At 45.5% G+C, this 49,086-nt stretch carries 33 protein-coding genes, 1 tRNA gene and 3 pseudogenes; 20 read left to right on the top strand and 17 right to left on the bottom strand.

Going from position 1 to position 49,086, the window contains the following annotated elements; translation table 11 throughout:
• Positions 1-32: 32 nt before the first annotated feature.
• The 5 genes from C5471_RS15475 to aspA all read right to left on the bottom strand — a co-directional run bounded on the left by C5471_RS15475 (position 33) and on the right by aspA (position 5,684).
• Positions 33-108 (bottom strand) — tRNA-Phe (locus C5471_RS15475).
• A gap of 128 nt (positions 109-236) precedes the next feature.
• Complete coding sequence (gene dicD, locus C5471_RS15480) at positions 237-809, bottom strand: division control transcriptional repressor DicD (protein ID WP_133815650.1); 573 nt, start codon at positions 807-809, stop codon at positions 237-239.
• A 16-nt stretch (positions 810-825) separates the two neighbouring features.
• Entirely contained in the window at positions 826-2,553 is a 1,728-nt protein-coding gene (locus tag C5471_RS15485) for a protein-disulfide reductase DsbD (protein WP_133815649.1), read from the bottom strand.
• Positions 2,554-2,733: 180 nt separating this feature from the next.
• The gene (locus C5471_RS15490) at positions 2,734-4,035 is read right to left on the bottom strand and encodes an anaerobic C4-dicarboxylate transporter (RefSeq protein ID WP_133815648.1); all 1,302 of its coding nucleotides are present in this window, start codon (positions 4,033-4,035) and stop codon (positions 2,734-2,736) included.
• A 224-nt stretch (positions 4,036-4,259) separates the two neighbouring features.
• Entirely contained in the window at positions 4,260-5,684 is a 1,425-nt protein-coding gene (aspA, locus tag C5471_RS15495; RefSeq protein ID WP_133815647.1) for an aspartate ammonia-lyase, read from the bottom strand.
• Positions 5,685-6,061: 377 nt separating this feature from the next.
• Between aspA and C5471_RS15500 the strand changes: the two genes are divergently transcribed.
• From C5471_RS15500 to C5471_RS15515, 4 genes are all read left to right on the top strand, one after another.
• Positions 6,062-6,550 (top strand): FxsA family protein, encoded by a 489-nt coding sequence (locus C5471_RS15500; RefSeq protein ID WP_133815646.1) that lies wholly within the window; start codon positions 6,062-6,064, stop codon positions 6,548-6,550.
• A gap of 198 nt (positions 6,551-6,748) precedes the next feature.
• Entirely contained in the window at positions 6,749-7,042 is a 294-nt protein-coding gene (locus C5471_RS15505; protein WP_011148251.1) for a co-chaperone GroES, read from the top strand.
• Between the two features lie 49 nt (positions 7,043-7,091).
• Positions 7,092-8,738 carry a chaperonin GroEL gene (gene groL / locus C5471_RS15510; RefSeq protein ID WP_133815645.1) on the top strand — a complete coding sequence of 549 codons (1,647 nt, stop codon included), beginning with the start codon at positions 7,092-7,094 and terminating at the stop codon, positions 8,736-8,738.
• 557 nt (positions 8,739-9,295) lie between these two features.
• Complete coding sequence (locus C5471_RS15515) at positions 9,296-10,177, top strand: LysR family transcriptional regulator (protein WP_242688732.1); 882 nt, start codon at positions 9,296-9,298, stop codon at positions 10,175-10,177.
• Between the two features lie 116 nt (positions 10,178-10,293).
• Here the strand turns inward: C5471_RS15515 and C5471_RS15520 are convergent, their stop codons facing one another.
• Together C5471_RS15520 and C5471_RS15525 are read right to left on the bottom strand one after the other, a co-directional pair.
• Positions 10,294-11,484, bottom strand: a complete 1,191-nt coding sequence (locus C5471_RS15520) for an MFS transporter (RefSeq protein ID WP_133815643.1) — start codon at positions 11,482-11,484, stop codon at positions 10,294-10,296.
• 201 nt (positions 11,485-11,685) lie between these two features.
• On the bottom strand, positions 11,686-11,934 hold the full coding sequence (locus C5471_RS15525) for a hypothetical protein (RefSeq protein WP_133815642.1): 249 nt from the start codon (positions 11,932-11,934) through the stop codon (positions 11,686-11,688).
• A gap of 513 nt (positions 11,935-12,447) precedes the next feature.
• Between C5471_RS15525 and C5471_RS15530 the strand changes: the two genes are divergently transcribed.
• A complete protein-coding gene (locus C5471_RS15530) occupies positions 12,448-14,721 on the top strand; it encodes a zinc/cadmium/mercury/lead-transporting ATPase (protein WP_133815641.1) in 2,274 nt (757 codons plus the stop codon).
• A 181-nt stretch (positions 14,722-14,902) separates the two neighbouring features.
• Here C5471_RS15530 and tusA read toward each other — a convergent pair whose 3' ends face one another.
• Positions 14,903-15,151, bottom strand: a complete 249-nt coding sequence (gene tusA, locus C5471_RS15535; protein WP_133815640.1) for a sulfurtransferase TusA — start codon at positions 15,149-15,151, stop codon at positions 14,903-14,905.
• A 185-nt stretch (positions 15,152-15,336) separates the two neighbouring features.
• On the opposite strand from tusA, the gene C5471_RS15540 reads away from it, so the two are divergent.
• Together C5471_RS15540 and C5471_RS15545 are read left to right on the top strand one after the other, a co-directional pair.
• Positions 15,337-16,011 (top strand): 7-cyano-7-deazaguanine/7-aminomethyl-7-deazaguanine transporter, encoded by a 675-nt coding sequence (locus C5471_RS15540; protein WP_133815639.1) that lies wholly within the window; start codon positions 15,337-15,339, stop codon positions 16,009-16,011.
• Positions 16,012-16,259: 248 nt separating this feature from the next.
• Positions 16,260-17,360, top strand: a complete 1,101-nt coding sequence (locus tag C5471_RS15545) for a glycerol dehydrogenase (protein WP_133815638.1) — start codon at positions 16,260-16,262, stop codon at positions 17,358-17,360.
• 218 nt (positions 17,361-17,578) lie between these two features.
• On the opposite strand, the gene C5471_RS15550 is transcribed toward C5471_RS15545, so the two are convergent.
• Entirely contained in the window at positions 17,579-18,010 is a 432-nt protein-coding gene (locus C5471_RS15550; RefSeq protein ID WP_133815637.1) for a DUF29 domain-containing protein, read from the bottom strand.
• A 614-nt stretch (positions 18,011-18,624) separates the two neighbouring features.
• On the opposite strand from C5471_RS15550, the gene glpT reads away from it, so the two are divergent.
• The gene (gene glpT, locus C5471_RS15555) at positions 18,625-19,977 is read left to right on the top strand and encodes a glycerol-3-phosphate transporter (protein WP_133815636.1); all 1,353 of its coding nucleotides are present in this window, start codon (positions 18,625-18,627) and stop codon (positions 19,975-19,977) included.
• Between the two features lie 183 nt (positions 19,978-20,160).
• Entirely contained in the window at positions 20,161-21,237 is a 1,077-nt protein-coding gene (gene glpQ, locus C5471_RS15560) for a glycerophosphodiester phosphodiesterase (RefSeq protein ID WP_133815635.1), read from the top strand.
• A 41-nt stretch (positions 21,238-21,278) separates the two neighbouring features.
• Here glpQ and epmA read toward each other — a convergent pair whose 3' ends face one another.
• Entirely contained in the window at positions 21,279-22,256 is a 978-nt protein-coding gene (gene epmA / locus C5471_RS15565; protein ID WP_133815634.1) for an elongation factor P--(R)-beta-lysine ligase, read from the bottom strand.
• Positions 22,257-23,016: 760 nt separating this feature from the next.
• Here epmA and frdA point away from each other — a divergent pair.
• The 4 genes from frdA to frdD are packed head-to-tail and all read left to right on the top strand — an operon-like array spanning position 23,017 to position 26,317.
• Entirely contained in the window at positions 23,017-24,807 is a 1,791-nt protein-coding gene (gene frdA, locus C5471_RS15570) for a fumarate reductase (quinol) flavoprotein subunit (RefSeq protein WP_133815633.1), read from the top strand.
• Entirely contained in the window at positions 24,800-25,534 is a 735-nt protein-coding gene (locus C5471_RS15575; protein WP_133815632.1) for a succinate dehydrogenase/fumarate reductase iron-sulfur subunit, read from the top strand. Before frdA ends, C5471_RS15575 begins: the two co-directional genes overlap by 8 nt.
• 16 nt (positions 25,535-25,550) lie before the next feature.
• Positions 25,551-25,943, top strand: a complete 393-nt coding sequence (frdC, locus tag C5471_RS15580; RefSeq protein WP_133815631.1) for a fumarate reductase subunit FrdC — start codon at positions 25,551-25,553, stop codon at positions 25,941-25,943.
• Positions 25,944-25,963: 20 nt separating this feature from the next.
• Positions 25,964-26,317: a fumarate reductase subunit FrdD gene (frdD, locus tag C5471_RS15585; RefSeq protein WP_133815630.1), complete on the top strand. Its 354-nt coding sequence runs from the start codon at positions 25,964-25,966 to the stop codon at positions 26,315-26,317.
• Positions 26,318-26,651: 334 nt separating this feature from the next.
• Here frdD and mcf read toward each other — a convergent pair whose 3' ends face one another.
• The 3 genes from mcf to efp all read right to left on the bottom strand — a co-directional run bounded on the left by mcf (position 26,652) and on the right by efp (position 37,282).
• Positions 26,652-35,423, bottom strand: a complete 8,772-nt coding sequence (gene mcf, locus C5471_RS15590) for an insecticidal toxin MCF (RefSeq protein WP_242688734.1) — start codon at positions 35,421-35,423, stop codon at positions 26,652-26,654.
• Between the two features lie 747 nt (positions 35,424-36,170).
• Positions 36,171-36,485 carry a quaternary ammonium compound efflux SMR transporter SugE gene (gene sugE / locus C5471_RS15595; RefSeq protein WP_133815629.1) on the bottom strand — a complete coding sequence of 105 codons (315 nt, stop codon included), beginning with the start codon at positions 36,483-36,485 and terminating at the stop codon, positions 36,171-36,173.
• Positions 36,486-36,715: 230 nt separating this feature from the next.
• Entirely contained in the window at positions 36,716-37,282 is a 567-nt protein-coding gene (gene efp, locus C5471_RS15600; protein WP_021324340.1) for an elongation factor P, read from the bottom strand.
• A 39-nt stretch (positions 37,283-37,321) separates the two neighbouring features.
• Between efp and epmB the strand changes: the two genes are divergently transcribed.
• Complete coding sequence (epmB, locus tag C5471_RS15605) at positions 37,322-38,350, top strand: EF-P beta-lysylation protein EpmB (RefSeq protein ID WP_133815628.1); 1,029 nt, start codon at positions 37,322-37,324, stop codon at positions 38,348-38,350.
• Between the two features lie 59 nt (positions 38,351-38,409).
• Here epmB and C5471_RS15610 read toward each other — a convergent pair whose 3' ends face one another.
• Positions 38,410-38,754: a DUF4156 domain-containing protein gene (locus tag C5471_RS15610; protein WP_166296095.1), complete on the bottom strand. Its 345-nt coding sequence runs from the start codon at positions 38,752-38,754 to the stop codon at positions 38,410-38,412.
• Positions 38,755-40,935: 2,181 nt separating this feature from the next.
• Positions 40,936-41,916: pseudogene (gene tnpC, locus C5471_RS15615) on the bottom strand (IS66 family transposase); the annotation flags it as partial.
• 2 nt (positions 41,917-41,918) lie between these two features.
• Between tnpC and C5471_RS15620 the strand changes: the two are divergent.
• The 3 genes from C5471_RS15620 (at position 41,919) to C5471_RS15630 (ending at position 43,663) form a co-directional block, all read left to right on the top strand.
• Entirely contained in the window at positions 41,919-42,965 is a 1,047-nt protein-coding gene (locus tag C5471_RS15620) for a P-loop NTPase family protein (RefSeq protein ID WP_242688735.1), read from the top strand.
• A gap of 120 nt (positions 42,966-43,085) precedes the next feature.
• On the top strand, positions 43,086-43,388 hold the full coding sequence (locus C5471_RS15625) for a type II toxin-antitoxin system RelE/ParE family toxin (protein ID WP_133815626.1): 303 nt from the start codon (positions 43,086-43,088) through the stop codon (positions 43,386-43,388).
• The gene (locus C5471_RS15630) at positions 43,385-43,663 is read left to right on the top strand and encodes an addiction module antidote protein (RefSeq protein ID WP_133815625.1); all 279 of its coding nucleotides are present in this window, start codon (positions 43,385-43,387) and stop codon (positions 43,661-43,663) included. The genes C5471_RS15625 and C5471_RS15630 overlap by 4 nt, the downstream gene beginning before the upstream one ends.
• Positions 43,664-43,781: 118 nt before the next feature.
• On the opposite strand, the pseudogene C5471_RS15635 reads toward C5471_RS15630, so the two are convergent.
• Positions 43,782-45,209 (bottom strand): annotated as a pseudogene (locus C5471_RS15635) (IS1182 family transposase).
• A 347-nt stretch (positions 45,210-45,556) separates the two neighbouring features.
• On the bottom strand, positions 45,557-45,790 hold the full coding sequence (locus C5471_RS15640; RefSeq protein WP_133815624.1) for a type II toxin-antitoxin system TacA family antitoxin: 234 nt from the start codon (positions 45,788-45,790) through the stop codon (positions 45,557-45,559).
• 631 nt (positions 45,791-46,421) lie between these two features.
• Here C5471_RS15640 and csy1 point away from each other — a divergent pair.
• From csy1 to C5471_RS15655, 3 genes and pseudogenes are all read left to right on the top strand, one after another.
• A pseudogene (csy1, locus tag C5471_RS15645) lies at positions 46,422-47,778 on the top strand (type I-F CRISPR-associated protein Csy1).
• Entirely contained in the window at positions 47,775-48,734 is a 960-nt protein-coding gene (gene csy2 / locus C5471_RS15650; protein WP_133815623.1) for a type I-F CRISPR-associated protein Csy2, read from the top strand. The pseudogene csy1 and the gene csy2 overlap by 4 nt, the downstream one beginning before the upstream one ends.
• A 24-nt stretch (positions 48,735-48,758) precedes the next feature.
• Positions 48,759-49,086, top strand: a 328-nt coding sequence (locus tag C5471_RS15655) for a type I-F CRISPR-associated protein Cas7f/Csy3 (RefSeq protein WP_166296098.1), incomplete at its 3' end; no start/stop codon positions are given.

Below are 49,086 nucleotides of genomic sequence, written 5' to 3' on the forward strand. Positions count from 1 at the left end.
CTTTTTTATCTCTCAACCAACGCGCTTTGAATTGGTGCCCGGAGGCGGAATCGAACCACCGACACGAGGATTTTCAATCCTCTGCTCTACCGACTGAGCTATCCGGGCAACGGGGCGCATTAAACCGCATTCAGCCTAAGTCGTCAATGCCTTTCTGATAAAAAATGATAAAAGACGATTGATTGCTGACTTTTTGCCCCAAATTTGTGTGGTTATTCATCTTAGGCTGATTTTTATTAGCTTAACGCACCATTTTTGCGGCATTTGGCGATAGCCAAAACATCTTCTGCCAGTAGTTTTGCCGTCGCGATATCATCAATATCCCGTTTGATCAGTAGCTTACTCAGGCAACCTTCCAAAATCAGCTCCATCTGTTTGGTAATCAGTTCACAATCTTCGATATCCAGTTGATGTAATAGCTCGGTGGTGTAATGGGAAGAACTCTGTTTTTGTAATTCAGCTAATTGATGGATAGGGTGGTCAGATTCAGGAAATGCACTACAGGCCGCGATAAACAGGCAGCCTGGATAGCGTTTCTCTTTTACTTTTTCACCAAGTGCTGCATAACGAGCCAGTAGCTTTTGCTCTGGTGTCAGATTTTCATCCAATAACATCTGTCGTTGCCAGATTTCAATCTGTTGACCGTGATAACGCAGGCTGTCATAAAGCAGTGCTTCCCGATCAGGCCAGAACTGCTTTAGATATTCCATATCCATGTTAAGTGAACCAAGGAGCATCTCAGTTGTGGCGGATAAGCCATGTTGCTCCAGTAAGTTTAAGACATGACTAAGAACGTGTTCTCGTTGCACGGTGTTCTCCTTCAGATCATTTTTGCAGGTGTTGCAAGTGTTCGTTAAAGCGGGTTGCATTCATAAAACCATTTACCCGTGAATCGGGGATCTCTTTTCCTTGAGAATCAAAAAACAGAATAGTCGGTAATCCCCGAACATTCAGCTTTTCCAACAGCTGTTTTTGCTGTGGGCTGTTATTTGTGACATTTGCCTGTAACAGCAAGGTTTCATGTAGTTGTGATTGAACCTGTGGATCACTGAAAGTATATTTTTCAAATTCTTTACATGCGGCACACCAGTCAGCATAGAAATCAAGCATGACGGTTTTATGATTGTTTTGTGCCATTAGGTGTTCCAATTCTTGCCAGTTATTTATCTGGCGGAAATTGAGGCTGTGTTGTGATTGTGGTGTCACTGTCGTACCCCAAAACCCATCCTGCAATGGGCGGGTGGCGATCAGCATCAGAACTAACAATATCAGTTGCATGACTCTCATCCAACCATTTTGGCTTCTGAGTGTCAGAGCAAATCCCCATCCCAGGAAACTGACCGCCAGCAGGCTCCATAACCGTATTCCCCATATATCACCGATAACTCTTTCCAGCAGAAAAACAGGCAGTGCAAGAATAATGAAGCCAAAAGCTTCTTTGACATACTGCATCCAGGGACCGCTGCGTGGCAGGAGTTTATGACCAAACAGGGTAACGGCAATAAGCGGTAATCCCATTCCTAAAGCATAAAGATAAAGGGTTACGCCCCCTGCCACTGTATTACCACTTTGGGCAATGTAGAGCAGAATGGCGCTTAAAGGCGCGGTGGTGCAAGGAGAACAAATTAATCCCGCTAACGCCCCCATAGCGAATACACCAAAGAATGAGCCACTTTTTTGTTGGTTACTCCAGTTGACCAGGCGAGTCTGAACTGAGGAAGGTAGTTGCAGGGAATAGAGGCCGAACATCGACAGTGCCAGTAGAATAAACAGTATCGACAAACCAATCAGCACATATGGATGTTGCAGTGCGGCCTGAAATTGTAAACCCGCAGCAGCGATAATCAATCCAAGTAAGGTGTAGGTGATTGCCATTCCCTGAACGTAGCTTAGTGCTAACCAGAAGATCTGTTTTAGATTTTTGGGGTGCTGGCTACCAAGAATAATGCCGGAAATCAGTGGATACATCGGTAGTACACAAGGTGTAAAGGCGATACCAATGCCAATCAAAAGTGCCCAAAGTGGTGAGAAAGGTAAATTTTGCTGGTCATTTGATGCGCTTTCTGGCGCTTTTCGAACAGATTCGGCGGGTATTACGTTAGTTGTTTTTGATGGGATAACCGTACTTAATGGAACAAGGCGGGTTTCCGGTGGATAGCAATATCCTGCCGCGGCACAGCCCTGATAAGTGACGACGATATTGGATTTATCATTCGCCTCTGTAATAGGAACATTTAATGCGAGTTGTTGGAAATAAACTTCAGTTTCACCAAAGAATTCATCCTGATGAGCCGTACCTTGTGGCAATGTAATTTTACCTAGTGTGGTTTGTTGTGGCTCAATACGAAGTTGTTTGCGGTAAAGGTAATAACCCGGTTTGATCTGCCAATTTAGTGTCAGTTTGTCGCCTTTTTGCTGAAAATCAAACATGAATGCCTGATCTGCCGGCAAATACAGGTTTTGCCCCGGTTGTTCAAACAGCGCATTCGCTGCCAGTGGGGTAAACATCGTACTGCAAAGCAGTAAAAACAATATCAGAGTACGTTTAATCATAAGGTTAATGATCGCTAGATAGAATAGAAATATTCAGCACTATAACCGATGGCTGTCAGACCAGAAAGTGTTCTGGTTAAGATTAAGACAATAATCAAGGGTTTTCAGAGAAAAGAGCATCATTTCAGGGAAGAGTTCAGGGGCGGTGTACGCCCCTGAATTAGGTTGTTATTGACGGGATTAGAGGATCATACCACCGAACAAGAAGCCGAAGGCAACAGCCAAAGCAACCCCTATGGTGCCGGGAATAAAGAACGGGTGGTTGAAGACGAAACGGCCGATACGGGTAGTTCCGGTGTCATCCATCTGAACTGCGGCAACCAAGGTTGGATAAGTAGGTAGAATAAACAATCCGGAAACTGCGGAGAAAGAAGCGATTGCCGTCAGTGGTGTGACGTTCAGAACCAGAGCCATTGGCATCAGCGCTTTTGCTGTTGCAGCCTGTGAATAGAGCAGGGCGGAACAGAAGAAGAAAATAACCGCCAGCAACCAGGGTTGAGATTGGATTAAGCCGCCGGCAGTGCCTTTGATCCAATCAATATTCGCCTGTACAAAAGTGTCACCTAGCCATGCAACACCCAGAATACAGATACATGCGCTCATTCCTGCTTTAAAGGTACTGGAGTTTAGAATGGCGTCAGTATCAACTGAGCAGGACATCGTGGTGATAGTTGCGACACTCAACATAATGATCAGAATCGCGTGAGTGGTATTCATCAGTGGCTCTTCAACCAGACCGATACTTGGGCTGTTGACGATAGCGTAAATAACAACACTGATAACGCCTGCCAAGAACAACAGAACGGAAGTTTTAGCTCTTGGTTTAATTTCAATCTGTTTGCTGCCACGCAGAGTCACCAGGTTTTCTGCCAGACGTTTCAGATAAACGGGGTCATCAGACAGTTTAGAATTGAATACCCAGGAGATGATAAAGGACATCAGAACGATAGCCGCAAAAGTGGATGGCAACAGAACCATCAGCAGATGAATATAGCTGACACCGTGGCCTTCCATTAGAGAAGACATATAAACGACCGCAGCGGAGATTGGCGAAGCGGTGATGCCAATCTGGGCTGCAACAACCGCAGTGGAAAGCGGACGGCATGGTTTAATGCCTTGTTCTTTTGCAACCTCAGCAATGACTGGCAGGGCTGACAGAGAGATGTTACCTGTACCTGCAAACAGTGTCAGGAAATAGGTAACGATAGGCGCGAGGATCGTGATGTATTTTGGATTTTTACGCAGCAATTTTTCAGTTTGTTGAACCAGATAATCCAGACCACCGGCAACTTGCATTGCCGAGATTGCCGCGATGACCGCCATAATGATGGAAATAACATCGAATGGAATATGCCCCGGTTTAACGCCAATTGCTGACAGTACCAAAACGCCAAGACCACCGGCAAATCCAATGCCGATCCCCCCTAATCTTGCACCTAGGAAGATGGCCAGCAGAACGATAACCAATTCTACGGCTAACATAATATTTACTCCTTGAAATAATTAAAAATTTGAAAATTTTAGGTTAATACTTTGTGCATGTAGGGAAGTAAAAAGGCACGCTATCCAATTGGAGTTGCGTGCCTTGTTGCTAAGAGCTATTTTTTATTATATTCAACAAATTATTACCATTCTCATTAGGCTGTTTTATTTGTCATTCTTTGCCGTTAAGAGCGGCTTGTAACAATAACGCCTACTCGATAGGTTTAATCATCACAACGTTTGGCCTTATAAGCTGGACGTTTTAAGTTTTCTACACAGAAGATATCATCCAGCTCAGTTTCGGTCAGTAAGCCACGTTCCAGCACGACTTCACGAACACTCTTACCGGTTTCAGCACAGATCTTACCAACGATATCACCATTATGGTGACCGATGAATGGGTTCAGATAAGTAACGATACCGATCGAGTTGAATACGAAGTTTTCGCAAACTTCTTTGTTCGCCGTGATGCCGTTAATGCATTTTTCTACCAGGTTGCGGCAAGCGTTGCTTAACAGGGAGATAGATTCGAACATGGCCTGACCAATAGCGGGTTCCATTACGTTTAGCTGTAACTGACCAGCTTCGGATGCCATAGTAACACAAATATCGTTGCCGATGACTTTGAAGCAAACCTGATTCACAACCTCTGGAATAACAGGGTTAACTTTTGCCGGCATGATAGAAGAACCCGCCTGCAATTCAGGCAGGTTGATTTCGTTCAGACCGGCACGAGGACCGGAAGAGAGTAAACGCAAGTCATTACAGATTTTAGACAGTTTAACCGCCAGACGTTTCAGCGCGCCGTGAACCATAACGTAAGCACCGCAATCGGAAGTTGCTTCAATCAGGTCCTCGGCAGGTATGCAAGGTAAACCAGTGACCTCGGCCAGTTTTTCAACCGCTAATTTTTGATAACCTGGTGCGGTGTTCAGACCGGTGCCGATAGCAGTAGCGCCAAGGTTAACTTCCAACAACAGTTGAGAAGTCCGGTTCAGGTTTTTAACTTCTTCTTTCAGCAGGATTGAGAACGCGTTGAATTCCTGTCCCAGCGTCATAGGAACTGCGTCCTGTAACTGGGTGCGGCCCATTTTCAGAATGTCATCAAATTCTTTGGCTTTTTTATCGAAGCCGGTGATCAACAGTTCAAGAGACTCGATCAGTTTCATGATGGCGTTATAAACTGCGATTCGAAAACCCGTTGGGTAGGCATCGTTGGTTGACTGGCTTTTATTCAGATGATCATTGGGGTTCAGGTACTCATATTCACCTTTTTTATGACCTAACAATTCCAAACCGATGTTTGCCAGAACCTCGTTGGTATTCATGTTGAGTGAAGTACCGGCACCGCCCTGAAACACGTCAACTGGGAATTGGTCCATATATTTGCCAGTGGTAAGTATTTCGTCACAGGCTTTGATAATGATATCCGCAATTTTTTTTGGAATAGTTTGCAATTCCTTGTTAGCCAAGGCGGCGGCTTTTTTTACCATCACCATGCCACGGATAAATTCGGGTACATCATTAATGGTGTTGTTACTGATGTAGAAGTTTTCAATCGCACGTAAGGTGTGAATACCGTAATAGGCTTCAGCGGGGACTTCTCGTTTACCTAACAGGTCTTCTTCGATACGAATGTTGTTTGACATGAGAACCTTCTTATTAGATTACGTTTTTACTGTCTAATTATGCGTTTGTTAAATAATTATGTTGCCAACAGCAATAGTTGTGATACGAACCCTTTATCACCAGATTGCTGGCGTGATCATATGCTGGTTAGCAATAAATGCATTGAATCTGGATCACTTTATAGTGGTATTTGCTTAACGTGATTTGATATATGTGACATCTATCACAATTATGAACCTAATCAGTAAGATTTTCAGAGGATTGAAAACGATGGTTGTGACCCCAATCATATCTCTAATAAACTGAAAAAATGTTAATTTGGTTGTTCCTTGGATTTTGTTGATATGATTTATTCAGGATACAACCTTTTCATCCACATCAATTGAAGGAGCACCAAGTGCGTTGGTTGCCATTGATCCTGATATTTTTGCTTGTCTACATTGAGTCAACCTTATTTGTACGTGTTGCCTCTGAATTAGGTGTGTTGTTAACTCTGTTACTGGTGTTGTTTACTTCTTGTGTCGGTATCTCTCTGGTACGCAATCAGGGAATAAAGAATTTTATCCAGATCCAGCAAAAGCTGGTTGCCGGGGAGAGTCCGGCGGCAGAAATGGTAAAAAGTGTGTCTCTTTTGCTGGCAGGTTTCCTGTTACTATGCCCTGGTTTTTTTACTGATTTCCTTGGCTTGCTGCTGTTACTGCCGCCGGTTCAAAAAACATTAATGATGAAACTGATGCCGCATATCAATTTCTATCGCCCTCATAATAGCGGTGGGTTCAAACGCGAGAGTAATACCTTTGAGGGGGAATACGAGCGCAAGCAAGATGATCCCTCCCGTAAGTTGAACGACCCTAAATCCGATGACGACGAACATAAGCCCCGTTGATAAGAGGTTATCTGCTGAATGTTTTGTCAAATCATTGGCTTCTTTCTTGTAGGTAAGAAAAAAGTAAAATATTTTTTTTCCTGCCCTTGAAGTATCATAAATAAGTCCCCATTTAATCTATTATGATACTAGTTCAATGAAAGCATACTGGTATCAATCCTCTTACCTGATATGGACTTTCTTATAGGAGAGCTATCAATGAATATTCGTCCATTGCATGATCGTGTAATCGTCAAGCGTAAAGAAGTTGAATCAAAATCTGCTGGCGGTATTGTGCTGACTGGCACTGCTGCGGGTAAATCTACTCGTGGTGAAGTTTTGGCTGTAGGCAATGGCCGCATCCTTGAAAGCGGTGACGTAAAAGCACTGTGTGTGAAAGTTGGAGATATCGTTATTTTTAACGATGGTTACGGTGTTAAGTCAGAGAAGATCGACAACGAAGAAGTGTTGATCATGTCTGAAAGCGACATTCTGGCAATTGTTGAAGCGTAATTGTTGCGCTTAGATCTTCTTAACTGAACGAATTTAAAGGAAAGAAACAATGGCAGCTAAAGACGTAAAATTTGGTAGCGACGCTCGCGTTAAGATGCTACGTGGTGTGAATATTCTTGCTGATGCAGTAAAAGTAACCCTCGGCCCTAAAGGCCGTAACGTTGTTCTGGATAAATCTTTTGGTGCGCCTTCAATCACTAAGGACGGCGTTTCTGTTGCTCGTGAAATTGAACTGGAAGACAAGTTCGAAAACATGGGTGCTCAGATGGTGAAAGAAGTTGCCTCTAAAGCGAATGATGCTGCGGGTGACGGTACAACCACTGCAACTGTATTGGCTCAATCTATTGTTACTGAAGGTCTGAAAGCCGTAGCCGCTGGCATGAACCCAATGGATCTGAAACGTGGTATTGATAAAGCCGTGATTGCCGCAGTTGCAGAACTGAAAAAGCTGTCCGTACCTTGCTCAGATTCCACCTCTATTGCTCAGGTAGGTACTATCTCCGCTAATTCCGACGAAACTGTGGGTAAATTGATCGCAGAAGCGATGGATAAAGTCGGTAAAGAAGGTGTAATCACCGTTGAAGAAGGTACAGGCCTGGAAGATGAACTGGATGTCGTTGAAGGCATGCAGTTTGACCGTGGCTACCTCTCTCCTTATTTCATCAACAAACCAGAAAACGGTTCTGTTGAGTTAGAAAACCCATATATTCTTCTGGTAGATAAAAAAATCTCCAATATCCGTGAACTGTTGCCAGTTCTGGAAGGCGTAGCTAAGGCAAGTAAGCCTTTGCTGATTGTTGCTGAAGATGTTGAAGGTGAAGCACTGGCAACTTTGGTTGTTAACACTATGCGTGGCATCGTAAAAGTTGCTGCGGTTAAAGCGCCTGGTTTCGGTGACCGCCGTAAAGCTATGTTGCAGGATATCGCTGTTCTGACTAACGGTATCGTTATTTCTGAAGAGATCGGTCTGGAGCTGGAAAAAGCGACTCTGGAAGATCTGGGTCAGGCAAAACGTATCGTTATCAACAAAGACACCACAACCATTATTGACGGTGTTGGCGAAGAGACTGCGATTTCTGGCCGTGTTGTTCAGATCCGTCAGCAGATCGAAGAGTCTACTTCTGATTACGACCGTGAAAAACTGCAAGAGCGCGTAGCTAAACTGGCTGGCGGTGTTGCTGTTATCAAAGTCGGTGCTGCAACAGAAGTTGAAATGAAAGAAAAACGTGCCCGTGTTGACGATGCTCTGCATGCAACTCGCGCAGCAGTGGAAGAAGGCGTGGTAGCTGGTGGTGGTGTTGCACTGGTTCGCGTTGCTGCTTCTATCGCTGGTCTGAAAGGCGACAACGAAGATCAAAACGTAGGTATCCGTGTTGCAATGCGCGCAATGGAAGCACCTTTGCGTCAGATCGTTGACAACGCAGGTGAAGAACCCTCTGTTATCGCAAACAGCGTGAAAGCAGGTGAAGGCAATTACGGTTATAACGCGACTACTGAACAGTATGGCGATATGATCGCAATGGGTATTCTGGATCCAACTAAAGTGACCCGCTTTGCACTGCAATTCGCAGCATCTATTGCTGGCCTGATGATCACTACTGAATGTATGGTGACTGACTTGCCTAAAGATGATAAAGCTGATTTAGGTGCAGCAGGCGGTATGGGTGGCATGGGCGGTATGGGTGGCATGATGTAATGTGACGAAAGTCGCACTGCTTTGATGTAGCTATACGTCTTGTGTGAGCAGGTTAATCCTGCTCACACGTTATAGAAAACATGCTACATAATGAATAGTTGTGTGGTGTTTCAATTCAAATTCAAAATAAGTCACTGGCTGTGACAATAGCGATTTTCCCCACCGCGAAGTTGCAATCCACAATCACGGAGGATTCTTATGACCCGTCCCGAGTCAGATATATTGATACTTTTTCTTCTGGATCAGATGCCAAATTCAGACAGTAGCCGCTTTCCTCACCATACCTCGTGCAAATAATCCACTGACTCTCTCAGAGAATTTCCTCTTTTCTCAAAATCAACTCCCATAGGAGGAAGCTCAACGGGGTGATTCCCGCTGGTGAACCTTAAAATTAGGTGTTTTTTGGAAAGGGTAGACACTGAAATTACCGGGCTGTCATAGTAAAAATATATCTTTAACTTTAGAAAAAACGAGCTTATTAGACTAAAATTCATTTATTCATAGGATTTTGGAAAAAAATTCAAATATCTATGCACAAATTCAATAGATCTACAGAAATGGCTGTATTCGTTCAGGTGATTGAGTTGGAAAGCCTCTCCGCTGCTGCTCGCAAGCTCGGTATGACGCCATCAGCGGTCAGTAAGCTTATCAATCGACTGGAGATACGACTTGGTGTTCGGTTGCTCAATAGAACGACACGTAAGCTTCAGTTAACACCTGAGGGTTCTGTTTTCTATGAGCGCAGTATTAGGATTTTGGAGGACATCGTAGCCGCTGAACAAGAAGCAAATCAGGGGGCAGTGCCTCGTGGACGAATACGCGTGCATTGCCATGTTGCGTTTGGAAAGCACTGCTTGATGCCTTTGCTGCCGGATTTTCTGCAACGCTACCCAGAGATCACACTCGACATCTCATTGTGCGACTTGGTAGTGGATTTACTTGATGATCGCAGTGATGTGGCGATTCGCGTTGGTCCTCTGGACGACCCGCGTCTTATGGTGTGGCGGTTGGGCTCAAGCCGAATGGTTGTGGTAGGAGCTCCTTCATACCTTGAAAGGATGGGGATACCTTCTACGCCTGGAGACCTCGGTCGCTACAATCGGCTCGGTTTTGGCTTTACCCGCCATGTGAAAGTCTGGCCTTTCATTGATTCAGAAGAGCGGGTGCAACAACTGCCTTCAGGTAATTTATTGCTCGGTGATGGAGAAACCATGCGTAAAGCTGCGATAGCCGGACTTGGTTTAGCTCGTTTGGCACGTTTCCATGTGAATGCCGATATTCAGGCTGGTCTGCTGCTGCCTGTACTTGAAAATTATAATCCTGGTGATGAGGAAAAAATATATGCAGTTTTTGTTGGCCCAGGCCGCCAATTTCCATCACGAGTTCGAGTATTTCTGGACTATCTGACAGAGAATATCCACATTGGTGATGAGGAGTGATAATTGCTAAATATGACTTTCCCTTACCAACCATGCGTGAAATGGATTACTCTGCTAATAGATGTTACCGTTCATTCATAGCCGCCCGCTTATTTGCTCTGTGTTGGAAGAGATCTTTAGTGTGTTTGCCTGAGCGACAATTTCAGGCTAAACACATAAAGAAAAATAACCATTAAAGACAAGATAATGAGTGAATATGACATTATTTGCCATCCGAAAGTTTCGGTAAAATATGCAACTGCCGGAAAGAGTATTAAAACGATTAAACGTGCAAATGTTGATAATAAAGAGTCAAATGTTGATCTCAGGCTGGCATCAAAATAATCGTGATAAACAGCTCTCAATCCCATTGTTAGATATTGGTTACTACCAAACATAAAAATTAAAGCTACAGGTATTAAGTATGGATAACTCTTCCCTCCTGGCAAGCATATTCCGCTGGAAACAAACATTAAAAGGAAGCCAAACCAAATCAATTTTTTGTTGTCACTGATTTTACTGATGATCCATCCTGCAACAGATTGAGCCATAAGAATAAAAACAAATAATATTCCATATGACAAGGAACTTTTAACTCCGCCAGAAAATCCATGAAAAGCGTAGGGTTGCCAATACTGAAGTAATATTTGGAAATACACTATATTTGTAACAACAGAGAAAAATACAAATAAGAAACCTTTACTTCCTTTAATTAAAAGAGAATATATTTCCTTTATGTCATTTATTAACCCTGATTTTTTCCCATTTACCGATTTAACCTTTGATTCAGGAAGAAAAAAGGAAAAAAACATCAATATAAAACTACCGGTTCCGGCAAGAATCCATATCCATCTTGAATCTATATCACCTATTGCAGCGCCAATCATAGCGGCAATAGCCATAGACATATAATGATATTTACCGTTAATTCCCAGTATCCGATGAGTGTCTTTACCACCCTCTGATTTATATACATCAATCAAGTATGAATTATATGTTCCACCTATTATCGTCAAAGAGATCGCGTTAAAAAACTCAGCCAGATAAAAACCATATAAAGTGGATGAAACCCCCGTTAAAACCAGCCAAGCTCCGCCAAAAAAAACAGAAAGAGCTATCGCATATTTTCTACTGATCTTATCAGCAAGATAAGAGGTTGGTATATCCAATATAAAAAAAACGCTGGCCTGCATGGTTTTCATTAAACCAAGATCGACAAGAGATACACCTTTACTTAAAAGATAAATCGATGAAGTAGCACCAATAAGCATTCTCAAAGAATTAAAAACAACAGAATAAGTGATTATTATCTTTGTCGAAGACCACATATATTACACCCTTCATTTTTAAATATCTCTTGCGTTTCTATTTTTATTTTACGAGAGTGAATTCCAATTCTTCTATTCTTACTAAGTATCTCACCATACCCACCTAAGAATCTCATAATATCCCCAAAGGCATATGAAGCAGCTACGCCATTGACACTAGGGAAAGTCGCTGCTTTGAAATCAGAATTTATTGTTGTCAAATTATCTTGTAGCTTTTTCTCTAAAAAGAGAAAGGGAGAAATTTATGTCATCCTCGCTCACATCATTAACATTATTTTTTATGTATTCATAGAGGTTATCAGTATCCGTTTCTTTTTTTAAAAAAGAAGCGATTTTAACTAAAGATTCAAATTTCTTCTTCTGTGGTATGAATACTTGACTAGAACCCACACCAAAAACCCCGCCAGATTCGAACCTTCCAGCTTGAATATATCTAGCAATCTTAACCATAAACACGCCTATATTTTATATGTTGGGTACTATGCCGTAGAAATAATCTTCCACGGCATAAAACATAAGAGTTATTGATGTAATTAGTTGGAAGTCATACTGATCATTTTATCTCTCCTGAAGCAAGAACACTGATAAACTTCATTAACAAATTCACAACAACTTTTTCACGTAATAAAAAATAAGTCAACAAAAATATTATCAAGCATCATAACTATAACTGCACTGGCTTTTCTCAACATAAAAATGTACTCACACAAAAACCTTGCGTCATGAATATGAGAAAAAACTCTAATGGTGCCTCGTACATATTCCCTCTGTAAGTGTTTACTTGCATTACACCTCGCTTATCTGCTCTACCATGAAGCTCCTCTATTGCAGATGAAAATGAGTATTAATGATAAGTAGTACAATTCACCAATTTATTTTCTCTTTTTCATTTGACTCTAGAGTAGGCTCCAGAGTGTAGAGTTTAGTCATTATCGTTGAATTGACTCTCTATAGGGGGAGCCCATGCACTCAAACAAAAATAACGCTCACCAGCATAACCACCAGCATGGAAGCAGTTGTGGTTCTACTGCCTGCACAGATCAGGCAAAAACCGTTAGTGAGCATTCACATAACCATGAACATGATGAGTCTTATTCACATGAGCACAATCATTCCCATGATGTACAAGAGACACAAGCGCCTGAGCTTTTGGCAAACCAGCGTTTTAGTTGGATTGTTAATGGCATGGATTGCCCAAGCTGTGCTCGCAAAATTGAAACGGCAGTCAGTAAAATTCCAGAAGTGAAGCAAGCCAAAGTTCTATTTGCAACTGAAAAACTGGTCGTGGATGCTGATACAGATATACGTTCGGCAGTTATCCAAGCCGTTAATCAGGCTGGATTTGACCTACATAACCCAGATTCAAATCAGAAGGCAGCAAAAAGCAGTCGCTGGAAAGAATTTGCACCGATCATCATTCTTTCACTGATGATGCTAACAAGCTGGGGAATTTCCAATGTTAACGCCCCACTTGGTCGTATTGCCTTTATTATCACCACCGTCATTGGATTGGTGCCTATTGCCCGCAAAGCTTGGCAGCTAATACGGTCAGGCACACCATTCGCTATTGAAACATTGATGAGCGTTGCGGCAATCGGCGCGCTATTTATTGATGCCACCGCCGAAGCGGCAATGGTACTGCTGCTGTTTATGCTTGGTGAAATGCTGGAATCCTACGCAGCTGGCCGCGCACGTCTAGGCGTGAGCGCATTGATGGCATTGGTCCCGGAAGAAGCACTGTTGGTAAAAAATGGTGAGAAAAAAACTGTCCCGGTCGCCGATCTACGCCCCGGAGATATTATTGAGGTTGCACCAGGTGGACGTTTACCGACTGATGCTGAATTACTCAGTTCATTCGCCAGCTTTGATGAAAGTGCTCTGACAGGTGAATCCATTCCAGTTGAACGAATGCTGGGAGAAAAAGTCCCGGCAGGTTGTCTGTCTGTGGATCGTTCAGTACAGATGAAAGTGCTGTCCGAACAGGGTAACAACGCTATTGACCGCATCCTGCAACTGATTGAAGAAGCAGAAGAACGCCGCGCACCTATTGAGCGCTTTATTGATCGTTTCAGCCGGATTTACACGCCGCTGATTATGCTATTTTCTGCGTTGGTGATTATAATTCCACCCATAGTATTCAGCCAACCGTGGGAAACTTGGATTTACCGTGGCCTGACTTTACTACTGATTGGTTGCCCTTGTGCTCTGGTGATTTCCACACCAGCTGCAATCACCTCAGCACTTGCCGCCGCAACCCGCCGGGGTGCGCTGATTAAAGGTGGTGCAGCACTGGAGCAACTTGGCCGAATCACAACCATCGCCTTTGATAAGACAGGTACACTGACCGCCGGTAAACCCCAAGTCACTGATGTACAACCAGTAGAAAATATCAACGAATCTCAGCTATTAGCTCTGGCCTCCGCAGTAGAAAGCGGCTCTCATCACCCACTGGCCAAAGCTATCCTGCAACATACGGAAAGTAAAAACATTAATGTCAATGAAGCTGATCATCGTAAGGCGCTGGCAGGTATTGGTGTTGAAGGTCAGTTAGACGGCAAACGCATTCTAGTCAGTGCGCCCGGAAAACTGCCAGAGGGCACGTTATCCAATCGTTGGAAACAAAAAATTGCTCAATTAGAAGATCACGGTAAAACCGTTGTTGCCGTGATGCATGATGGACGATTCACCGGCCTTATCGCTATGCAAGATACATTGCGTCAGGATGCAATAGATGCCATTCGTTTACTAAAAGATCAGGGTATAAAATCAGTAATGCTAACAGGTGATAACCCGCGTGCTGCGACCGCAATTGCGGGTCAGTTAGGAATAGATTTCCGCGCTGGATTAATGCCGGAAGATAAAGTCAACGCTGTTATGACGCTGAATAAAGATCACAGCACAATGATGGTCGGTGACGGCATTAATGACGCACCTGCAATGAAAGCTTCCAGTATCGGTGTGGCTATGGGAAGCGGTACTGATGTTGCGTTGGAAACCGCAGATGCAGCATTGACTCACAACCGTCTGACCGGTTTGTCGGAAATCATCGCCCTTTCTCGCGCCACTCACAATAATATCCGCCAGAACATTGCTATTGCGCTGGGATTAAAAGGGGTTTTCCTTGTCACCAGTCTGTTGGGTATTACGGGTCTGTGGATGGCAGTACTCGCGGACTCTGGCGCTACCGCTCTTGTGACGGCAAACGCTGTCAGGTTACTGAGAATGAAAGTGAAATAATGAAATCTGTTTAGCGCTATACAGTGAGTGATTTCTGTAATATCAATCAGGATATGGGTCTTATTCCGACGGTCGGCCCATATCCTGTGCCCGTGGTCTGGCTCACCCTCCATCTCAGTAATTTCCGCCGCCGTAGAACCGGAAGCTTCCCGTCACTTTTATAGCCTGTTCAACGTTAATGTTAGCCCTCTTTTTTCCGCACCAGATAGCGATAAGGCATCTGTTCTGTTTCTTGCGCCACGAGCTGATGCTCCATAAAACGGCAGAAACCGGGAATATCACGCGTGGTTGCCGGATCATCAGCAAGAATTAATAACATCTGCCCTGCTTCCATATGACGTACGGTTTTCCGTACCATCATCACAGGCTCAGGACAACGAAGTCCTTGTGTATCAAGAGTCTTATCTGGATTGGCAAAAACATCTGGCATAACTATCTCTGTCATTTCAAGCAATTTATAAAAGTAGATTATATTATAAAAAAGCTATCAAAAATTAACTTTACAGGCTGGCATTTTGATTTTGTGGGCAACAGACGTATCATACGATGCACTGTCGGCTAAAGCGGCAGATATTTCATTGGGTTCCCTCACCCCATTATCCAAAAAGGTACAATATGCTTTCATTGACTACAACTACGCAGCAACGAACTACTGCTTTGATTTGGCTTTCTTTATTTCATATACTGATTATGACTTCTAGTAATTATCTGGTGCAATTACCTGTCTCTATTTTTGGTTTTCATACCACTTGGGGAGCCTTTACTTTTCCATTTATTTTTCTTACAACAGATTTGACGGTTCGTATCTATGGTGCCCCGCTGGCAAGGCGAATCATTACTACTGTTATGATCCCTGCACTATTGATCTCTTATATTATTTCAGCCCTCTTCTTCCAAGGAACGTGGCAAAAGTTTACAGCGCTGTTTGAATTCAATCTATTTGTCGCCCGTATCGCTTGTGCCAGCTTTATGGCCTATTCACTTGGGCAAATACTGGATGTATACGTCTTCAACCGCCTACGCCAAAAACGTAACTGGTGGGTCGCTCCCGCCGTCGCTATGTTCTTTGGCAATCTGCTTGATACTCTTGCCTTTTTCTTTATCGCCTTCTACCGCAGTACTGATGCCTTCATGGCCGCTAACTGGGTCGAGATTGGATTAGTGGATTACTGTTTTAAATTATTAATATGCTTGCTCTTTTTTCTGCCAGCTTACGGCATTTCACTGAACCTGATTCTGAAATATTTTTTCGCTTACCCGGCTGGCAATGCTCATATCCACGTTCGCTGATTTTCATCTGCCCGGCAGATACCGGGCATAGATCAAAAAAATACATATTTCCCGCGATAAAACGGGTATAACGACTTTATTTATCCATAATCAACCATTATTTTTTATCATATAGTGTTAGTCTGTTAAGTCATTAAGTACTTTTTTCATCCGAAGCCAATTTCCTAGTCTGTCACATCCTGCTCCCTGTTTGTCAGGAAGATTTATACGGCAAACAGGCGTTGAGTTTCCACAAAAGGAGTATTTTTATGCTAAAAGTTATTCAATCTCCAGCCAAATATATTCAGGGACCTGATGCCCTGCTTCATATTGGTAAATACACAAAAGCCATCGCCGACCATGTTTTTGTTATTATCGGTAACTCTGCTATGAGATTAGTAGGAGATACCGTTCATAGCAGCCTGGAAGAATCTGATGTTACCAGCCATTTTGAAGTGTTTGGCGGTGAATGTAGCCGTAATGAAATTCAGCGCTTGTCTGACATGCTTAAAAAGCACGAATGCCAGGCTGTTATTGGTATCGGTGGCGGTAAAGTACAAGATACCGCAAAAGCAGTTGCTCACGAATCCAAATTACCTATTCTGATTGCACCAACTATCGCCTCGACTAACGCTCCAACCAGTGCTCTCTCTGTTGTTTATACCGATGACGGCGAATATGAGGATTATCTGTTTTTCCCAACTAACCCAGATATTGTACTGATTGATACCAGTATTATTGTTAAAGCCCCAACCCGCTTCCTGATTGCCGGAATTGGCGACGCACTGGCAACTTACTTCGAAGCACGCGTCTGTTATGCCGGCCATAAGCCTAGAATGACCGGTGGTGGAATATCTCGCACTGCGATGGCTCTTTCCCATCTCTGTTACGAAACTTTATTGGAAGAAGGTTATAAAGCAAAACTGGCTGTTGAGGCAGGGGTCAGTACACCTGCGGTGGAAAATGTTATTGAAGCCACTACTTATTTGAGTGGCCTGGGCTTTGAAAATACGGGTGTTGCTGGCGCTCATTCTGTACACAACGGCCTTACCGTATTGGAAGAATGTCACCATATGTATCACGGTGAAAAAGTCGCTTTCGGGGTATTGGTTCAGCTAGTGCTGGAAAATAGCCCAAATGAAGAATTGGATACTTTGCTTGATTTCTGCGTGCAGATCGGTCTACCGATTACGTTAGATCAACTTGGCGTGAAAGACGGTGAAAAACTGAAAGAGAAAGTGATGGCAGTGGCAGAGGCCTGTTGTGCTGAAGGCGAAGCCATTCACAACCTGCCTTTTGAAGTGACACCGGAAAAAGTGTATGCCGCTATTCTTACTGCTGACCGGATGGGGCGCGACTGGCTGTATTAAACCTGAAAAGAGTGGGGAAACTTCCCGCTCTTACTTTTTGTTCGGACAACCTAAAGCCACTATCGCTGATCTAAATTCGTTGTCAGAAGTCGGTAAAGGGTAAATCGTTTCTGTTAATGCCGTTCGCGGCGAGGTGAAAATAAATTGACCGGGTTATTGAACGACAAGAAAACGCACTGACCAAAACCAGTGCGTCAAGATAGATAAGTGCGTCGGGGTCATTCAGGCCAAAAATTCTCATCCATTATTTGCTCAAACGTCCAGGGGCAGGTTGCAGGAAATACATTCTGATTAATCATCGTTTCCTTTTCTGCTAATCGACGAGCAGCAATGTAAGCTTTTCCCAAATGCTCATCCAACTTATTTCTCAGACTGGGAGATTCTTTCAAACATTCAGCTGCCTTATCTCTTTGTTCTTCAATAGTCAGCTCCCAGCTACGCCCCCGGCGATTTGCCTGATATCTCCATTTCAACAAGTGTGCGAGTAAAATCTCCAGCCGGGACCGTAGTTCTCTGCGCTCACTTCGCCCCATTGCTTCTATTTCCTCAAGAAGATTTTCAGTATCCAGTTGCTCAAGATTACCAGAACGAAGCAAATTTGCCTGCTCCTGCGTCCAGCCATAAAAGTCACTGTCATAACGTGTTGTCATGGTTCCTCCATTGGCATATTATCAGCTATACAATCGTGTAGCTGATTAGTCTGTCAAATTACAGCCACATCGTCAAAGCCATATATCATCGTTAAAATCGATTAACAGCTCATTCCTCATAGATTGCAGTAGGAAAATCAGTACAGAAGATTCCTTCGTCTGGAATAGGACATAAAACGCACCGATCAAAGTCAGTACGTCAGATAGACAAGTGCGTCGGCGTTATTCAGGCCAAAAATTCTCATCCATTATTTGCTCAAACGTCCAGGGGCAAATAATAGAATATGCACAAAAATTGGGGTTTTTGTTTGATAAAGAACAAAAACGAACCAAAAACGCTCACCAGAAATTAAGTAAAGCTCGTTATTGTGACGATAGTCACAATTTCATTGGTAAAGTACGTTTTAAAAAGTTAACAAATCACTCAAAATTATCGCTAGGGCAAAACGATTTTAACAACTGAGTCTTGTCTCACAGATAGGTTGGGTTATTTCGACTATCATAATTTTCGTTATGGAAAATAATCACTTATAAAACCTCTCGCTTTTCCATCCGGTGGCATTAGTCAACCGGTGAGCTGTTCACATAACCAAAAAAGCCATCGGAGGCAAAATATGTTAAGTATTTTCAAGCCGGCGCTTCATAAGCCCCGACTGTCAGCAAAACAGATAGATCCAGTCTATCGCCGCCTACGCTGGCAAATTTTTATGGGCATTTTCCTTGGTTATGCTGCTTACTATTTGGTAAGGAAGAACTTTGCGCTTGCAATGCCTTATCTGGTTGAACAAGGTTTTTCCAAGGGTGATCTCGGTTTCGCGCTATCAGGTATCTCTATCGCATATGGTTTCTCCAAATTTATCATGGGCTCCATATCCGACCGTTCTAACCCGCGGATCTTTTTACCTGCGGGTCTGATTCTCGCAGCGGCCGTCATGCTGTTTATGGGTTTCGTACCTTGGGCGACTTCCAGTATCGCGATTATGTTTGTGCTGCTGTTCATGTGTGGTTGGTTCCAGGGCATGGGTTGGCCTCCCTGCGGCCGTACTATGGTGCATTGGTGGTCACAGAAAGAACGTGGCGGGATCGTCTCCGTCTGGAACTGTGCGCATAATGTCGGTGGTGGTTTACCTCCGCTGCTGTTCCTGCTGGGCATGGCGTGGTTTAATGACTGGAAAGCCGCACTTTATATGCCGGCTTTCGCCGCAATTCTCGTTGCACTGATCGCTTTTGCCTTAATGCGTGACACACCACAATCTTGTGGCTTGCCATCAATTGAAGAGTATAAAAACGACTACCCATCTGATTACACAGAGAAAAATGAAGAAGAATTAACAGCCAGGCAGATCTTCATGCAGTATGTATTACCGAACAAACTGCTGTGGATGGTCGCTATGGCTAACGTGTTCGTTTATCTGCTGCGTTACGGTGTTCTTGATTGGTCACCAACCTATCTGCGTGAGGTCAAGCATTTCGCACTGGATAAATCTTCATGGGCTTACTTCCTGTACGAATATGCCGGTATCCCAGGTACACTACTGTGTGGCTGGATGTCAGACAAAGTATTTAAAGGTAACCGTGGTGCAACAGGCGTATTCTTTATGACATTAGTTACTATTGCAACTGTCGTATTCTGGATGAACCCAGCCGGTAATCCAACGGTAGACATGGCTTGTATGTTGATTATCGGCTTCCTTATCTACGGTCCAGTGATGCTGACCGGTCTGCACGCCCTTGAGCTGGCACCGAAAAAAGCGGCCGGTACAGCCGCTGGCTTCACCGGCTTGTTTGGTTACTTGGGTGGTTCTGTTGCGGCAAGTGCTGTCATCGGCTACACCGTTGACTTCTTCGGCTGGGATAGCGGGTTTATGGTAATGATTGGTGGTAGTATCCTGGCCGTTATTCTATTACTGATTGTCATGATCACAGAAAGCAAACATAAACAGGAATTAGCCCGTCAATATGGTTAGTTACTGTCATTAAACTGTGATATTTCACTGATAATATTAATAAAGCCGCGACATTATTTATGTCGCGGCTTTTTTCAGTCTTTAAACTAAAAGACTATACCAGTAAGCGGCATGGCTAACACATCAAAACAAACAGTTTTTAAGATCGACTCTTAATTTCATTGCTTAAACGGAGAAATACATATGCAAGCTCCAATCAAAACAATGGTAGCAGGTATGATTTTAGTATCATCTATGTCGGGCATAGCACAGGCGACAGATAAGATCGTGATCGCACATCGCGGTGCCAGCGGATACTTGCCAGAACACACTCTGCCAGCCAAGGCTATGGCTTACGCCGAAGGTGCCGATTATCTGGAACAAGACTTGGTTATGACTAAAGATAACGAGCTGGTAGTATTGCATGATCATTACCTCGATCGCGTGACTGACGTTGCCCATAAATTCCCTGACCGTGCTCGTCAAGACGGACGCTACTATGCCATCGACTTTACCTTACCTGAAATCAAGTCACTAAAATTCACGGAAGGTTTCAATATTAAAAATGACAAACAGGAACAGAGCTTCTCTAGCCGTTTCCCGATGTGGAAATCTGATTTCCATATCCATACTTTTCAGGAAGAGATTGAGTTCGTTCAAGGGTTGAATAAATCAACGGGTAAAAATATCGGCATCTACCCTGAAATCAAAGCACCGTGGTTCCACCAGAAAGAAGGAAAAGACATTTCAACTAAGGTACTGGAAGTGCTGAAAGAGTACGGTTACACCAAGAAAAGCGATAAAATTTATCTGCAATGTTTTGATGCCAATGAACTCAAACGCATTAAAAACACGCTGGCACCTAAATTGGGTATGGATCTGAAACTGGTTCAGCTTATTGCCTACACCGATTGGAATGAAACCTATGAAAAGCATCCAAACGGCAAATGGGTAAATTACAGCTACGACTGGATGTTCAAACCGGGTGCAATGAAAGAAGTGGCACAATATGCCGATGGCATTGGCCCTGATTACCATATGATTGTGTCGGAGGATTCCACACCAACCAATATTAAGTTAACTGGTATGGTGAAAGACGCTCACGATAACAATATGAAAGTCCATCCATACACCATTCGGGTTGATGCACTGCCTAAATATGCTACCAACGGCGATCAACTTTTCGATATTATTTATAATCAAGCGGGTGTAGACGGCGTATTTACCGATTTTCCTGATTTGGGTGTGAAATTCCTACAAAAACAGAATCAACATAAGTGAGATAGATGCAAGCAGGGCGTCTTAATCAACGCCCTGCTGTTTTATGCCTTATTTACCGAAAAGGCAATGACATCACTGAGCCTTTCTGCGCCTAAAGCCAGCATCACCAGACGATCAACGCCAAGTGCCACACCTGCACACTCAGGTATCCCCTGTTTCAGGGCACCAATCAAATTTTCATCAATCGGCCGGACAGGTAAACCCAGTTCCGCACGTTTACGGTTATCCTGTTCAAAACGCTGACGTTGTTCATCACCATCAGTGAGTTCCCGGAAACCATTTGCCAGTTCAACACCTTTGAAATAGACTTCAAAACGCTCCGCAACCCGATGATCTTCTTTACTGATTTCCGCCAGAGAAGCTTGAGAAGCGGGAAAATGGTAGATAAAAGTTGGCCTTTCAGTACCAATATGCGGCTCAACACCGACGGTAAATAAAAGCTGCAACAAGATATCTCGATCTTCCTCTGTATCAGCAATATTGCTCAGATCCAGTTTAGCGGCGACTTCACGCAATTTTTCTTTCTCTGCGGACAACGGGTCAATATCCAGATAACGCAGAAAAGCCTGCTGATAAGAGAGTGATTCTGCACTTTCACAGTCCAGAATTTGCTGAAGTAAGTCATCAACCTCATTTATCAGACGATACATATCATAGTGAGGCCGATACCATTCCAACATGGTAAATTCAGGATTATGATAACGACCTGCTTCTTCATTACGGAAACAGCGGCTGATCTGATAAATAGGGCCACTACCTGCCGCCAATAGGCGTTTCATGTGAAATTCCGCACTTGTCATCAGATATAGAGTCATGCCATCTGCGGCACCTGGACCAACAAACTCTGTCTGAAAAGAAAACAGTTGAATATCAGTCACTGTAGACTGCCCAAGTGCAGGTGTTTCAACTTCCAATACCCCGCGCTCTGCGAAAAAGCGTCGTATTTCTGCTAAAAGAGCCGCCCGTTTCAGCAAGTTGGCGATAGGTGCACTTGGCTGCCAGTTCGCTGTTTCGTTCATGTAAATGACTCCAAAATAAAACAAAACATGCAGTCTACCTGCATCACACATATCAGACAAATTATTACCGTCAAATAAATACTAAAGTTGTGATCAATTTTGCTTAATCACGATAAAACCAATGCCAACTAAAATCACTATTTACTCGAACAATGTTATCAATTTAAATTGGCAAAAAACGTCTATATCGGTCTTATCGGGATTAATATAATTAAGACCACTTATATTAATCCGGCTCAGGTATTTCCCATTATCTGCACGCAATGCAATAGTGTGAATCCGCCATCAATTATAATTTAATTCTCATTCATATTTATTCAATAATCATAGGTTATTATCATGTTTAAATTAAAAAAATAATTAGACTTTTTTAGTATGTAATAAATAGCCAATCAAGTGCCACGATATAATACCATTTCCCCACTAAGCAGTGGTTCTGCCACTAATTTCTGGTAGCAGTATCAATTAAAATATCTAAACGATGACTCCACTAAAAGAATAAAAAAACAACTAACTCCTATCTCAGATCATGTTTTAGTGAGAAAATCTGACAAAACCCCCTTTCATATCAAATTTCCCTCACTTGCAATTCGCTATACTTAATACCACACAAAAAGTAGAAAATAGCTACCCTTAATCGTTAAAGCACCGGATTTTACCTACAGAATCCTGCTATATGAGAAACAATAACAACAACATTCAGGAAAGTTACGACTCTTTTACTTACTGACTCATTTCACTTAAACAATGGAGAAGCACAGTGCAAACCTTTAATGCCGATCTCGCTATCATCGGAGCCGGGGGGGCGGGTCTACGTGCCGCCATTGCCGCAGCTGAGGCCAATCCTCAAATGAAGATTGCTTTGATCTCAAAAGTTTACCCAATGCGTAGCCACACAGTGGCAGCAGAAGGCGGATCAGCCGCAGTCACTCAAGCTCACGACTCCTACGATTTCCATTTCAATGACACTGTATCTGGTGGTGACTGGCTGTGTGAACAAGATGTTGTCGAATACTTTGTCGAACATTGCCCAACAGAAATGATCCAACTGGAGCAATGGGGCTGTCCGTGGAGCCGTAGAGAAGATGGTTCCGTCAACGTGCGTCGTTTCGGTGGTATGAAGATAGAACGCACTTGGTTCGCTGCGGATAAAACCGGTTTCCATATGCTGCATACCCTATTCCAGACCTCTCTGAAATACCCCCAAATCCAACGTTTTGATGAATATTTTGTCCTCGACATTTTGGTAGATGAAGGGCAGGTATGTGGCTTGGTTGCACTGAATATGATGGAAGGCACCAAAATTCAGATCCGGGCCAATGCCGTTATTATGGCAACCGGTGGTGCAGGCCGTGTATACCGTTACAACACGAACGGCGGTATCGTAACGGGTGATGGTATGGGCATGGCATTCCGTCATGGCGTCCCACTGCGTGATATGGAGTTTATTCAGTATCATCCAACTGGTCTGCCAGGTTCCGGCATCCTGATGACCGAAGGTTGTCGTGGTGAAGGTGGGATTCTGGTCAATAAGGATGGTTACCGCTATTTACAAGATTATGGCCTCGGCCCTGAAACCCCACTGGGCAAACCTGAAAACAAATATATGGAACTGGGTCCCCGTGACAAAGTTTCTCAGGCTTTTTGGCATGAATGGCGTGCCGGTCGTACTCTTTCCACTCAGCGTGGCGACGTTGTTTATCTGGATCTGCGCCATCTGGGTGAGAAGAAATTACTTGAGCGTCTGCCCTTTATCTGTGAACTGGCAAAAGCGTATGTAGGTGTTGACCCGGTTAAAGAGCCCATTCCGGTTCGCCCTACCGCACACTACACTATGGGGGGTATTGAAACTGGCCAGAAATGTGAAACCCGCATTAAAGGTCTGTTCGCTGTCGGTGAATGCTCCTCTGTTGGTCTGCATGGTGCAAACCGTCTTGGCTCCAATTCTCTGGCTGAACTGGTGGTCTTTGGCCGCCTGACTGGTGAAGAAGCGGTTAAACATGTTCAGCAAGCTAAACCTGTCAATAACCGCGCACTGGATGCTCAGGCAAGTGATGTAGCAGCGCGTTTGAATAACTTGCTAAAACAGGAAGGAACGGAAAATTGGTCGAAGATCCGTGATGAAATGGGCATCTCTATGGAGGAAGGCTGCGGTATTTACCGTACCCCTGAACTCATGCAGAAAACGGTTGATAAGATTGCTGAACTGAAAGATCGCTTTAAACATGTGAAGATCACTGATAACACCCGTGTTTTCAACACTGATCTGCTGTACACCATTGAGCTTAGCTTTGGTCTGGATGTAGCCGAAAGTATGATTCACTCTGCGATAAATCGTAAAGAGTCCCGTGGCGCACATCAACGTCTGGATGAAGGTTGTACCGAACGCGATGATGAAAATTTCCTTAAACATACTCTGGCTTTCTATAACTCTGAAAGTGCACCTCGTCTGGAATACAGTGACGTAAAAATTACTAAGTCCACTCCGGCGAAACGCGTATACGGCGGTGAAGCTGCGGCACAAGAAAAAAAGGAGCAGGCGAATGGCTGATATGAAAACGTTGAGAATGGAGGTCATGCGTTACAACCCGGAAAATGATGCTGAACCCCATTCTACAACCTATGAGGTTCCTTATGATGAACAGACCTCGTTGCTTGATGCGTTAGGTTACATTAAAGACAATCTGGCCCCCGACCTCTCTTACCGCTGGTCCTGCCGGATGGCTATCTGTGGCTCTTGTGGCATGATGGTTAACCGTGTGCCGAAACTGGCCTGTAAAACCTTCCTGCGTGATTATCCACAAGGTATGAAAGTTGAAGCGCTGGCTAACTTTCCTATTGAGCGTGACTTGGTAGTCGATATGACTCACTTTATTGAAAGCCTGGAAGCTATTAAACCATACATTATCGGGAATGGTCGTAAACCTTCCGAAGGTCCGAACATTCAAACTCCGGCACAGATGGCAAAATATCATCAGTTTTCTGGTTGTATCAACTGTGGCCTTTGCTATGCCGCTTGCCCTCAGTTCGGTTTGAACCCCGAGTTTATCGGACCGGCAGCAATTACTCTGGCTCACCGTTACAATCTTGACAATCGTGACCGCGGAAAGAAAGAACGTATGCCACAACTTAACGGCCAGAATGGGGTATGGAGCTGTACTTTCGTCGGCTATTGTTCTGAAATCTGCCCAAAACATGTCGATCCGGCTGCCGCTATTCAACAAGGCAAAATCGAAAGTGCAAAAGACTTCATGATCGCCATGCTGAAACCACAATAAGGGGAGAAATAGCGCAATGACTACCAAACGTAAACCTTATGTTCGCAGTATGGCTCCTAACTGGTGGCAGAAACTGGGTTTTTATCGCTTCTATATTCTGCGTGAAAGTACTGCGGTTACGACAGTGTGGTTCAGTATCTTGCTAATATACGGTGTATTCGCTCTAAAAGGTGGTACACAAAGCTGGGATGGATTCGTCACGTTCTTGCAAAATCCAGTTATTCTGCTGATTAACATCGTCACTTTACTGGGCGCTCTGCTACACACCAAAACTTGGTTTGAACTGGCACCAAAGGCAGCGAACATAGTGATAAAAGGTGAAAAAATGGGGCCTGAGCCCGTGATCAAGCTGTTATGGGCCGTCACTATTATTGTCACCACCATTATCTTAGGCATAGCCTTACTTTAACCCCAATTAAGGAGGATCTGATGAATCAAATACCTAAACGTTCCGATGAACCGATTTTCTGGGGATTATTTGGTGCCGGGGGGATGTGGGGCGCAATTGTGGCTCCAGCCATTATCTTACTGGTAGCCACCGTTTTACCACTGGGAGTCGCGCCGGAAGCGTTAAGCTATGACCGAATTCTGACTTTCTGTCAGAGCTTGATTGGTCGTGCTTTCTTATTACTAATGATTACTCTACCGCTATGGTGCGGTTTACACCGTATTCATCACGGTATGCATGACCTGAAAATCCATGTCCCGGCAGGAAAATGGGTTTTCTACGGCCTGGCCGCGATCCTGAGTATTGTTGCTATCATTGCAGTTTTCACTCTGTAATCAAGCAGTAACAAGCTCAAGGTTATAACGGTACTCCATTCTGATCCAATGTTGTCGAAAACCCATCCTCGCCCCTTTTTCACGCTGAGAAATATAGTTAAAGACCGGTCTATCCGGTCTTTAACTTGTCAATTCTTACTTCCATCTCTGGAGTAAATTTGGCGGATTTGACTAATAAGCGCTATTTTTCAGAAGGGCGGTCAGTGAAGGCACCATTACCGCCTGCCAGCCTGACAGTTTTGCAGCAGGTGTTCGCGAACGCTGTCACCCCGCTCAACTTAGCCAGGCTAGGGCCCTCCTGACCGAGGCGGCGGTATCCGCCGCCATTAACTGGCTACTGGGTGACCCAGGACAGTTCGAACAAGCCATCCTTGGCAAAGCCCTTGACCAAATGATCAACGCGGATCACCGACGAGGAACCTTCCAGCCTGATTTGCAGATGCTGGTGCGTCACCGCTTGGCTACCGAAAACTTTGCGTATCACCAGGGCTGTGGCATTGACCGAATCGGTCAGCATCAGGTCATCCTCATGGCGGCTGACGAGGATTTTTTCCGCATTGGTCACTGGTATGATCAAGTGGTCCAAGGCTTGGCCGGGGTCATTGTTGTCAATGACGACTGTGCGGTAATGCGACCACATCGCCTGACTGATACGGTAGGTATCGTCATCAGCGCTGCCATGCAGCACCACGCTGTCAACACCGACGATCAACAGTGGGGTCAAATCGTCCTGGTGACCACCCCCGCCCCCGTTCTGAATCAACAGTGACGAACCAATGCGCTCGACATCGGTGTAATGGTTTATCTTCTGCACACCGCTATCCTTAACCCAGTACAACGCCTGCTCCGTTGGGCTGTACACGTACGCGCCCTTTTTCCCGGCAGCAATTCCGACGAAACGCAGGTTATTTGTGGCAGGGATACCATCGCTGGAGAACACTTGACCACTGTCGACGTCAAACCAGCCTTGCGAGCCATGACCTTGCAAGGTCAGCACGCCTTTGACTCGCCACTGACCGGCGACCTCAGCAAGTGCCTGTGGCAGATGGGTGAGATTGTCTTGTTGCCAGCCTTTGTCGACGGCAACTAACTGCAATTCGCCGTTATTGGTTCGCAGCAGGATCTCACCCTTGACGGTGGTCAGGCGCAGCCCGACATCGACTTGTTCCGCCACCTTGAGGTGCAGTTCAGGCACCAGCTCACTGGCAGCAGGAAGTTGCGCCGAGACTTCAAGCACCTCGTCTGTACCGAATGCGGCAGCCAGCGCATCAGCAGTCATCGGCGGCTGATGATACAGCTTGCCGCTGACGGGGTCGAACAGTCGCGCGCTGGAGCCGTTCGTTTCAAAACCCAGGAGCTGCAAATGCTTATCTTGCAGGGAAGCCACAACCACCTGACCGTTGTGGTACCACACCGGTAGCACGCTCTTACCGTCGGTGCCTTTGACTCCTAACACGGCCAGGGTGGCATTGTTGCCGGTGACACTGGGCAGGTCCTGCCACCAGTGGGTACGTCCCTTGAGCCAATGCTCGTTGACAGCGGTGTAGCTAAACTGCCCCAATGCATCAAGCTGGGCTACTCGCCCGTCCTCGGTCATCGCGACCAGGTGACTGTTCAAATTAATCACGTTGGCCAAGGCCGGAATGGTAACCCGCAATGCGCTCGGCTGGTTGGCGTCGAGTACCGCCTGCCCGGGTCCTTCCTGACGGAACAGGGCCTTTTGCGTCTTGCTGTAGAAGAAAAACACTTCCTTGCCTCCCGACTGCGACATGCTCCCTGCTAACACCAGATCGGCGGGGATCTTCCAGGCACTGCGGGTCTGTTCGTGTGCTCCGAAATTCAAGATCTGATCCGCAGGTGGTGCCAGATTCGGCTTGATTAGCGTCCCATCGTTGGTACGTATCCAGTAGCGGTGCGGCACGCCAGCCGCATCCACGCCGAACACGGTGACCAGCGCCGCACTAGTCGGTTTGATCAGCCGTGCACTCAGAGTATACATCGGAGTCCCACGCTGGGTACTATTGCTCTCGTAGTCCCGGAATATGGCTTTTAGCTCATTACCATGCCGACCGGTACGTGCCGAAAGCTGGAGCAGCGCATCATCACCTACCACACTAACCAACTCCATTCGGTCACCGAGGATCCGATAGCTCAGTTCAGTCTCCCTCTCTTTTAGCTGATAACGGCGTGCCAGGTAGACCGCATCTCCCTCCTGCCATAGCCGACTGATCTTACCTGCATTCCTGTTGAACCATGGCTCAAACTGCGCGTCGATCTGTCTAGTGGAAATGTTTACCCGCCACGCCACCGCGTTATCGGCGTCGTAGAAATAGGCATGATCGCCCATCACTGCACCCAGTTGGGCATGTCTGGCCTGCTCCTCGCTGGTGTCGGTAAACAGCATGCGGTCCTTGGTCACGTCGTAGAAAGCCCGGCCAACATCATGTCCATTGTAGCTGTAGTTCTCCACTACCACGTACTGTCCACGCAACTGATGTGCCTTGGCTAAATTACTCAGGTGCTGCTCGATTTTCTGGCCGGACATCTGCCACTTGCTCGCATCTTCGCTTACCACCTGGGCTGTCAGGTTGACGAGATCGACTTTGCGCACCTCACCCTTGCCGTTGACTACCAATACCTGCCCGTTCTGGGCCAAATCGAGTTCTACCACAACCCCGCCAACCACCAGTTGGTCCTTCGACACACTGATGTTGTCACTAACGAGCTGGCTGCTATCGATGATCCACGCACTGACGACATCGCTCGTGAGCTTAACTCGGGTGCCTTTGTTGAGGCCAATCAGGTATTCTCCTCCCGCCCCCTTGATCTCGTAACGCAGAAAACCATGCAGCTCCTTGGGCAGTTCGGGTACCACCAGTTGCCGGTTGCGTTGATCGAGCACCACCTCGATCGGGGTGTCGACATACTCATGATGAGTCCTGCGGATAGTCTCCTCACCCGGAAAGATGTAGAAATCGTAATCGAACCGCTTGTCTTCCTCGAGCCTGCGGATCACGTCAAAGCCGGTGTCGTGGCGTGTCGTGGCACCGGGGAGCAGCATATATTCGTAGCTAATGTAGGATTTGGGGGTGCCCGGCAAGATCACAACATAGCTATCGCTGTGCTCAAGGGGCTTCGAGACGTCCTTGTAACCAATGCCGCTGCGCACCTCGATCGCCTGACCACGGTTATGAACCATTCGTGGAAAGTCACCGACCCAGAAGAAGTAATTGATTTTCCCCGAACCGGTAGAGCCAGAATGGGTGCGGTAGATGTACTGGCTGTCGAAGCTGATCTGGCTCTTGCTCAAGTCAAGGCTTTTAACCACCGCCCCGGCAAGAGGTACCAGTACCTTATTCTTGTCGTCATAACGATAGCCGTTGTCTTTGTACGCCTTGTCGACTGCATCGAAGTAACGGCCCACCGCCTTGGCATCCTCGGCGACCGCACCAAAGGCCTGCGCCAATGCCGTAAAGCCCACCGCAAGCCCGCCAAGGATCACCCCGGCCCCACCGAGTACTGCCCCAGCCGTCGAAGCACCGACCAACCCAGCTCCTACCCCGGCTGCGCCGGTGACAAAGCTAGCCGAGTCGAACGCCAGCTGGGTACCGAACACCGCTTTCTGCACATCGTTCTCAGCGTGGGCCAGCTCATAGGCATCCAGACCGACCATGACTCCGCCAAACAACAAGCCAGCGCCTTCGTTGACGGTGTGGCCCAGGTTCAAGGCAAAACCCTTGAGTGAGGTTTCGGCGGCCACCACTTCGCCGCGCAGCGCCGTACGCACCAGTGCGGTGATCTTGACCACATCCTGCACACCACCGTGAGCCATCTGGACAAAGTTGAGGTAGCTGTGGACCTTGAGCGCGGTAGCTAGATCAGGCGAAGCCACTCCGCTTGCAGCATCATGACGGTTCTTGTCAGAAAACCACTGGATCAGCGTCTGGATTGCAAACCCGGCGTTCAACCCGTCCACTGGCGCGGCCTCGCCAACCCCGCCGCGAGGCCGCATCCGACCGTGCTCCAGGGTAAAGTGCTCGTTCAGCACACTCATATGCTCATCGACGAAGCGCCGGAATTCGACAAAGGTGTTATCACCGGTGACTAACCAACGGGTCTGCTCGGGTTGGTCACGGTTGATGAACTGGACCCGGTAGCGACCTTCCCCCAGGTCTTCGGTTGTGGCGATGATCGGTAGCCAGCGGTTGTCCAGTTGGTGTTTTTGCGTCAACCGGGTACTAGCGGCTTCGAACCGTGCGGCCCATTGCTCGGCGTCAAAGGTCTTCAGCGCAGTGTCCAGTTGCATGTTTTCTTTGATCTGCTCTTGTGCACTCACCGCCTGCTCGACCTGACGCCGTTGCCCAATGACACTAGCCAGTTCCTCAAACCGGGTCAGATCCGCCACGTTCAGGCCATTGCTCACGGGTACCTCAGCCATCTTGCCGGCATTGATCTCAACCAGGTTGAAGGTCGGCACCGAGTTGCTGCCGAACAAGCCGTAGTGCTCGGCCAGCTTACTCCCCACTAAGTGTTGCTCCATGGCTCTAGACAAACTCTTGGTGTTGTCGAAGGCAAAGATCCCAACGTTCGGATCATAGAAATAGTAACGACGGCCTTCGGTTGTGATAGCGCTCCCTATCATCATCGAGTGATTCTGGGTATTAAGTGCGAACATCGAGGGGCTGGTCATTGCAGCCAGTCGCGATACCACTTCGGACAAATTGAACTTTCCCAGCTCTGTGGAGGCTTGAACGGCTTCGACATTAGCGTGCAGTTTGATCAGGCTGTTCTTAAGCAGCATGGAGCTGCCCGTTTGTGGATCGGCGGAGGCGAAGAACAGCTTTTGCACCAGGTTGTTGATGCCAGCCTCTCCACCATTGGCCAATGCCACAGCCATAGCCCTGACCAAGGGATAGCAACGGCCACCGGATCGGTCACCAACCAGCAACAGATAAAAGTCCTGTGGCACCAGACGCTCGAAGACACTGCCAGCGTCATGGAAGTTCTCGCTGAGCACTGCGGTCTGCCGCAGTACCTTGTCGATGTACTCAGCCTGGCTGGTTTCGGTGATGCGACCGCTCAAGGCACCCCGTTGCTCGTGGGTGAGTTTTCCATCAAGAAACAGGCGCTTCATCTCCAGAGCCGACATGTTGTCATCCACTCCGGGGATCTTGATCTCACGGAAGTTGCGCAAGCCATCGTTGAACCCGGTGCCCTGTGCCCCGCGTTGATAGGCCTCGGAGGTTGCATAACGTTCGCCCACGCTGCTGGTGTGCTCCTCACCCTGAATGGCCGTATCGTCAATTTTTACCACCGCAGCACTGCCGTCTTTGGCCTTGATCTGTTGCCAGAGCCAGGTATTTTCGACAGAGCCAGCTTCACGCAATACCGGATCGTACTGCGCCCTGTAGTAGTCCTGTGTAAGATTGAGTTGCTTGATCTGCTGATCGATCAAGGCCGTATCGCTTGAGGTGTGTCGTGCTTCCTGGAGCTGGTAGCGCCTGTCCGCCACTTGGTCAATGTCAGCTTTGACCTTGCCCTGAATCGCTTCGCGCAACCGGGCCCATGCAGCAATTGCCAGATGCTCGGGAGAAAACGCGCCCTCTGTGTAGGCACTGTCAGCAGCCCCTTCGACCGACACCCCAAACTGCGTTGCTACCTTCTTCAATCGTTGGTGAACCTGCTTACGGTAAGTGGCGAACTCGGTCTGGTTGCGCTCCACCACTTGACTGCCAGCGTCCTGGATCGAGAGCGATGCTGCACCATTGCGCAGTTTCAGCCAAATCCTCTGTCCGTCTCGTTGATATTCCTGGCGCTGGAACACCAGTTGCCATTTGTCATTGACGAACTGCATGTACGCCGCAGCAAGGCCCTCGGCGGCACCAGATACCTGATAATCCTTGTAATCGACCGCCATCACCACGTTATCGTACAGCAACGAGCTGTTGATCCGGCCATCAAGATAAACCCGGTAGGTATTGGCGTCGAGATTGGTCACCACCAATGAGCCACCCGACAACGTACCGGTGAAAAGGAAACTGCCCGGAGCTGTTTTCTTAGGTATGTCCACATAGGCGGGCACCGAATTGGCCTGATTCGGACCGTTGTAGCCGAGGAAATACGCTGGCACACTTGTTGCGGATGCAGATATGTGATTGGCATTTTTCTCTTTGTATTCAATCTCATACAGGTTGGGCGCAACCTTCACCAACTGGGCATTACCCTTTGCAGGTAGGCGGCCCGACTTGACCAGCACCTCGGCACTGATGGTGTGGGTTTTGGCAAACAGTGCGGGGTTGATGGCAAACTGATGGATGTCGGCACTGCCTCGACGGGACTCAAGTCCATCACCTACAGACGCCAGCCCAGCCTTGAGCTCAAGATCCTTGACCGCCTGCCCCAGCAGCGCTGGCCTTGGACCAATGCGGGTAAAACGCGGTGGATGGAACTCGTCAACCGCCGGCAATCCCTGATTGATGATCGGCAAGACTCTCGCCATCACGCCATCATACAGTTCACCCTGCAACGCCCTCTTGCTGCCTTCAACACGGTACTTGTCGAACATTTGCAACAGGTCCTTGCCGATACTGTTCGTACTCTCCGGTTCGTAACGTGCAGCGACGTAGAGGGTTTCGAAGAACGAATGATAGCCGTTACGGATCATGAAGGCCGCATTGGTCATCTGGAACTGCCAGTACTGCTTGATGCTCAATGCGCCACCGAACAATTCCGGCAAGGTATTGCTGACAGTTTGGGTGGTCCCGGAGATCCCCCCCACGAACGGGATATCCAGATCATTCATGTAGCGAGTGGCGTCATTCTTGAGGTCCGGACGGAACTGGTTGTAGCTGCGGTATTTATCATCCTTAATCAGATATGAACCATCGTGATATGCTTGATCCTCAGGGCTGGTATTAAGGATCAGATACGGATCGGGCTGGTTCAGCCGGTTATTGATTATGACCTTACCGGCACCTAGCGCAGCATGAGGGTTGAGTGGGGCTGCGGCCTTGGAAAAGCTATCGGCTATCGGACGCAAGGCATGAAACAAGAGCTGTTTGCGCAGGCTCCTGCCCTCATTGCTCAACAATGCTCCCTTAACCACCGGATGCAGTTGAGCATCAGCGCTCTCAAGGCCTTGGGGGCCAGTCAACAGCAGGGTGAACAGCTTGTCATCCAGTAAGCGTTCAACAGCGGCTTTATCGAAGATATGTACTTTCGGGTTGCTTGGATGCTGTGCCGCATTAGCGCTGGCGACCCGCTGGGTTTCCTCTTCGACGGCCCGAGTGCGCCATTGTTCGTACAGCGGTGACAGCAGTTCCTTGGCCTGGGCGATGTCATTTTGTACATAGCTACTTTGCAGAACCTTAGCCACAGCCGGGTTCTCCACCAGTTTCATCGCCAGCCCGAACAGCAGCGGATCATTATCGATGTTCCACCAGACCGAAGCAGCGAACGCCTGTTCCCATAGCACCTTGTTTAGGTTATTGCCCTTGATATCGCGCATGCTATTACGGGTGTACTTCGGCACCAATACCCCCGCGGGGGTGATATGGTTACGTTCGAGCAAACGTACCAGCTGCTGCTCAAACACCGTGCGCTCGCTGCTGCCTTCGAATAGGTGACTGGCTTTCGTATCGCCGTCACGCAGTTGATCCAACTTCTCGAAGAATGCGGCGTTGTATTGATACAGTGTGTCAGTCTGCACCTTGCTCAAGTGACTGCTGCTGACCTTATCGCCATCAACGCTCATCACCCCAAAGGGTGTTGCGGACAGGTAGTCATTGCCCTGGGGCATTTCCAGCAGGTACTGCCGACTGGCAAAACCGACTGAGCGTTCCAGCTCATGGATATTGACGAAAAGCCCGTCACGGTCCGGGTGGTAACTGCTCTGGCGAAACCCCTCCAGGCCGATAGTCTGGAAGCTGGTGATATCAGCATTCTGGTTGATCAGGTCACTCAAAGCACTTGCCAATGGCACCTCACGGGTGATAGTGGTATTCGGAGCCTGGTCGGACACCTGAATCCCAATCTGGTTCGGCACCTTACGGTCAACGTTGGTCAATAGCATCTTGCGGCCGTTACCTAGCAACTGCACCTTGAAACCTTCGCGCAAGGTGCTTTCAGAAACTAGGTGGTTGGCGAAGTACTTCTCGACGAATTTGGTTTTGACCAGCACCGAACGAATTGGCGCATAGGTCGGCGAGCGAAAGGATGGAGGCTCACTCTTAAGCCGGTATTGTTGTTGCCAGGCTAGGGAGCGGGCTGCGGTACCGAAGGAGAAGTTGAGTATTCCGTCAGTCGGTACAACCAGCCTGCCGTTATCTAAGAAGAAGTCCTTGAAGCGGCCATTGGTGCTGGCATTGACCAGCGCGACGTTCATGCGGATGTAGCCGGGGCGCTCCTCCATCATCAGCAGTGAAATATTTACCGGCAAATCATCGGAGGCCCTCGGCACTTTGATCAACGCGCTGAGGGCTGCGGCCTCTTCTGTAGAGGATGCCGTGAGCAAGGCGTTGTAGCGGGCATTGACCTCCTTGTAGGCTTGTAGCCCGGAAAACAGCGTCACGTATTCTTGGCTAAATGTGGAATCGGCCACCTGTGTGGTCAGTTGCTGTTCCAGATGCTTGATCTTGGTATCCAGCTTGGCCTGCTTGCCCGCTGCGTCTTCCCTCAGGGTCGTTGCATTCAGGGTTTTGGTGCCGCCGGGACTGAGCATAGCTAAGACCTTGCTCCAAGTGCTGTCAAAGTGCGTCATGGCTGTCTGCTGACGGCGGTATAACCGGATATCGCGGTCCAGTTGCTGCTTGTAGGCGTTGATCGCCGGTGTGCCGGGCACATCGTTCATCTGCTGCCGTCTTTGCTGTAGTATCTGCAATTGGTCTCTGACAGAAACGGGGGTGTCTTGCATCTGAAAATGCTGGGCAGCTAGCACACTCAGGGTGCTCTGCTGCATTTCCTGTAGTCGCTCGTCTACCTGCCTGATGTAGTCGGCACGCTCATCAGCGCTCATGTTGAACCATTCGGTTTGACGACCCGCCGCCTTAATCTGTCGATCGATCAGGGTATTGAGCAGGTGCGTGAAGTCTTTGGACATAGAAGCCATTACAGTGATCCTTTTCTATTTTTGAGCGAAGCCCTTCGCGATGCGAAAGACTGTCTATCGATATGGATTTGACATCCTTCCCGACCTAAAGACCATAACTGTAGGTACGAACGTACTTGACATATGTATTGTCATTAGGGGAAAGGGAAAACCGGCTATTTTTTTGGTCAATATTAGCCATCTTACGGCCGGTATATTCAATAAGTTGATACAGGTTCCTTTATTTGGGTGATAGTCGCAGGTCATGGCCCTTTAGGTTTGTGAATATTGGATAGTTAACGTTTATTTGCTCTGTAGTCGTGATCATAATTATCTCCATTATTTTTCGTTTATATTGCAGAACACATGAATGATAACGTCAGATTATAATAAACATTACATATATTTATATATCAATTATTAATAATTGAATTATTTTAATGTGAACATAATTTCCAATCATATTGTTGCGTTTTTTATAAGACGTTGAATAAATAATGACGAATTTCAGGAAGGTTATTTATTCTCGAATTGTTATATCTGATTTTTTTAGGTTTGATGTTTCAGGTTGTTAGGTTTTAATAGTATCAGTGGGGGGATTAATATCGTTTTGGTTTTATGAATACAGTCATTACTGACAATCTAAAGAAAATCTTCAACGGATTGCGCAGTGAAAGCGAGAATACAGACGCTGCTTAAAATTTTATAAAAAAACCGCACTGCCAACGTGTAAGACGTTATGTTCAACCTTTGGAGTGCGGTTTAAAATTAACTAGCTAGTTTCAGACCAATAATACCGGCAACAATCAGAACGAGGCTCAATACTCTGGCAAGGCTTGCTGACTCACCCAACACCATAATGCCAAAAATAGCGGTACCTACTGCACCGACTCCAGTCCACACAGCATAGGCTGTGCCTACGGGTAAGCCTTTCATTGCATAAGCGAGCATTCCTACACTGATAGCCATAGCACTGGCAGTAATCAGACTTGGTGTCAGACGGGTAAAACCATGAGTGTATTTCAGGCCAACCGCCCAGATAACTTCAAATAAACCAGCGATAATAAGAATAAACCAGGACATATCAACGCCCATAGAGTTGTGGGGTCGTCCCCGAAAAACCGAAGTATATCCGGGTCGTCCCGAATAACTATTAGAAATGAAGGCAGATTATAATCGTGTAAAATGGTGGTATCAATAGAATAATATTACGGCGATCTGAAGACATAAATAGCTTATTGCTTTGCACATCAATTAAAGAAAAACCGCAGCCTGTTGCCAGAACAGCGGTTTTTACCGAATACAACCAGCGGTTATTTTACGCGGGAAACATATTCGCCAGAACGAGTATCCACTTTAATCACTTCACCGATTTGTACAAACAGAGGTACTTTTACCACAGCACCCGTGCTCAGAGTTGCTGGTTTACCACCTGTACCCGCAGTGTCACCTTTCAGACCTGGATCAGTCTCAATGATTTCCAGTTCAACAAAGTTTGGCGGCGTTACCGAGATAGGCTGACCATTCCACAGGGTCAGGATACACTCAGCCTGCTCAACCAACCATTTCGCATTCTCTCCAACGGCTTTTTCATCAGCAGCTAACTGCTCGAAGGTTTCGTTGTTCATAAAGTGCCAAAACTCACCATCGTTATACAGGTAAGTCAGGTTCATATCCATTACGTCTGCGGCATCCACAGAATCAGTAGACTTGAACGTTTTTTCCAATAGTTTGCCGGAAATCAGCTTACGAATACGCGTGCGGGCAAATGCCTGGCCTTTACCCGGCTTAACAAATTCACTCTCAATAACAGAGCATGGCTCGCCATCTAACATGATTTTAAGACCTGAACGGAATTCGTTGGTACTATAAGTAGCCATGGAGACCCTCTAATTTAAACAAAATGGCTTAGCCAAAAAATGGCGCATATTATAACCCCAAAGATCCTCATCAGAGAAGACTGGTTGAAACAACTTACAGATGTTATTACCGATCCTGACGAACTATTACAATTGTTATCGTTACATGAACACCCGGGATTAACCAAAGGGAGTGGCGCTCGTCGCCTGTTTCCACTGCGAGTACCCAGAGCCTTTGCTGCCCGAATGCAAGCAAACGATCCTAATGATCCATTGCTACTTCAGGTCATAACGGCACCAAAAGAATTTACGCTTACTCCTGGTTTTTCCACCGACCCTCTGGATGAACAACACAGTACCGTTCCCGGCTTATTGCACAAATACCGTAACCGTGCACTGCTGCTGGTTAAAGGAGGATGCGCGGTTAACTGTCGTTACTGCTTCCGCCGTCATTTCCCGTACGAGGATAACAAAGGTAATAAGCGTAACTGGCAACAAGCGTTAAATTATGTTCAACAGCATACTGAACTTGATGAAATTATCTTCTCTGGCGGCGATCCGTTAATGGCAAAAGATCATGAACTGGACTGGTTGATCAGTAACCTGGAAAAGATTTCCCATATCAAACGACTACGTATTCACACCCGTTTGCCTGTGGTTATTCCTGCCCGGATCACAACAACGCTTTGCGATCGGCTGTCACAATCGAGATTACAAGTGATCATGGTGACGCATATCAATCATGCTAATGAGATCGACCCACCCTTACGGAACAGTATGATGATGCTAAAACAAGCAGGCGTCACGTTACTAAACCAAAGTGTGCTATTACGCGGCGTCAATAATCACTCTGATATTTTGGCTGATCTGAGCAATGCACTGTTTGATGCGGGTATTCTGCCCTATTACATTCATGTACTGGATAAAGTACAAGGAGCCGCTCACTTTATGGTCAGTGATGAGGAAGCCAAAGGGCTTATCCGGGAATTACTGGCAAAAGTTTCAGGTTACCTGGTGCCACGTCTGGCAAGGGAGATCGGCGGAGAACCGAGTAAGACGCCATTAGATTTGGGGCTAAGGCAAAATTAACAGAAAATTCATGCCCGGATGCTTTTCAGCCGGGCATATCATTTAAATCAAGAATGCAATTACTGACATTTATAGACTTGACCAATCATTTTACTGTCCAGTGGAACAAAGCTCGATAACAGGCTTTCACTTGGGCTGGTTACACCATAGATGACATTTCCGCCCATAGCTGCGGCTTTATTGCGTAAATCATTAGCCGCACCACGCATTGAGCTGCTCTCATTACTTACACCAGTCATCCAGTTACTTTGAGTGCCTGCGACTTCACCTAATAGCTGACACTCACTGCCTGGTTTAGTATCAACAAAACGAACCTGTGAACCGCTGGAAGTTAATTGATTTGTGGCTGTACACCCTGCTAACAGTAACAATGCCGAAGCACTGAGCAAAACTTTAATTCGCATGTCTTTCCCCATTTATCGTTGGAAATTTCACAACTAATCATCAATATACCTTGTTGTACACCAATATCGCAAAACAAATAATTTATAAAAGCTCCCTTAAGGTGAAGTGTTTAGACCAGAAACTTTCTGCACCAGTATGAATTCAGCAAAAAATAGAGAAAATAGGCAAGTAAATAATATGGATAAATTATTTATCTCATGAAAATCAATTGGCTAATTAATACATTAACTATCTTATATCGTATGAAAACAGACAAAATAAGTGATACCCATTACGTTCCATTAATAGTGTAAGCACAAAAATTTAATAAAAATGTTAAAAAATCTATAAATCGAGCCAAGTTAAATTACAGTCTCGCTACTTCATCGATTTATCTTTTAAATAAAGGGCTATCTCTTGTCGATCTTGGTTTAATGAAAACCATGCAGGCCAGCGTTTTTTTATATTGGATATACCAACCTCTTATCTTGCTGAGTTTTTTAACGCGATTTCTTTGACAATAATAGGTGGAGCATATAATTCATACTTGATTGATGTATATAAATCAGAAGGTGGTAAAAACACTCATCGGATATAGGGAATTAACGGTAACTATCATTATATGTCTATTGCCGAAGTCGGTAATTTTATACTGATGTTTTTCTTTTTTCCTACCTGAATCAAAGGTTAAACCAGTAAATAAAAAAACATAATTAATAAATTATATAAAGAAAATAAATAACTTTTCAAAATAGTGATACACTTTGTCAACGCCTTACACAACAAAGGTTTCAGTATGCATAGCACAAAGCGGGTCAGAGTGGCCATTTTCAGATATCAATCGAATAGACCAACTGTATCGGTATTATGCAATTCTATTTAACCTGTTATCGCAAGTCGTTTTTTTACTCGATGGATTTAATGAGTATAAAGTTTTAACCGTTGTTTTTATCCCTTTTAACACCTGTTTTTGTTAAGTTTAATCATCATTGGATATCGTGTTTTATGTTTAACGAACGCGGATTATATTCACTTTTTATCTTTTCTGATGTTGTTAAATAACTGGAGAGAAAGCGCTTTAATATCCGTTTATTCAGGTAATGTTATTTTACATGCGCTTTCTTTTCAACTTTGGATTAACGGTTAATGATTTTAGATTAAATGCGATTAATGGTTATTTTTAAAAGTGGCATTTATTAAGTTAAATCCGATTTTGATATAAAAAGTTTAATGCTTTAGTATTCGCGTTTTCAAATGATGATGACAGTTAACCTGTTATCGGAAGTTGTTTTTTTACTCGATGGATTTAATGAGTATAAAGTTTTAACCATTGTTTTTATCTCTTTTAACACCTGTTTTTGTTAAGTTTAATCATCATCGGATATCGTGCTTTATGTTTAACGAACGTGGATTATATTCATTTTTTATCTTTTCTGATGTTGTTAAATAACTGGAGAGAAAGCGCTTTAATATCCGTTTATTCAGGTAATGTTATTTTACATGCGCTTTCTTTTCAACTTTGGATTAACGGTTAATGATTTTCGATTAAATACTATTAATGGTTATTTTTTAAAATGGTATTTATTGCGTTAAATCCGTTTTTGATATAAAAGATTTAATACGGCGGCATTTGCGTTTTTAAATGATGATGACCGTTAACCTGCTATCGGAAGTTGTTTTTTTACTCGATGGATTTAATGAGTATAAAGTTTTAACCGTTGTTTTTATCCCTTTTAACACCTGTTTTTGTTAAGTTTAATCATCATTGGATATCGTGTTTTATGTTTAACGAACGCGGATTATATTCACTTTTTATCTTTTCTGATGTTGTTAAATAACTGGAGAGAAAGCGCTTTAATATCCGTTTATTCAGGTAATGTTATTTTACATGCGCTTTCTTTTCAACTTTGGATTAACGGTTAATGATTTTAGATTAAATGCGATTAATGGTTATTTTTAAAAGTGGCATTTATTAAATTAAATCCGCTTTTGATATAAAATTTTTAATGATTTGGTATTCGATTTTTTAAATCATTATGACAGTTAACCAGTTATCGCAAATCGTTTTTTTACTCGACGGATTTAATGGGTATAAAGTTTTAACCGTTGTTTTTATCCTTTTTAATACCTGCTTTTTGTTAAGTTTAATGTAAGCGTCCGGTCATCTCATCTTGCGTTGTCAGATAACAACAAAATGGGATTTAACTGAAGGGATTATCAGACCAGGGCAGCAACTCATGTAACCGATTGTTCGGCCAGGCAGGTAACCGGGTAAGGACATCACGTAACCAGACCCACGGCTCATGTCCGTTGGCTTTGGCAGTTTCCAGCAGGCTCATTATCATGGCGGCACGTTGCCCCGCGCAGAGCGAGCCCGCAAAAAGCCAGTTCTTTCGACCAACCGCCACGCCCCGGACCGCATTCTCCGCCCGGTTGTTGTCTATCGGCACCCGGCCATCATCCAGATAACATACCAGGGCTGACCAGCGCTTCAGCGTATAATCTATCGCTTTACGTAACCCCGAGTTGGGAGCCGTTTGGGCCTGAGTCGTCTGCAACCAGGACCGGAACTCATTCAGCCACGGTCGGGCATAACGCTGCCGCCACTGACGCCGTTTATCCGGCGGCCGGTGTTTGATTTTTCTCTCCAGCTTGTACAGGTCACGAATGCCATCCAGCGCCTGTTTCGCCACCGGACTTTGGCTCGCTTTGTATTGGTCAAAGAATTTGCGGCGGGCGTGAGCCCAGCAACCCGCTTCGGTGATATCCGCCCGGGCATGCAGCGCGTTGTAACCCGCATAATCATCCGTCACCAGCGTGCCGCCCGACCAGCCTTTCAGCAGGCTCTCGGCATAACGGCCACTGCGCCCGGGATGCAGCTCATAGTACACCACTGCCGGCGAGGTATCGGGGCCGGTAGCATACGTCCACAGGTAAGCGCGCTGGGTCTGGCCTTTTCCCGGGGCCAGTATCGGCAATGGGGTCTCATCGGCATGCAGCACCGGGGACGTCAGCAGCGCCTGCTTCAGCGCATCGGCTAACGGTTGCAACGCCACAGCCACCTGCCCCACCCAGTCCGACAGGGTGCTGCGGGCCAGGGTCACGCCGCTGCGGGCATAGATTTGTTGCTGACGGTAGAGCGGCAAGTGGTCACGATATTTAGCCACCACCACCTGCGCCAGGCATGGCAAATATCGATCCATTGGTTGCTGTTGCACAACAGTTATTACAGATACCGTCCCCTAAAAATGTACGTATCCATTATTGTGTTTATCACAGCCAGCATCCTATGGCGATACGTTCTCATCTTGAACATCGATTGGATTCCACGTTGACACGTTACGATGAAGAGGCGTTGTGGCAGGTGGCAGAAATCCGCAAAGCGTTAGAAGAGACGCCGGAAAAGCATCATATTTTTGTGGTAGTGGCAACCTCTGTTGCTGAAGTGGGCAGGGATCATGATTACGATTGGAGCATTGCTGAACCCAGTTCAATGCGCTCATTGATACAACTTGCCGGACGTATTCAACGTCATCGACAAAAAGAGCCACGGGTGTCCAATTTGCATATTTTGGCAAAAAACTATAAAGCGCTTAGAAATAATGAACAGAAAACTCCTGCCTATTGCCGGCCCGGATTTGAGTCGAAAGACTACCGCCTTGCTAGCCATAATTTACGTAACTTATTGAAACCTCACCAATATAAGCTGATCAGCGCATTGCCAAGGATTCAGGAGCGTGATAACGCAGGCAATCGTTCACCTTTTGATAATTTAGTCGATCTTGAACATCAACGTTTGTGGGATGAACTTCAAGGTGATTCTGAGAAGCCATTTCATTACTCCGCTGCCCTCTGGTGGCGTAAAGAGGCTTCATGGTGTGCAGAGCTTCAACGTCGTAAACCGTTTCGTCAGTCTGAACCAGATGAATTGTATTATCTGTGGCTTGAAGAAGAAGGTGAAAAAGCGAGGTTTGTAGAACCAGATAGCGGCCCTGCGGGTATAAAAGAAAGTGGATCGTTTGATTATCTGTCGGAATTGTCGTTTGCATCAGGTGTGAGTGCTTGGATGGAGCTTGATACTGAGACAATTTACCAGCATCTGGCTGATACCAAGGAGATGGAGCTAAAAGACGTCAGCCAACGTTTTGGTGAGATTTGTCTCAGGAAAAAAGATGACGGAGAAGCATGGCGTTATCATCCGTTTTTAGGCGTATTTGGCGCACCCAGTTGATGAGTTATTGGAGAGCATAAAAAAAGGAGGGGCTGAAATGCCCCTTTATTATGTCAGATGTATTTTACAAATCAGAAATAAAGCGTATACTTTAATTATCAGATTATAAGGGGCAATGGAATGATAACTGTATTAAGTACAGAAACATTTGATAGCTGGATTGATGCCCTGAAAGATATTAAGGCGAAAACAAAAATTCAGGCACGGATTCGCAGACTGAAAAACGGGAGTTTTGGCGATATAGAGCCAGTAGGTGAAGGGTTTTCAGAAATGCGGATTCATGAAGGGAAAGGGTACAGGGTGTATCTGAAAAGCCACGGGAAAGTTATCGTTGTCCTGTTGTGTGGAGGAGACAAAAGCACACAGCAAAAAGATATAACCAGAGCTAAGGCCATTTATAAAGAGATCGAGGGGGAGCTATGAAACTGAAAGAGTATGATATTGCAGAACATTTGAACAATGGAGAAGAAATGCAAATGTACCTTAACGAGATTTTAGAAGATGGCGATCCGGTACTGGTACTTTCTGCGCTGGGTGATATTGCCAGAGCCAGAAATATGAGCCAGCTTTCAAGAGAGGTTGGCATGTCCAGAGAAGGGCTATATCATGCCCTTTCAGGGAAAGGGAACCCTACATTCAGCGCCATGATGAAAATAACAAAAGCGTTAGGGTTAAAATTTCACTTCACAGGGGCTTAACAATCCCTCAGACCGCTGACAAACCTCGTTGAAAATAACGGGGCTTGTTCCTTTCATTATGTGAATCATAATGCCACCCATTTTCCTCATTAAGCCGGTTTAATTGCCTGACAAGGCGTTATTTTCGTTTCTCCTGCAATGAAATACTCGCTCTCCAGAGATAAAAACAACAAAGCATCGCGACCAGCAATGCTATCTTCTTGATATTTTGGGCTGTTGCCGCCAGCAGACACGGTATCTGAACTTTCAGTAACCCTCGGAAACGGGCATAACGGTGCCCATGATGCTGCTTCGCATCCGCAAAACTGCGTTCTATCGTCTCCTTTCGTCACTTATAGGTCTTTTTACCCCACTCCGTTAGCCGGTTTTCCCTCGCTTGCTCCTTACTGTCCTCCCAGACATGACGGGTTATCTGTCTGCCCCTTTTGGCCTGCGTACAGGACGTGCGTTTTGGGCAATACTGGCAGATAGTCGCCGCAGCCTGATAATGCCGGTATCCCTCCCGGCTGGTCGTTTGATAAATCAACTTTTCGCCCTGAGAGCACACATCGCAGTCCTCCTGCTTGTCATAGGTAAAATGTTTCTTCTGGAAGACGTTTGCCTCCTTATTCGGACGGCGGTAACCGATTATTGGCATGACACCTAACTGTTCCGTTAAGTAACAAACCGGGGCCGTAAAATAGCCCGCATCCAGCCCAACCGCGAGGGGAGCCAGGGAGAATCGCCTGAGCTGACGTGTCAGGCACCCAATAAAAGGCGGGCTGTTGTGGACATTGTCCGGTGTAGTGTAGGTATCGGTGATGATGCCAACTTTCCCATCCACGCTACGGTGGTCAAGATAAAAGAACCCCTGGGTTTGTTGGTTCGGTGCATAAATCCGCTGTCCGGATCGGTGGTGCTGACCTTTGTCTTTCTCTGCCGTTCCTTCATGGCTGGTTTTAAGCTTTTTTTCCCGACGCGGCCCGGTCTTCATTGACGGCCTTTTCCAGTTCCTCAAGATAGGCACTGGGGGGCACAGAACGCAGTTCGTTCTTTGATTTATGCGGACTGGCACTGGCTTTCAGGTGGGTGCCGTCAGTATAGAGTACCCGTCCCCCCACCCACCCTCTGGCGATGGCTTGCTCAACAATATTATCAAAAATCTGCTGGAAGACTTCGCTGTGATTGAAACGGCGGCGACGGTTTTGGCTCAGGGTCGAAGCATCAGGCACTTTCTCTGTTAAGCCGAGGCGGAGGAGCCAGCGGTAGGCCACATTGACTTGGATTTCCTGAGCCAGACGGCGTTCGCTGGGGATCCCAAACAAGTAGCCGAGCAACATCATTTTAATCAACATGACCGGATCAATGGCAGGTCGACCATTATTGTGGCAATACAAAGGCGCGACTCATTCGCGGATGAATTCAAAATCAATGGTGGCATCAAAACGTGACGGACCAGGTGATTTTTGGGCACCAGCTCGTCAAGCGAGAGGGTTTCTGGTGGGAAAGTCTGGAGAGGGGGGGTCTTAACATGGTGGCAAGCTCCGTTGAGTGAACGGAACTTAATTAAAATAAAGTGCCGGATAAAAAACCAGCACTTTGTCAATAATCTGTGAAACTGTAAATTTCTGTTCAAATGCCCCTGCTAGTCCATCAGATGTGAGTGCTTGGATGGAACTTGATACTGAGACAATTTACCCGCATCTGGCTGATACCAAGGAGATGGAGCTAAAAGACGTCAGCCAGCATTTTTAGGTGTATTTGGCGCACCCAGTTGATGAGTTATTATATTTTTTGGATTTCCTGGGTCTAATTATCTATATGGGGTGGTGACCGGGTAGCTGCGATCACCACAGTTGAAGGCGGCGCGGTCGTGATGCCTGCTGATGGGTTCTTCGTGCCAAGTTTGTAATGTCATGATTGCTTCGGTAAGGCAAATGCTGCGGCCATTAATTTATCATTGGGTGCTGGTGGATTATCCAAAAGATTCAGTACATACAAACTGTCTCTTTCAGTCAGTTCCATCCGTTCATCAAACTCAGTCAAGTTGATGTGCTGTAAAGCAGCAGCACGCATTAATAGCAATTTTTCTTCTGAGGCAATTCGTAACGACATATGGTCATTAGTTTCTACTGGGATCTGAGGCATGGTTAAACTCTGCTGTCTGTATGTATGTATGTATTTAAAATAGTACATTGAAGGAAGATGATGAACAATATGTGCTCATTAAATACCTACATATTTGACACCGCATATACGAATGATTTTAGGATGATGAGGGATAAAAAAGTTGGCGGTGATCGTAGCTACTTGGTCACAATCCCTATGTGTGCTCATGAATATTCTTGATTTATGGCGCAATAATTGCCTAAACTGGAGACAGAGATGAGTGTATGGATTTAGAAGTAGTGCATAATCATATTTTTTAATAATAAATTGAACGTTTGAAGAAACAAACTATCTTATAAATATGCCATTGATAACAGGATGCCTTGTGAACATATTTACCCATTTTTAACTAGCAGAAAAATATGTTTCATGGTTAGCCAATGCCATAACCCGGCTGATATCATGTTTCTCATTATTGCAGTAAGTCATGGTTGTACGGTGATATATTGGAACCTATGGTGAAGTTAAAAGAGATAGCGACGTTTTTCAGTCATGTAATTCTGCGTTTCATACATTCGTTAATGTTTTAAATATGGTCAAACTGGGCAGTTTACTTGTTCATAATTTAGGGGTGCCCAGATAATCATTTTGATAAGGTAGGTAAAAGCCTATGAATGAAAATGGATTGAGTCGATTTATTATCGATTATATCGAAAACCGTAAACAGTCAAAGCTAGAGATTTTTGATAAAGAGGCAGAAAAGAGATTAGCGAAGTTAGCTTCTTTGGATGATATCACGCTTGCTCAACAGGAGATCGTTGAACAACGCAAGGCGTTGGAGGAACGTTACATTGTTGCGAATTGGTTGGATGATGCGGTTAACCGGGTAGATCAAATCCGCTTAGTGACACATGTTCTGAAATTTACCCATACTGATGCAAGAGGGAGCAGTATTTTAGCGCTACAATCAAAATCAAATGTAAAAAAAGATATTAAATATCTTTCCACGGCAGCTTTAGATAAACCTACAATAGATGCAGCGGGAAACGCGGCTGCTATTGATATTGCGATTATTGTTAACAGAATATCAGGAAGATGATTCACTGCTGGCGAATATAAATCGGGGCGACTATTCAGCACTAGCTGAATTGGCGGAAAATGAGCGGCAGCTTGAATTGTGGATCAATGGATTCAGGCAAGTTTTATCAGATAAACGACTTTCTTCACATAGACTGGCAAAACAGCTCTATTTCCCGATCAGCAATAGTGGGTATCACTTATTAAGTCCATTATTTTCTTCGTCTCTGGCGCATACCATGTATCAGCGTATTACTGACGTGCGCTTTAGTGAATTATCTAAAGAAATTAACAAAGCGAAAAGGGAAAATTATTGGCGTCCCGAAACTAGAGTGATTTATCCTAATACTGCTGCGCAGTACTTTGGTAGCACTAAGCCACAAATTACCTCTTATCTTAACAGTGTCCGAGGTGGACGTGTCTGGCTTTTACCATGTTCAGCTCCTGAATGGAAAAGTATCACTAAACCCCCTATGGAGCACAGGTCTATTTTTGAACTGGGCAGTGAGTTTGTTTCATTAGCCCGTAGCACTATTTGGCAGACTCAACGGTATTTGTTAAGTGTACAAAAATATGAAAATACGCTAGAGATCCGGCAATGTCGTCAGGAATATATTGATGAAATCATTGATATTTTGTTTAACTATGTTGCTGGCATACAAAATCTGAGCGAGCTTAAAGGCTGGAGTGCCAATGAAGATTGTGAATTAAAATATGCTCAGCAGCTTTGGCTTGATCCTTATCGTTGCCAATAAGATGAAACATTTGCATTGGAACGCGAAGATGGCGACTGGAAAAAAGAGATAGTCGCGGATTTTAGTTACTGGCTGAATCAGAGTTTAAAACATGAACGATTAGAAATGGGATTATCTGAACGTCGTGAGTGGGCTACTGTATTTAAGGAACGGTTACGTGAATTTGAGGATGAATTGCAGGAGATTATGCCATGAGCTATCTGATTATTTTACGTAAGATTAAAGTGGAAAATGCGAATGCGGTTGTGGGTTTAACCTATGGCTTTCCGGCTATCACTCATTTTCTTGGGTTTACTCATGCATTTTCACGTAAGTTGCAACAAAGTCATGATTTAACATTGGAAAATTGCGGCGTTATTTGTCATAACCATCAACTACATGCTTATCAGTCTGATCCGATTAAGGATAAAGTTTTTGCATTAACTCGCAATCCGCTAACTAAAGAAGCAAAAACAGCGACGTTTAATGAAGAAGGCCGTATGCATATGACGGTGTCTTTATTAATGGAATGTTCTGGTGAGATTGTGGGAGGGAGTACAAGCATTGACGAGTTAGAACAACATTTGCTGAAAATATGTTCAACTCATCGGCTGGCTGGTGGCACTATCACTGAAATTGCTAAAGTGGATGTTATTTCTTTCCCACAACAAGAGCAAGAAACACGTAAGTTAATGCGTCGTCTACTGCCAGGATTTGCCCTGTTGGATCGCTCTGAATTATTAGCTGATCATTACGATACATTAAAGCAAAGCAATCCGCAGGCAGAACTGCTTGATGCTTGGCTTGATTTCGCTGCTATCAAAATGCGGGCTATTCCTGTTCAAGAAGATAAACAACCTGAAATTGGCGACCCGGCAACTTGGGAATATGTTGCCAAACCCGCTTCTGGATATTTAGTTCCTTTGATGACAGGTTATCAGGCAATATCGCCGTTATATCCTGCCGGACAAGTGGAGAAAACGCGAGATCCCAATACTCCATTTCGTTTTGTAGAAGCAATTTATGGAGTAGGAGAGTGGCAAAGCCCGCATCGTATTCATGATATTCGTCAGTTACTCTGGTGTTATGACTATCAAGAGGGTGTCTATCGATGCTGCAATCAGCAGTCTGCTGCCCGTCAATCCAACAAGAAAGTAAGAATCATCGACTAATTAACTTAAAGAAAGGATATTTATATGGCTAAATTAACCAAAACCGCTTCTGTATTAGCATTTGAACGTAAACTTTCTAACTCTGATGCTGTCATGTTTGCTGGAAATTGGGAGCAAACCAGCGAATGGCAACCTATTGCTATTCAGGAAAAAGCGGTCAGAGGGACGATTTCTAATCGATTAAAAAACGCGTTAACCAGCGATCCGGCCAAATTGGATGCCGAGATTCAAAAAGCAAACCTGCAACGTGTTGATGTTGCGGCATTGCCTTTTGATTCTGATACCCTGAAAGTGAGTTTCACATTGCGGGTATTAGGCAATCTTTCAACACCATCAGTGTGTAACGATCAGG

It is taken from the genome of Photorhabdus tasmaniensis (genome assembly GCF_011189505.1).
Classification (GTDB): Bacteria; Pseudomonadota; Gammaproteobacteria; order Enterobacterales; family Enterobacteriaceae; genus Photorhabdus; species Photorhabdus tasmaniensis.

Coding starts and splice junctions, on each gene's coding strand:
- C5471_RS15640 (WP_133815624.1), bottom strand. CDS start 45,790: ATGCCTCAGATCCCAGTAGAAACTAATGACCATATGTCGTTACGAATT.
- C5471_RS15540 (WP_133815639.1), top strand. CDS start 15,337: ATGCTTTCATTGACTACAACTACGCAGCAACGAACTACTGCTTTGATT.
- sugE (WP_133815629.1), bottom strand. CDS start 36,485: ATGTCCTGGTTTATTCTTATTATCGCTGGTTTATTTGAAGTTATCTGG.
- C5471_RS15630 (WP_133815625.1), top strand. CDS start 43,385: ATGAAACTGAAAGAGTATGATATTGCAGAACATTTGAACAATGGAGAA.
- mcf (WP_242688734.1), bottom strand. CDS start 35,423: ATGGCTTCTATGTCCAAAGACTTCACGCACCTGCTCAATACCCTGATC.
- C5471_RS15530 (WP_133815641.1), top strand. CDS start 12,448: ATGCACTCAAACAAAAATAACGCTCACCAGCATAACCACCAGCATGGA.
- C5471_RS15545 (WP_133815638.1), top strand. CDS start 16,260: ATGCTAAAAGTTATTCAATCTCCAGCCAAATATATTCAGGGACCTGAT.
- frdD (WP_133815630.1), top strand. CDS start 25,964: ATGAATCAAATACCTAAACGTTCCGATGAACCGATTTTCTGGGGATTA.
- C5471_RS15550 (WP_133815637.1), bottom strand. CDS start 18,010: ATGACAACACGTTATGACAGTGACTTTTATGGCTGGACGCAGGAGCAG.
- C5471_RS15620 (WP_242688735.1), top strand. CDS start 41,919: ATGGCAAATATCGATCCATTGGTTGCTGTTGCACAACAGTTATTACAG.
- efp (WP_021324340.1), bottom strand. CDS start 37,282: ATGGCTACTTATAGTACCAACGAATTCCGTTCAGGTCTTAAAATCATG.
- frdC (WP_133815631.1), top strand. CDS start 25,551: ATGACTACCAAACGTAAACCTTATGTTCGCAGTATGGCTCCTAACTGG.
- C5471_RS15505 (WP_011148251.1), top strand. CDS start 6,749: ATGAATATTCGTCCATTGCATGATCGTGTAATCGTCAAGCGTAAAGAA.
- groL (WP_133815645.1), top strand. CDS start 7,092: ATGGCAGCTAAAGACGTAAAATTTGGTAGCGACGCTCGCGTTAAGATG.
- C5471_RS15515 (WP_242688732.1), top strand. CDS start 9,296: ATGGCTGTATTCGTTCAGGTGATTGAGTTGGAAAGCCTCTCCGCTGCT.
- C5471_RS15485 (WP_133815649.1), bottom strand. CDS start 2,553: ATGATTAAACGTACTCTGATATTGTTTTTACTGCTTTGCAGTACGATG.
- C5471_RS15490 (WP_133815648.1), bottom strand. CDS start 4,035: ATGTTAGCCGTAGAATTGGTTATCGTTCTGCTGGCCATCTTCCTAGGT.
- glpQ (WP_133815635.1), top strand. CDS start 20,161: ATGCAAGCTCCAATCAAAACAATGGTAGCAGGTATGATTTTAGTATCA.
- C5471_RS15520 (WP_133815643.1), bottom strand. CDS start 11,484: ATGTGGTCTTCGACAAAGATAATAATCACTTATTCTGTTGTTTTTAAT.
- csy2 (WP_133815623.1), top strand. CDS start 47,775: ATGAGCTATCTGATTATTTTACGTAAGATTAAAGTGGAAAATGCGAAT.
- epmA (WP_133815634.1), bottom strand. CDS start 22,256: ATGAACGAAACAGCGAACTGGCAGCCAAGTGCACCTATCGCCAACTTG.
- C5471_RS15575 (WP_133815632.1), top strand. CDS start 24,800: ATGGCTGATATGAAAACGTTGAGAATGGAGGTCATGCGTTACAACCCG.
- aspA (WP_133815647.1), bottom strand. CDS start 5,684: ATGTCAAACAACATTCGTATCGAAGAAGACCTGTTAGGTAAACGAGAA.
- C5471_RS15525 (WP_133815642.1), bottom strand. CDS start 11,934: ATGGTTAAGATTGCTAGATATATTCAAGCTGGAAGGTTCGAATCTGGC.
- epmB (WP_133815628.1), top strand. CDS start 37,322: ATGGCGCATATTATAACCCCAAAGATCCTCATCAGAGAAGACTGGTTG.
- glpT (WP_133815636.1), top strand. CDS start 18,625: ATGTTAAGTATTTTCAAGCCGGCGCTTCATAAGCCCCGACTGTCAGCA.
- C5471_RS15625 (WP_133815626.1), top strand. CDS start 43,086: ATGATAACTGTATTAAGTACAGAAACATTTGATAGCTGGATTGATGCC.
- C5471_RS15610 (WP_166296095.1), bottom strand. CDS start 38,754: ATGCGAATTAAAGTTTTGCTCAGTGCTTCGGCATTGTTACTGTTAGCA.
- tusA (WP_133815640.1), bottom strand. CDS start 15,151: ATGCCAGATGTTTTTGCCAATCCAGATAAGACTCTTGATACACAAGGA.